Origin of the sequence: Actinoplanes sp. NPDC051861 (assembly GCF_040681145.1) — a bacterium.
Lineage (GTDB): Bacteria > Actinomycetota > Actinomycetes > Mycobacteriales > Micromonosporaceae > Actinoplanes.
Window position 1 is genome coordinate 214,431 of sequence record NZ_JBFAYE010000010.1, and the last position, 57,671, is coordinate 272,101.

Annotated in this window: 49 protein-coding genes and 1 pseudogene (2 of these 50 cut by a window edge); 33 read left to right on the top strand and 17 right to left on the bottom strand. The window is 70.4% G+C overall.

The genetic code is table 11. The features are described 5' to 3' along the window. On the bottom strand, positions 1–517 hold the start of the coding sequence (locus AB0M02_RS25915; RefSeq protein ID WP_364230941.1) for an FAD-dependent oxidoreductase. Its footprint begins 620 nt before the window's first position; the window shows 517 of its 1,137 coding nt (coding positions 1–517); it begins with the start codon at positions 515–517; the stop codon falls past the left edge of the window. A 145-nt stretch (positions 518–662) separates the two neighbouring features. On the opposite strand from AB0M02_RS25915, the gene AB0M02_RS25920 reads away from it, so the two are divergent. The 5 genes from AB0M02_RS25920 (at position 663) to AB0M02_RS25940 (ending at position 7,009) form a co-directional block, all read left to right on the top strand. Next, a complete protein-coding gene (locus AB0M02_RS25920; protein WP_364230943.1) occupies positions 663–1,430 on the top strand; it encodes an IclR family transcriptional regulator in 768 nt (255 codons plus the stop codon). 88 nt (positions 1,431–1,518) lie between these two features. Continuing rightward, a complete protein-coding gene (locus AB0M02_RS25925) occupies positions 1,519–3,927 on the top strand; it encodes an FAD-dependent oxidoreductase (protein ID WP_364230945.1) in 2,409 nt (802 codons plus the stop codon). 22 nt (positions 3,928–3,949) lie between these two features. Beyond that, on the top strand, positions 3,950–5,053 hold the full coding sequence (locus tag AB0M02_RS25930) for an aromatic ring-hydroxylating dioxygenase subunit alpha (RefSeq protein ID WP_364230947.1): 1,104 nt from the start codon (positions 3,950–3,952) through the stop codon (positions 5,051–5,053). A 36-nt stretch (positions 5,054–5,089) separates the two neighbouring features. After that, positions 5,090–5,680, top strand: a complete 591-nt coding sequence (locus tag AB0M02_RS25935) for a MarR family transcriptional regulator (protein ID WP_364230949.1) — start codon at positions 5,090–5,092, stop codon at positions 5,678–5,680. Positions 5,681–5,842: 162 nt separating this feature from the next. Next, positions 5,843–7,009: a TetR/AcrR family transcriptional regulator gene (locus tag AB0M02_RS25940; RefSeq protein WP_364230951.1), complete on the top strand. Its 1,167-nt coding sequence runs from the start codon at positions 5,843–5,845 to the stop codon at positions 7,007–7,009. Positions 7,010–7,012: 3 nt separating this feature from the next. On the opposite strand, the gene AB0M02_RS25945 is transcribed toward AB0M02_RS25940, so the two are convergent. Then, entirely contained in the window at positions 7,013–8,227 is a 1,215-nt protein-coding gene (locus AB0M02_RS25945; protein ID WP_364230953.1) for an oxygenase MpaB family protein, read from the bottom strand. Between the two features lie 161 nt (positions 8,228–8,388). Between AB0M02_RS25945 and AB0M02_RS25950 the strand changes: the two genes are divergently transcribed. From AB0M02_RS25950 to AB0M02_RS25965, 4 genes are all read left to right on the top strand, one after another. After that, positions 8,389–9,387 carry a tripartite tricarboxylate transporter substrate-binding protein gene (locus AB0M02_RS25950; protein ID WP_364230955.1) on the top strand — a complete coding sequence of 333 codons (999 nt, stop codon included), beginning with the start codon at positions 8,389–8,391 and terminating at the stop codon, positions 9,385–9,387. Next, positions 9,388–9,837: a tripartite tricarboxylate transporter TctB family protein gene (locus tag AB0M02_RS25955; protein WP_364230957.1), complete on the top strand. Its 450-nt coding sequence runs from the start codon at positions 9,388–9,390 to the stop codon at positions 9,835–9,837. It begins immediately after the preceding gene. Next, a complete protein-coding gene (locus tag AB0M02_RS25960; protein ID WP_364230959.1) occupies positions 9,837–11,342 on the top strand; it encodes a tripartite tricarboxylate transporter permease in 1,506 nt (501 codons plus the stop codon). The genes AB0M02_RS25955 and AB0M02_RS25960 overlap by 1 nt, the downstream gene beginning before the upstream one ends. 114 nt (positions 11,343–11,456) lie before the next feature. Beyond that, positions 11,457–16,430: a GH92 family glycosyl hydrolase gene (locus AB0M02_RS25965; RefSeq protein WP_364230962.1), complete on the top strand. Its 4,974-nt coding sequence runs from the start codon at positions 11,457–11,459 to the stop codon at positions 16,428–16,430. A gap of 51 nt (positions 16,431–16,481) precedes the next feature. Here the strand turns inward: AB0M02_RS25965 and AB0M02_RS25970 are convergent, their stop codons facing one another. The 3 genes from AB0M02_RS25970 to AB0M02_RS25980 all read right to left on the bottom strand — a co-directional run bounded on the left by AB0M02_RS25970 (position 16,482) and on the right by AB0M02_RS25980 (position 20,369). Next, positions 16,482–17,390 carry a sensor histidine kinase gene (locus AB0M02_RS25970; RefSeq protein WP_364230964.1) on the bottom strand — a complete coding sequence of 303 codons (909 nt, stop codon included), beginning with the start codon at positions 17,388–17,390 and terminating at the stop codon, positions 16,482–16,484. A gap of 37 nt (positions 17,391–17,427) precedes the next feature. Continuing rightward, on the bottom strand, positions 17,428–18,270 hold the full coding sequence (locus AB0M02_RS25975; protein WP_364230966.1) for an MEDS domain-containing protein: 843 nt from the start codon (positions 18,268–18,270) through the stop codon (positions 17,428–17,430). 89 nt (positions 18,271–18,359) lie between these two features. Continuing rightward, positions 18,360–20,369, bottom strand: a complete 2,010-nt coding sequence (locus AB0M02_RS25980; RefSeq protein ID WP_364230968.1) for a M6 family metalloprotease domain-containing protein — start codon at positions 20,367–20,369, stop codon at positions 18,360–18,362. Between the two features lie 299 nt (positions 20,370–20,668). On the opposite strand from AB0M02_RS25980, the gene AB0M02_RS25985 reads away from it, so the two are divergent. The 6 genes from AB0M02_RS25985 (at position 20,669) to AB0M02_RS26010 (ending at position 28,682) form a co-directional block, all read left to right on the top strand. Further along, the gene (locus tag AB0M02_RS25985; RefSeq protein ID WP_364230971.1) at positions 20,669–21,409 is read left to right on the top strand and encodes a GntR family transcriptional regulator; all 741 of its coding nucleotides are present in this window, start codon (positions 20,669–20,671) and stop codon (positions 21,407–21,409) included. Positions 21,410–21,480: 71 nt separating this feature from the next. Continuing rightward, entirely contained in the window at positions 21,481–22,266 is a 786-nt protein-coding gene (locus tag AB0M02_RS25990) for an electron transfer flavoprotein subunit beta/FixA family protein (protein WP_364230973.1), read from the top strand. Then, positions 22,263–23,249 (top strand): electron transfer flavoprotein subunit alpha/FixB family protein, encoded by a 987-nt coding sequence (locus AB0M02_RS25995; RefSeq protein WP_364230975.1) that lies wholly within the window; start codon positions 22,263–22,265, stop codon positions 23,247–23,249. The genes AB0M02_RS25990 and AB0M02_RS25995 overlap by 4 nt, the downstream gene beginning before the upstream one ends. A 1-nt stretch (position 23,250) precedes the next feature. Further along, the gene (locus AB0M02_RS26000) at positions 23,251–25,362 is read left to right on the top strand and encodes a (Fe-S)-binding protein (RefSeq protein WP_364230977.1); all 2,112 of its coding nucleotides are present in this window, start codon (positions 23,251–23,253) and stop codon (positions 25,360–25,362) included. A 62-nt stretch (positions 25,363–25,424) separates the two neighbouring features. After that, complete coding sequence (locus AB0M02_RS26005; protein ID WP_364230979.1) at positions 25,425–27,215, top strand: CocE/NonD family hydrolase; 1,791 nt, start codon at positions 25,425–25,427, stop codon at positions 27,213–27,215. 69 nt (positions 27,216–27,284) lie between these two features. Further along, positions 27,285–28,682 (top strand): TIGR04013 family B12-binding domain/radical SAM domain-containing protein, encoded by a 1,398-nt coding sequence (locus tag AB0M02_RS26010; protein WP_364230981.1) that lies wholly within the window; start codon positions 27,285–27,287, stop codon positions 28,680–28,682. On the opposite strand, the gene AB0M02_RS26015 is transcribed toward AB0M02_RS26010, so the two are convergent. After that, positions 28,578–29,558, bottom strand: a complete 981-nt coding sequence (locus AB0M02_RS26015; protein ID WP_364230983.1) for a LuxR C-terminal-related transcriptional regulator — start codon at positions 29,556–29,558, stop codon at positions 28,578–28,580. The two genes, AB0M02_RS26010 and AB0M02_RS26015, sit on opposite strands and share 105 nt — an antisense overlap. 330 nt (positions 29,559–29,888) lie before the next feature. Here AB0M02_RS26015 and AB0M02_RS26020 point away from each other — a divergent pair, with 330 nt between their 5' ends. From AB0M02_RS26020 to AB0M02_RS26040, 5 genes are all read left to right on the top strand, one after another. Continuing rightward, positions 29,889–30,134 carry a hypothetical protein gene (locus AB0M02_RS26020; protein ID WP_364230984.1) on the top strand — a complete coding sequence of 82 codons (246 nt, stop codon included), beginning with the start codon at positions 29,889–29,891 and terminating at the stop codon, positions 30,132–30,134. Between the two features lie 11 nt (positions 30,135–30,145). Beyond that, a complete protein-coding gene (locus tag AB0M02_RS26025) occupies positions 30,146–30,844 on the top strand; it encodes a DUF4232 domain-containing protein (protein WP_364230986.1) in 699 nt (232 codons plus the stop codon). Positions 30,845–30,911: 67 nt separating this feature from the next. Next, on the top strand, positions 30,912–32,297 hold the full coding sequence (locus AB0M02_RS26030) for a VCBS repeat-containing protein (RefSeq protein ID WP_364230988.1): 1,386 nt from the start codon (positions 30,912–30,914) through the stop codon (positions 32,295–32,297). A 14-nt stretch (positions 32,298–32,311) separates the two neighbouring features. After that, complete coding sequence (locus AB0M02_RS26035; RefSeq protein WP_364230990.1) at positions 32,312–34,006, top strand: GH25 family lysozyme; 1,695 nt, start codon at positions 32,312–32,314, stop codon at positions 34,004–34,006. 74 nt (positions 34,007–34,080) lie between these two features. After that, positions 34,081–35,145 (top strand): NYN domain-containing protein, encoded by a 1,065-nt coding sequence (locus AB0M02_RS26040; RefSeq protein ID WP_364230993.1) that lies wholly within the window; start codon positions 34,081–34,083, stop codon positions 35,143–35,145. A 4-nt stretch (positions 35,146–35,149) separates the two neighbouring features. On the opposite strand, the gene AB0M02_RS26045 is transcribed toward AB0M02_RS26040, so the two are convergent. Further along, positions 35,150–36,580 carry a tetratricopeptide repeat protein gene (locus tag AB0M02_RS26045; protein WP_364230994.1) on the bottom strand — a complete coding sequence of 477 codons (1,431 nt, stop codon included), beginning with the start codon at positions 36,578–36,580 and terminating at the stop codon, positions 35,150–35,152. After that, positions 36,486–37,919 (bottom strand): DedA family protein, encoded by a 1,434-nt coding sequence (locus tag AB0M02_RS26050; protein ID WP_364230996.1) that lies wholly within the window; start codon positions 37,917–37,919, stop codon positions 36,486–36,488. The genes AB0M02_RS26045 and AB0M02_RS26050 overlap by 95 nt, the downstream gene beginning before the upstream one ends. A 53-nt stretch (positions 37,920–37,972) precedes the next feature. Between AB0M02_RS26050 and AB0M02_RS26055 the strand changes: the two genes are divergently transcribed. Together AB0M02_RS26055 and AB0M02_RS26060 are read left to right on the top strand one after the other, a co-directional pair. Beyond that, complete coding sequence (locus AB0M02_RS26055; RefSeq protein WP_364230998.1) at positions 37,973–38,731, top strand: hypothetical protein; 759 nt, start codon at positions 37,973–37,975, stop codon at positions 38,729–38,731. Between the two features lie 27 nt (positions 38,732–38,758). Further along, positions 38,759–39,316, top strand: coding sequence for a holin (locus AB0M02_RS26060; RefSeq protein WP_364231001.1), 558 nt, complete (start codon positions 38,759–38,761; stop codon positions 39,314–39,316). On the opposite strand, the gene AB0M02_RS26065 is transcribed toward AB0M02_RS26060, so the two are convergent. Together AB0M02_RS26065 and AB0M02_RS26070 are read right to left on the bottom strand one after the other, a co-directional pair. Next, positions 39,310–40,467, bottom strand: a complete 1,158-nt coding sequence (locus tag AB0M02_RS26065) for a 4-hydroxybenzoate 3-monooxygenase (protein ID WP_364231003.1) — start codon at positions 40,465–40,467, stop codon at positions 39,310–39,312. The two genes, AB0M02_RS26060 and AB0M02_RS26065, sit on opposite strands and share 7 nt — an antisense overlap. Before the next feature lie 4 nt (positions 40,468–40,471). Beyond that, complete coding sequence (locus AB0M02_RS26070) at positions 40,472–41,251, bottom strand: IclR family transcriptional regulator (protein WP_364231005.1); 780 nt, start codon at positions 41,249–41,251, stop codon at positions 40,472–40,474. Between the two features lie 87 nt (positions 41,252–41,338). On the opposite strand from AB0M02_RS26070, the gene pcaH reads away from it, so the two are divergent. The 8 genes and pseudogenes from pcaH (at position 41,339) to AB0M02_RS26110 (ending at position 47,472) form a co-directional block, all read left to right on the top strand. Then, the gene (pcaH, locus tag AB0M02_RS26075) at positions 41,339–42,085 is read left to right on the top strand and encodes a protocatechuate 3,4-dioxygenase subunit beta (RefSeq protein ID WP_364231084.1); all 747 of its coding nucleotides are present in this window, start codon (positions 41,339–41,341) and stop codon (positions 42,083–42,085) included. Beyond that, a complete protein-coding gene (gene pcaG, locus AB0M02_RS26080) occupies positions 42,082–42,645 on the top strand; it encodes a protocatechuate 3,4-dioxygenase subunit alpha (protein ID WP_364231007.1) in 564 nt (187 codons plus the stop codon). The genes pcaH and pcaG overlap by 4 nt, the downstream gene beginning before the upstream one ends. 43 nt (positions 42,646–42,688) lie before the next feature. Then, complete coding sequence (locus tag AB0M02_RS26085; RefSeq protein WP_364231010.1) at positions 42,689–43,900, top strand: lyase family protein; 1,212 nt, start codon at positions 42,689–42,691, stop codon at positions 43,898–43,900. Positions 43,901–43,935: 35 nt separating this feature from the next. Then, positions 43,936–44,607: pseudogene (locus AB0M02_RS26090) on the top strand (alpha/beta hydrolase); the annotation flags it as partial. A gap of 15 nt (positions 44,608–44,622) precedes the next feature. Then, positions 44,623–45,009: a 4-carboxymuconolactone decarboxylase gene (gene pcaC / locus AB0M02_RS26095; RefSeq protein ID WP_364231087.1), complete on the top strand. Its 387-nt coding sequence runs from the start codon at positions 44,623–44,625 to the stop codon at positions 45,007–45,009. Beyond that, entirely contained in the window at positions 45,006–46,184 is a 1,179-nt protein-coding gene (locus AB0M02_RS26100; RefSeq protein ID WP_364231011.1) for a thiolase family protein, read from the top strand. The genes pcaC and AB0M02_RS26100 overlap by 4 nt, the downstream gene beginning before the upstream one ends. Beyond that, entirely contained in the window at positions 46,181–46,843 is a 663-nt protein-coding gene (locus AB0M02_RS26105; RefSeq protein WP_364231013.1) for a 3-oxoacid CoA-transferase subunit A, read from the top strand. The genes AB0M02_RS26100 and AB0M02_RS26105 overlap by 4 nt, the downstream gene beginning before the upstream one ends. After that, entirely contained in the window at positions 46,840–47,472 is a 633-nt protein-coding gene (locus tag AB0M02_RS26110) for a 3-oxoacid CoA-transferase subunit B (RefSeq protein ID WP_364231015.1), read from the top strand. The genes AB0M02_RS26105 and AB0M02_RS26110 overlap by 4 nt, the downstream gene beginning before the upstream one ends. 49 nt (positions 47,473–47,521) lie before the next feature. Here AB0M02_RS26110 and fxsT read toward each other — a convergent pair whose 3' ends face one another. Both fxsT and AB0M02_RS26120 read right to left on the bottom strand, forming a co-directional pair. Further along, the gene (gene fxsT / locus AB0M02_RS26115; protein ID WP_364231018.1) at positions 47,522–49,672 is read right to left on the bottom strand and encodes an FxSxx-COOH system tetratricopeptide repeat protein; all 2,151 of its coding nucleotides are present in this window, start codon (positions 49,670–49,672) and stop codon (positions 47,522–47,524) included. 175 nt (positions 49,673–49,847) lie between these two features. Continuing rightward, positions 49,848–50,192 (bottom strand): DoxX family protein, encoded by a 345-nt coding sequence (locus AB0M02_RS26120; protein WP_364231019.1) that lies wholly within the window; start codon positions 50,190–50,192, stop codon positions 49,848–49,850. Between the two features lie 95 nt (positions 50,193–50,287). Between AB0M02_RS26120 and AB0M02_RS26125 the strand changes: the two genes are divergently transcribed. Continuing rightward, the gene (locus tag AB0M02_RS26125; RefSeq protein WP_364231021.1) at positions 50,288–50,995 is read left to right on the top strand and encodes a helix-turn-helix domain-containing protein; all 708 of its coding nucleotides are present in this window, start codon (positions 50,288–50,290) and stop codon (positions 50,993–50,995) included. 18 nt (positions 50,996–51,013) lie between these two features. On the opposite strand, the gene AB0M02_RS26130 is transcribed toward AB0M02_RS26125, so the two are convergent. Continuing rightward, positions 51,014–51,643: an ABATE domain-containing protein gene (locus AB0M02_RS26130; RefSeq protein WP_364231022.1), complete on the bottom strand. Its 630-nt coding sequence runs from the start codon at positions 51,641–51,643 to the stop codon at positions 51,014–51,016. Positions 51,644–51,743: 100 nt separating this feature from the next. On the opposite strand from AB0M02_RS26130, the gene AB0M02_RS26135 reads away from it, so the two are divergent. After that, the gene (locus tag AB0M02_RS26135; RefSeq protein ID WP_364231025.1) at positions 51,744–53,114 is read left to right on the top strand and encodes a mercuric reductase; all 1,371 of its coding nucleotides are present in this window, start codon (positions 51,744–51,746) and stop codon (positions 53,112–53,114) included. 189 nt (positions 53,115–53,303) lie between these two features. Here AB0M02_RS26135 and AB0M02_RS26140 read toward each other — a convergent pair whose 3' ends face one another. Next, positions 53,304–54,404: a lytic polysaccharide monooxygenase gene (locus AB0M02_RS26140; protein ID WP_364231028.1), complete on the bottom strand. Its 1,101-nt coding sequence runs from the start codon at positions 54,402–54,404 to the stop codon at positions 53,304–53,306. A 168-nt stretch (positions 54,405–54,572) separates the two neighbouring features. Further along, the gene (locus tag AB0M02_RS26145; protein ID WP_364231030.1) at positions 54,573–54,965 is read right to left on the bottom strand and encodes a hypothetical protein; all 393 of its coding nucleotides are present in this window, start codon (positions 54,963–54,965) and stop codon (positions 54,573–54,575) included. A gap of 106 nt (positions 54,966–55,071) precedes the next feature. Here AB0M02_RS26145 and AB0M02_RS26150 point away from each other — a divergent pair, with 106 nt between their 5' ends. Next, positions 55,072–55,635, top strand: coding sequence for a DUF2087 domain-containing protein (locus AB0M02_RS26150; protein WP_364231031.1), 564 nt, complete (start codon positions 55,072–55,074; stop codon positions 55,633–55,635). A 326-nt stretch (positions 55,636–55,961) separates the two neighbouring features. Here AB0M02_RS26150 and AB0M02_RS26155 read toward each other — a convergent pair whose 3' ends face one another. Beyond that, positions 55,962–57,158, bottom strand: coding sequence for an MFS transporter (locus AB0M02_RS26155; protein WP_364231033.1), 1,197 nt, complete (start codon positions 57,156–57,158; stop codon positions 55,962–55,964). Positions 57,159–57,227: 69 nt separating this feature from the next. Continuing rightward, positions 57,228–57,671 carry the 3' portion of a LysR family transcriptional regulator gene (locus AB0M02_RS26160; protein ID WP_364231035.1) on the bottom strand. The gene runs 480 nt beyond the window's last position, so only the last 444 of its 924 coding nucleotides appear in the window; the start codon falls outside the window, past its right edge — the gene reads right to left on this strand; its stop codon occupies positions 57,228–57,230.

Here is a 57,671-nt window from a genome sequence, read left to right on the forward strand (position 1 = left end):
CGAGTGGTGCGGGCAGGGCCTCCACGACGGTGACGTCGAGGCCCAGCGACCGTGCGCTGGACGCGACCTCGGCGCCGATGAAGCCGGCACCGATGACGACCACCCGGCCCGCGCGGCGCAGATCGTCGCGCAGTGCGACGGCGTCGTCGAGGGTGCGCAGGGTGTGCACGCCGGCGCCGCCGAGCTTGCGGGCCCGGGCGCCGGTGGCGATGACGACCCCGTCGACCCGGATCTCGTCACCGGTGTCGAGGTGGACGCCGCGGCCGGCGGGGTCGAGCCGGGTGGCGGTCGTTCCCAGCCGCCACCGCACCCCGAGATCCTCGTCGTCGTCGACGAGCGCCAGGTCCGCGACCGAGCACCCGCCGGTCAGGAAATCCTTGGACAGCGGCGGGCGGTCGTAGGGGGCGTGGTGTTCGGCGCCGATCACGATGATCTCGCCGGCGAAGGATTGACGGCGCAGGGCGCGGGCGGCAGCGAGGCCCGCCAGGGAGGCACCGACAATCGCGACTTTCTCCACGCCAGCTACCGCCTCCGTTGTGGAACACGAAACAGCGAGTGGAATCCGCAACAGAGTGCCCGGCGTATTGATCGATAGTCAAGAGAACCTCAACGACGCGTCACGTCTCGCAACTTCCCCGTAATCACTGGCTTATCGTTGCGCGATGAGCAACAGCAACCCGGCTCTCGTGCAGTCCGTCGACCGAGCGCTGAGCATCCTGGAGATCCTGGCCAGGCGGCGGGGTGCCGGTGTCACCGAGATCGGCAAGGAGCTCGGCGTCCACAAGTCGACCGCCTTCCGCCTGCTCGCCGCGCTGGAGAGCCGCGGCTTCGTGGAGCAGGCGCAGGACCGCGGCACCTACCGTCTCGGTCTCGGCGTCGTGCGCCTGGCCGGTGCCGTCGCCGCACAGCTCGACCTCAGCCGGCAGGGCCACGACGCGTGCGACCGCCTCGCCGCGGACATGGGCGAGACCGTCAACATCGCGATCCTCGACAGCAACCGGGCCGTGAACATCACCCAGAGCCGCGGCGCCGCCTCGATCAGCAGCCACAACTGGGTCGGACGGCAGACACCGTTGCACGCCACCTCCAGCGGCAAGGTCCTGCTGGCCTTCGCGCCGGCGGCCGTCCGGGCCGCGGTCCTCGCCGAGCCCCTCGACCGGTTCACCGGCGCGACGCTCACCGGCGAGGCCGAGCTGAACGCGGAGCTCGACGTGATCCGGGAGTCGGGGTGGGCCTTCACGGCGGAGGAGTACGAGGTGGGCCTCAACGCCGTCGCCGCACCGATCCGGGGTGCCGACGGTGCGGTGGTGGCAGCCCTCAGCGTCTCCGGCCCGGCGTACCGGCTGGACCGCGAGGCGTTCCCGGAGATCGCGAAACGGGTGATCGCGGCGGCCGGCGAGGTGAGCGCCCGGATGGGATTTCTGCCATGAGTGATTGACGACCGGCGGCCGAGTCCGTGAAGCTGTTGCGTATTCCAGCGTGAGTTGCGCTTCATGAAACGCACACAGGTGGACTTCTATGACTCCTCGCGTAGTCATCATCGGTGCCGGCGTCGTCGGCAGCGCCCTGGCGGACGAGCTCACCGAACGCGGCTGGACCGACGTCACCGTCGTCGACCAGGGCCGTCTGCCCGTCCCCGGCGGTTCCAGCTCGCACGCCCCCGGACTCGTCTTCCAGACCAACCCGTCGAAGACCATGACCGAGATGGCCGCGTACACGGTGCGCAAGCTGAGCGGCCTCACCCTCGACGGCCGGAGGTGCTTCCGGCAGGTCGGCGGCCTCGAGGTGGCCACCACCGAGGCCCGGTGGACCGACCTCAAGCGCAAGCACGGCCTGGCCACCTCGTGGGGTGTCGAGGCCGAGTTGCTGGACGCGGCCGGGTGCGCCGCCCTCCATCCGCTGCTCGACCCGGGCCGGATCCTCGGCGGCTTCCACGTCCCGGCCGACGGCCTGGCCGAGGCGGTCCGCGCGGTCCAGGCGCAGGCGGGCCGTGCCATCGAGCGCGGAGCCCGCTTCCTGGGCGAGCACAAGGTGATCGGAATCGGTCAGAAGGGCGGCCGGGTCACCGGCGTCGAGACCGACCGGGGCTTTCTCATGGCCGACGTCGTGGTCTGCGCCGCCGGGTTCTGGGGCCCCGAGATCGGCCGGATGGCGGGACTCACCGTGCCGCTGCTACCGCTCGGCCACCAGTACGCCAAGACCGGCCCGGTGCCGACCCTGGCCGGCGTCGACGCCGCTCCCATCCTGCGCCATCAGGACCAGGACCTCTACTACCGCGCGCACGGCGACCGCCTCGGCATCGGCTACTACGGCCACCGGCCGATGCTGATCGACGAGCTCGGCCCGGACCCAGCCATGCCCAGCGTCCTGCCGTTCACCTCCGACGACTTCGCGCCGGCCTGGCAGGAGAGCCTCGCCCTGTTGCCGGACCTCGGCGGCGCCAAGGTGGAGGAGGGGATGAACGGCATCTTCTCGTTCACCCCCGACGGGTTCCCGGTGCTCGGCGAGCACCGTGACCTGGCCGGCTTCTGGGTGGCCGAGGCGGTGTGGGTGACGCACTCGGCCGGCGTGGCCCGGGCCGTGGCGCAGTGGCTCGTGGACGGGCAGCCGGGCGTCGACCTGCACGAGTGCGAGCTGTACCGGTTCGAGGACGTGCACCTCGCGCCGAGCTTCATCACCGAGCGCGGGAAGCAGAACTTCGTCGAGGTCTACGACATCGTCCACCCGCTGCAGCCGATGGAGCGGCCCCGCCCGATGCGGACCAGCCCCTTCTATCCTCGCCAGCGGGAACTGGGCGCGGTCTTCCTGGAAGGCGCCGGCTGGGAGCGCCCGTTCTGGTACGAGTCCAACGCCGCCCTGCCCCCCGTCCAGGTCCCCGAGCGGGACGAGTGGTCGGCGCGCTACTGGTCGCCGATCGCCGCGGCCGAGGCCACCGTCACCCGGCAGCGGGTCGCGATGTTCGACATGACACCGCTGAAGCGACTCGAGGTCAGCGGCCCCGGCGCCCTCGCGTTCCTGCAGCGGCTGACGACCAACGAGCTGGACAAGCCGCCCGGCTCGGTCACGTACACGCTGATGCTCGGCCACGACGGCGGCGTCCGCAGTGACCTCACCGTGGCCCGTCTCGGCGACCAGGCGTTCCAGGTCGGCGCGAACGGCCCGCTCGACGAGGACTGGATGATCCGGCACCTGCCCGAGGACGGCTCGGTACGGGTCCGCGACATCACCGCCGGCACCTGCTGCGTCGGCCTGTGGGGCCCGCTCGCCCGGGACGTGCTGCAGCCGCTGACCCGCGAGGACTTCTCCAACACCGCGCTGCGGTACTTCAAGGCGCAGCGGGCCTACATCGGCGAGGTGCCGGTGACCGCGATGCGCCTGTCCTACGTCGGCGAGCTCGGCTGGGAGCTGTACACCACGGCCGACCTGGGCCTCAAGCTGTGGGACACGCTCTGGGAGGCGGGCCGGGAGCACGGGATCATCGCGGCCGGGCGCAGCGCCTTCAACAGCCTGCGCCTGGAGAAGGGCTACCGGGCCTGGGGTGTCGACATGACGGCCGAACACGATCCGTTCGAAGCGGGGCTCGCGTTCGCCGTACGCATGGAAAAGGGTGATTTCATCGGCCGTGCCGCGCTCGAAGGCCGCTCGCCGCAGACGGCCTCGCGTCTTCTCACCTGCCTGACCCTCGACGATCCGGCCGCCGTGGTGATGGGCAAGGAGCCGGTGTTCGCCGGCGGCGTCCCGGCCGGTTACGTCACCAGCGCCGCATACGGATACACCGTCGGCCGCACCGTCGCCTACGCCTGGCTGCCCGCCGCGCTGTCCGTGCCGGGCACCGCGGTGACCGTCGAGTACTTCGGCGAGCGGCTGCCGGCGACCGTCGCGGCCGAGCCGCTGTTCGACCCGAAGATGGAACGAATCCGCCGGTAACTGCTCTGTCGAGGTGCGCATCGTGACCGCAAGCCTGATCCCGACCCTCCCCGGCCACTACTACACCGATCCCGCGATCTTCGCGCTCGAGCAAGCCCGGATCTTCGAGAACATGTGGTTCTGCGCGGTGCGAGCGAGCGACCTGCCCACACCCGGCACCTTCCGGTCGGTCACCGTCGGGCGGGAGAGCATCCTGATCGTTCGCGGTCGCGACGGCGGGCTGCGCGCTTTCCTGAACATCTGCCGCCACCGCGGCGCCCGGCTCTGCACGACGGCGGCCGGCGAGGTCAAACGCGCATTCCAGTGCCCGTATCACGCCTGGACCTACGGCCTCGACGGCAAGCTGATCGCCGCGCCCAACCTGACGAAGATGCCCGACATCGACCGTGTCGAATACGGACTCGTCCGCGTCCACCTGCGCGAATGGCTCGGCTATGCCTGGGTCTGCCTGTCCGACCGGCCGCCGTCCTTCGAGGACGAGGTGATGGGCGCGGTCACCGAGCGGCTCGGCGCGCTGTCCGCGATCGACTCCTACGAGATCGACACTCTTCAGGTCGGAAAGCGCATATCGTACGATGTGCGCGCGAACTGGAAACTGATCGTCGAGAACTTCATGGAGTGCTACCACTGCGCGACGATCCACCCCGAGCTCACCGAGGTGCTGCCGGAGTTCGCCGGCGGTTATGCCGCGCAGTACTACGTCGGCCACGGTGCCGAGTTCGGCGCGGACATCAAGGGCTTCACCGTCGACGGCAGCGAGGGCCTGCCGAAGCTGCCCGGCGTGACCGACGACCAGGACCGCCGCTACTACGCCATCACCATCAAGCCGCAGGTCTTCATCAACCTGGTGCCCGACCACATCATCTGGCACCGCATGTACCCGGTCGCCGAGGACCGCACGATCGTCGAGTGCGACTGGCTCTACTCCACGGAGGTCGTCGCCTCCGGTCGCGACGTCTCCCGCTCCGTCGAACTCTTCGACCGCGTCAACCTCCAGGACTTCGACGCCTGCGAACGCTGCCAGCCCGCGATGAGCTCCCGCGCCTACGCCAACGGCGGCGTCCTGGTCCCCTCGGAGCACCACATTGGCGCCTTCCACGAGTGGGTCACCACCCGTTTGGCGTAACACTCCTTGCGGATCGTGCAAGGTACTATGCAGGATGTGCAAGCACGTTCTCGTCTCCTGCCTCTTCTGCGCTCGCAGTTGCTCGGTGAGCTGCTCGCGTGGATCTGCCTGCACCCGGAAAGCAGCTATTCCGTGACCGAGTTGGCTCAGCGCCTCGGCGCTTCCCAGTCGACGGTGAGCCGGGAGGCCGACAGGCTGGTCGAGGCGGGTCTCGTCCGGGAGGTGCGACGGGGAAACCTCAGGCTGCTCCGGTTCGAGTCCGACAATCCGCTCGCCCGGCCGCTCACTGAGCTCATGGCGCTGACCTATGGACCGGCTCCGGTCCTGGCCGAGCTCCTCCCCGCCGTGGACGGCGTGGCCGAGGCGTACATCCACGGCTCATGGGCGGCGCGCTACGCGGGGGAGGCCGGACCGCCGCCACGAGACGTCGACGTCCTCGTCGTCGGGGACGCCGACGACGACGAGTTGGCGGACGCGGCCACCGCGGCGGAACGGCTCCTGGGCCGCGAGGTGAACATGCACCGCCTGTCCACGGAGGCCTGGCACTCGACCGCCGGCGATCCCTTCCTGACGTCGGTGCGCAGCCGCCCGATCTACCCGCTCGTCAAGCCGGAGGCCAGTTCATGAAGTCGAATATCCGTCTGCGGCGGCACCCGTCGTCGGCTCTGACGAGATCGTCCGGGACGCGCCGAAGGTCGAGGAAATCATCGATGTCGCTGCTCGTGTTCTCGACCAGATGAGTCCGCTCTAACGGCGGGTATGGGATCTCGCTGTGATTGACTGGCACTCATGGTGACCGCCGGGCCGACCGCGGCCACCCGACCGCACAACCGCAGGCAGCTCATCATCGAGGCGGCCGGTCAGGTGTTCAGTGGGCGCGGATATCACGCGGCGTCCATGGAGGAGATCGCCGCCGGGGTGGGTATCAGCGCGGCCGCGCTCTATCGGCATTTCCCGAACAAGTACGCGCTGTTCGCCGAGTGCGCCGACATCATGGCGGACCGGCTTGTCGCCGCGCTCGACGAGGCGCCGCCGGACGCCGGTCTGCGGGACGTGCTCGCGGCTCTCGTACGGGTCACGGTCGCGCACCGCGACGCCGGCGGGCTGTACCGGTGGGAGGCCCGCTACCTGGAGCGCGACGACCGGCGGCGGCTGCGGGAGAAGTTCGGGCACGTCGTGGGGCGGGTGGCCGAGGCGGTGCGGCGCGAGTTCCCGCTGCCGGGCGAGGACCTGCGGGCAGCGGCGGCGCTCGGTGCGATCGGGTCGATCACCATGCATCACACGTCGACCGCTCAGCGCCGGGTCGAGGATCTGCTGCTGGCGTCCGCGACGGGTGTGGTCGCGGCCGACCCTGCGGCGGCCGAGGGGAGCGCGGCCTCGGTCGAACTGCCCGCGCAGCCGGTGCCGCGTACCCGGCGTGCCGAGATCCTGGCGGCGGCCGTGCCGCTGTTCGCGCGCGACGGGTTCGCGACCGTCACGAACGGGCAGATCGCGCAGGCGGTGGGGCTGGCCCCGTCCGCGATCTACCGGCACTACCCGGGCAAGGTCGACATCCTGGTGGCCGCGTGCCTGCAGGCGGCGGGCCTGCTGGCACAGGCCGTGGACCGCAGCCTCGACCGGCGGGCCGGCCCGCGCGAGTCGGTGATCGCGCTGGCCGCGGCGTACGTCGCCTACAGCTTCGAGCACAACGCGCTGAACAGCGTCGCCGAGGCCGAGATCCGCGGTCTGCCGGACGACCTGCGAAGGCCGCTGATCCTCGCCCAGCGTGAGCACATCGCGGTCTGGGAGCAGCAGTTGCGCACGGCCCGGCCGGAGCTCGACCCGCGTCAGGCCCGGCTGCTGGTGCACGCCGGGTTCGGCGTGGTCGTCGAGGCCGGGCGTGCGCTGCGCTGGCAGGACACACCCGGCCACCGGGACGCGGTCACGGCACTGGTGACCGGCGCCCTGACACTGTGAGACTCAGGTGCCGGGGCGGTTTCCGGTCGGGATCGTGATCGGGGTGTACGTCGCCGACGTGCCGTTGTTGAGGAACAGCATGGCCAGGGCGCGCACGAACTTGTCGAACATCGAGAAGCCGGTCGGGATGATCGGCGACAGGCCCTCGCGGAACGCCACGTACGCCGGCCAGCCGACCTCGATCAGCGTGCGCGCGGCGTAGTCCCGCCGCAGGTTCAGCCAGTCGCCGATCCGGTCGCTGAGCACGTAGCGGACGAACTCGTTGAGGAATCCGCGTGTCACGCCGAGGTCGATCTGCGCGGTCAGCCCGAGCAGGATCTCGGCGAGGTCGATGCCCTCGGGTGTCGGTGCGAGCAGTGGCGTCAACGCGTACGCTGACTGCTGTTTCGCCGCCGCCCAGCTCGCCGGGATGAAATCGTCCCGCACGCCCAGCAGGTGCAGAGCCACCTGCCACTGGTGCAGGTACGCGTCCTCCTCCGCGGCCGTCATCCGGATGCCCCAGCCCTTGAGCTTGCCGTGCACGTACGTCCCGAGGCTGTGGAAGGTGATCAGGATGTCGCCGTTGCTGATCGGGATGAAGTCCTGGTCGTCGGTGACCGCCCGCCACCTCGCCGACTGCGGGAGCAGGTGCCGCACCGCCGCGTGGGTCAGCCGGGTCTTGTTCGAGGTGACGACGAAGTGCCCGCTCGGCTGGAACGCGTCGGCGGCGCTCAGGTCGTAGCCGTACGTGAACGTCTTGGCCGCGCGCGCCTTCATGTCGGCGCCGCCCTCGGACCAGTAGACGTTGCGGGCCTCGCGCGGGATGACCGTGCTCATGATGCCGCTGCCCAGCCCGTACAGCAGGAACAGGTACATGCTCATCCGCTTGTTGAACGCCGCGGCCCGGTTGAGCTTGGTCTGATCGGCCCACGACGGCAGGACGTTGACCTGCCGCAGATAGGTGGTGAGGGGAGCGGGGACGCCGGTGGGCAGTGGATCGCCGTTGCGCACCCAGGAGTCGAAGGCGGTGTTGACGGCGGGGATCTGACCGTTGGTCAGGAGCGAGGCGACGAGGGGGTCGGTGGCGTCGTCCCACACGCCCCACGGGTCGGTGACCGTGTCGGTGGCGGCGATCGAGCCGGATGACGACCACGCCCACGCCTCGGACGGGGCCGCCACACCCGCCAGACCCAGCGCGGCTCCGAGGGTCAGTACGCGTCTTCTGCTGAGATTCTGCATTCGCTCACCTCAGTAAATCCAGGGGAAACACATTCATCAATGTGTGATTTGTTATTAACATAGCGGCGCGCCACCCGGTCGGCAAGACAGGTCCCGGTTCGGTGACAGCTCTAGTGATCTACGTCGATGTCAAATACGGTCATCGGCAAGGAGGTCAGGACATGAGGAGACTGATCGCCGCATTTGCCGCCGTCTCTCTCGTCGCCGCCTGTTCCAATGAGGGCGGCGGCGGCGCGGAGGGCGACACCGCCGCGGCTTACCCGGAAGAGAACATCACCTTCGTCGTGCCGTTCAGCGCGGGCGGCCCGACCGACACCGTCACCCGGATGATCGCCGATCCGATGGCGAAGGCCCTCGGTGGCAAGATCGTCGTCCAGAACGTCGAGGGTGCCGGCGGCACGGTCGCGGCAGGACAGGTCGCGCAGGCCGAGCCGGACGGCTACACCGTGCTCATGCACCACATCGGCATGTCGACCGCACCCGCTCTCTACAAGGACCTGGGCTATCAGCCGCTCGAGGACTTCGCGACCGTCGGGCTGGTCACCGAGGTGCCGATGACACTGGTCGCCCGCAACGACTTCCCGCCCTCGACGCTGGCCGACCTGACGGCGTACGTGAAGGCGAACTCGGACAAGGTCAGCCTCGCCAACGCCGGCATCGGTGCCGCGTCGCACCTGTGCGGACTGCTGTTCCAGTCCACCGCCGGCGTCAAGCTCCAGGAGGTGCCGTACCAGGGCACCGGGCCCGCGCTCACCGACCTGGTGGGCGGTCAGGTCGACTTCATGTGCGACCAGACCACCAACACGACCGGTCAGATCACGGCGAAGAAGGTCAAGGCGTACGCGGTGACCACACCGGAGCGGGTCAAGAGCCTGCCCGACGTGCCCACCACGGCCGAGGGCGGGATGCCCGAGCTGCAGGTCAGCGTGTGGCACGGCCTGTACGTGCCGGCCGGGACGCCCCCGGAGATCGTGACGAAGCTGTCCGAGGCGCTCAAGACCGCGCTCGCCGACCAGGCGGTCATCGACCAGATGGCCAAGCTCGGCACCGCGCCGGTCGAGGCCGCGGACGCGACACCGGACGCGCACCGGGCGTACCTCGACGAGCAGATCAAGACCTGGGCGAAGGTCATCGCCGACGCCGGTGTGAAGGCCTCGTAGATGCAGCGGAGGCGATCACTCCCGGACGTACTGGCCGGGGGAGTCTTCGTCGTCATCGGTGGGGTGTTCGTGGTGGGGTCGCTCGGTTACGACCGGGGGACCCTGCTGCGGATGGGCCCCGGCTACTTCCCGCTGCTCGTCGGCGCGATCGTGGTGCTGCTCGGCCTGGCGATCGCCGTCAAGGGGCTCGTCGCCGGTGAGGACATCACGTTCGGGACAGTGCCGTGGCGTGCCGTCGTCCTGCTCGTGGCGGCGATCGTGTTCTTCGGGCTGTTCGTCCGCAGCCTCGGATTCGTGCTCACCTCGCTGGTGACGTCCCTGCTCACGGCGTTCGCCAGCAAGCGGGTACGCCCGCTGACGGCGGTGGCCGTCGCCGTCGGCCTGACCCTCGCCGCCACGCTGATCTTCATCGTCGGGCTCCAGGTGCGCATCCCGCTGTGGGGCTGGTGATGGACCTTCTCGACAACCTGGTCCTGGGCTTCTCGACGGCCTTCCTGCTGCAGAACGTCCTCTACTGCTTCGTGGGCGTGCTGCTCGGCACGGCGGTCGGCGTGCTGCCCGGCATCGGGCCGACCGCCACCGTGGCGATGCTGCTGCCGATCACGTTCAGCTTCGAACCGGTCACCGCACTGATCATGCTGGCCGGGATCTACTACGGCGCGCAGTACGGCGGATCGACCACGGCCATCCTGATCAACCTGCCCGGCGAGTCGTCGGCGGCGGTCACCGCGCTCGACGGCCACCCGATGGCCCGGCAGGGGCGGGCCGGGCCGGCCCTGGCCGCCGCCGCGATCGGCTCGTTCGTCGCCGGCACGGTCGCCACCGTCATCCTGGCCGTCGCGGCCCCGCCGCTGGCCGCCGTCGCGCTGAAGTTCGGCCCGGCGGACTACTTCGCGCTCGTGCTGTTCGGCCTGATCATCTCGATCGCGCTGGCCCGGGGCTCGGCCCTCAAGGCCCTCGCGATGATCGCGCTCGGCATCCTGCTCGGCACGGTCGGGCAGGACATCTACACCGGTACCCCACGGTTCACGCTCGACCAGCGCGAACTCTTCGGCGGCATCGACTTCGTGTCGGTCGCGGTCGGCATGTTCGGCATCGCCGAGATCCTGCGCAACCTGGAGAACGAGCGGGACCGGCCGAGCCTGCTCGGCGCGGTGTCGCACCTCTGGCCGGACCGGGAGGACCGGCGCCGGATCGTCGGCCCGATCCTGCGCGGCACCGGGCTCGGCGCCGCGCTCGGCGTCCTGCCCGGCGGCGGCCACGTGCTGGCGTCGTTCACCTCGTACGCCGTCGAGAAGCGGATCTCACCGCGCCGGGACGAGTTCGGTACCGGCGCGATCGAGGGGGTCGCCGGTCCCGAGTCGGCCAACAACGCGGCCGCGCAGACGTCGTTCATCCCGCTGCTCACCCTGGGCCTGCCCGCCCACCCGGTGATGGCGCTGATGGTCGGCGCGTTCATCGTGCACGGCATCACGCCCGGCCCGAACGTCATCAACGACGAGCCCGCGCTGTTCTGGGGCCTGATCGCGTCGATGTGGATCGGCAACGTGCTGCTCGTGCTGCTCAACCTCCCGCTGATCGGCATGTGGGTACGCCTGCTGCGCATCCCGTACCAGGTGCTCTTCCCGATGATCGTGCTGTTCGCCGTGATCGGGACGTTCTCGCTGAGCCGCAACCCGTACGACGTCTACGCGATCGCCTCCTTCGGCATCCTCGGATACGTCCTGATCAAGTGCGGGTGCGAGCCGGCGCCGCTGCTGCTCGGGTTCGTGCTCGGCCCGCTGCTGGAGGAGAACCTGCGCCGCGCGCTGATCATCTCCCGCGGCGACCCGCTGGTCTTCGTCGAGCGCCCGATCTCCGCGGCGCTGCTGTTCCTGACCCTCGCCGCGCTCGCCGTGGCCGTCTTCCCGGCCATCCGCAGGCGCCGCCAGGAGGTCTTCACCGAGGACGAGTGACGAGACTATTTCCATTTGATTTCCAAAGTTTCTTGACAGTGTTGCCCGGCGCGCGTGAAGCTGATGATCTCTACTCAGGGTGTCCACTGTGTCCTGATTTTCATTGGAGCGCACATGAGGTCGGCTGCTGTCGTTGCCGCGCTACTTCTACCAATAGGCCTGCTCACCGTCCCTTCCGCAGCGATCGCCGCCCCCGCGGCCGGCGACTTCGCGTCCTCGTTCGAGTCCGGTGACCCGCAGGCCACCGCGAGCACCGCCGAGGTCGGTGCGGACGGTAAGCCGATCCAGGGCAACCTGACCGGTTCGGTCCGCACCGGGCTGCCGGGCAGTGTCCTGGAGAAGGTCACCGCGGTGACCGCGAGTGCCGAGAACCCGCCCAACGAGGTCGCCACCAAGCTCAAGGACGGCGACACGTCGAGCAAATGGCTGGCGTTCAGCCCCACCGGCTGGGCCGCGTACCGTCTCGCCGAGCCGGTGACCGTCGTCAAGTACTCGCTGACCTCGGCGAACGACGCGGCCGGCCGGGACCCGAAGGACTTCACGCTCCAGGGTTCCGCCGACGGCACGCAATGGGCCGATCTGGACCGGCGGACCGGCCAGAGCTTCAGCGGGCGGTTCACGACCAACACGTACACGTTCACCAACACCACCGCCTACGCCCACTACCGGCTCAACATCACCGCGAACTCCGGTGAGTCGCTGATCCAGCTCGCCGAGTGGGACATCAGCGACGGCTCGGACGTCCGGCCCCCGGCCACCCCGATGGTCACCGAGACCGGGACCGGGCCCACGCGCGGCGCCAACATGAAGGCGGGCGCCGGGTTCACCGGTGTCGCGTCGCTGCGCTACGCCGGAGCCGCACAGGGCGACGGCCGCTCGTACGCGACCAACAAGCTCTACGACGTGAACATCCCGGTCGGGCCGAAGTCGCGGCTGACCTACAAGATCTTCCCCGAGCTCACGGCGGAGAACCTGACGTATCCGTCCACGTACGCGGCCGTCGACCTGCACTTCACCGACGGCAGCTACCTGAGCCGGCGCAATCCGGTCGACCAGCACGGCAACGCGCTCACCGCGGCCGGGCAGGGCGCGTCGAAGGCGCTGTTCGCCGACGAGTGGAACGCGGTGCAGTCGGACCTCGGCGCGGTCGCGAACGGCAAGACGATCGACCGGATCCTGCTCTCGTACGACAACCCGGCCGCCGTCGCCGACACCCGCTTCCAGGGCTGGATCGACGACCTGGCGATCGTGGGCACGCCGGCGCCGATCGACGCGTCGAGGCTCACCAACTACGTCGACACGCGCCGCGGCAGCAACTCGACCGGCTCGTTCTCGCGCGGCAACAACCTGCCGATCACGGCGCTGCCGAACGGCTTCAACTTCCTGACGCCGGTCACCAACGCCACCTCGAACTCGTGGGAGTACGAGTACCAGCGCGCCAACAACCCGGCCAACCTGCCGACGCTGCAGGGCCTCGCGATCTCGCACCAGCCCAGCCCGTGGATGGGTGACCGCAACCAGATGTCGGTCATGCCGGTGCCGGCCGGTGGCAACCTCACCGGTCAGCCGAGCACCCGGGCGCTCGCGTTCGACCACCGGAACGAGATCGCCCGTCCCGACCTCTACCGCGTCGTGTTCCAGAACGGCCTGGCCGCGCAGATGTCGCCCACCGACCACGGCGCGATCATGCAGTTCGACTTCGCGGCGGGCTCGGCCTCCGGCAGCCTCGCCCTGCACAACGGCACGTTCACGATCGGCGCCGACGGCACGCTGACGGGCTGGGTCGACAACGGCAGCGGCCTGTCCGCCGGCCGCAGCCGGATGTTCGTCTCCGGTGCGTTCGACCGGGCGCCGTCCGCCTCGACCGCCACCGCCGCCACGTTCGACCTCACCACGAGCACGCGGGTGACCCTGCGGTTCGCGACGTCGTTCATCTCGGTCGACCAGGCCCGTAAGAACCTTGACCTGGAGGTCACCGGCCGCACGTTCGACCAGATCCACGCGGCCGCGACGGCGGCGTGGAAGGACCGGCTCGGCCGGGTCGAGGTGCGCGACGCGACCGAGACCCAGCTGGTCACGCTGTACTCCAACCTGTACCGCCTGAACCTGTACCCGAACTCGCAGTCGGAGAACACCGGCACCGCCGCGCAGCCGCGCTGGCAGTACGCGAGCCCGGTCTCCGCACCCACCGGCACGTCGACCCCGACCACGACCGGCGCGAAGATCGTCGACGGCCGGATCTACGTCAACAACGGTTTCTGGGACACCTACCGCACCGTCTGGCCGGCGTACTCGCTGCTCTACCCGGACGTCGCGGCCCGGATCGCCGACGGTTTCGTCCAGCAGTACCGCGATGGCGGCTGGGTGGCACGGTGGTCCTCGCCGGGATACGCCGACCTGATGACCGGCACGAGTTCCGACGTCGCGCTCGCGGAGGCGTACCTCCTCGGTGTTGATCTTCCGGATCCTCTGGGCGCCTATGACTCGGCGCTGAAGAACGCCACGGTGGCCTCCGGGCGCAGCGCCGTCGGCCGCAAGGGCATCGAGACGTCGTTGTTCCTCGGCTACACCCCGACCTCGACCGGCGAGTCGGTGTCCTGGGCGCTCGAGGGCTTCATCAACGACTTCGGCATCGGCAACATGGCCGCCGAGCTGGCCACCGACCCGGCGACCCCGCGGGCCCGGCGCGAGCAGCTCAAGGAGGAGTCCGCGTACTTCCTCCAGCGGGCCCGCAACTACGTCAACCTGTTCGACCCGAAGACGAAGTTCTTCCAGGGACGCGAGGCCAACGGCACCTTCCTCGAGGGCGACCCGCTCGACTGGGGCGGCGTCTACACCGAGACGAACGGCTGGAACTTCGCGTTCACCGCGCAGCAGGACGGGCAGGGCCTGGCCAACCTCTACGGCGGGCGGCGAGCGCTGAAGGACAAGCTCGACGAGTTCTTCGCGACACCGGAGAAGGCCGACCGCCCCGGCGGTTACGGCGGTGTCATCCACGAGATGCTGGAGGCGCGTGCCGTACGCATGGGCCAGCTCGGCATGAGCAACCAGCCCTCGCACCACATCCCCTACATGTACGACTACGTCGGCGCGCCGTCGAAGACGCAGTCGCTCGTGCGGGAGATCCTGCGCCGTCTCTACGTCGGCAGCGAGATCGGCCAGGGCTACCTCGGCGACGAGGACAACGGTGAGATGTCCGCCTGGTACATCCTCAGCTCGCTCGGCATCTACCCGCTGCAGGTCGGCTCCGGCGACTGGGTCATCGGCTCGCCGCAGTTCACCCGGATGACCGTGCACCGCCCCACCGGCGACATCGTGGTCAAGGCCGAGAACAACAACACCCGGAATGTGTACGTGCAAAGCGTCAAGATCAACGGCCGGTCGCAGCACAGCCTCGCCGTCGACACGGACGTCTTCCGGCGTGGCGGCACGATCGAGTTCCGGATGGGCCCGAAGCCCTCGTCCTGGGGTGCCGGCGCGCACGACGCACCGGACTCGCTGACCAGGGGCAACGAGGCGCCGCAGCCGCTGCAGGACACGACCGGTCCCGGTCTGGGCGACACGAACGCGCCCGCGCTGTTCGACGACTCGTCGGGCACTCAGGCGAGTGCCGCCGAGGTCACCTGGGCGTACCGGGGCAGTAAGCAGGAGCCGAGCTACTACACGCTCACCTCGGGCTCGGCCCCCGGTGACCCGGCGGACTGGAAGCTGCTGGGCTCCCGCGACGGCAAGAAGTGGACCACTGTGGACTCCCGCAGCGGCGAGGTGTTCGCGTGGCGCAAGCAGACCCGGCCGTTCAAGATCGACAAGCCGGGGCACTACTCGCAGTTCCGCCTGGTCGTCACGAAGACCACCGGTGCCGCGCAGCCGACGCTCGCCGAGATCGAACTGCTCGCGGGCGGGGACGTCCAGCTCGGTGGCGGGGACGTGACGGTCACCGGCGCGGCTGCCGTGCCGGCGCTCTCCGGAACCCCTGTCGCGGCTCCGCTGGCCACCGTCACCGGCGGCACCGCGAGCGGCTACAAGGCCACGATCGACTGGGGTGACGGCACACCGGCCACCCCCGGGACCACGGTGTTGACGTCGCGAGCGGTGTACAGCGTGAGCGGTTCGCACACGTACACGCAGCCGGGCCGGTATCAGGCCACGGTCACCGTCACCGACGGCAGCGGTTCGGACTCCGCGCCGGTCGGGGTCGAGGTGGCCTACACACCGGAGTCCGGGCTGACCGCGGCGTTCGACACGGTCTGCATCGGCGACGACGGGGTGCTCGGCGCCAACTGCGACGCCAAGAACTGGGCGTACTCACGGTCCGCGCTCGCGGCGGCCGGCGTCACCCAGGGACAGCCGGTAGCGGTGCCCGGAACCGGGTTGCGGTTCACCCTGCCGGTGATCCCGGCCGGACAGCCGGACAACGCCAGCGGTAACGGCCGCACTATCGCGCTGAACCTGCCCGCCGACGCCAAGACGATCTCGCTGATCGGCGCCGGCACCCAGGGCAACCAGAGCACCAGCGGTACGGCGAAGTTCAGCGACGGCAGCACCGCGAGCATCCCGATCCAGATGAGCGACTGGACGCTGGGCGGCAACGCGAACGGCACTCCGGCGTACGGCAACATCGTCGTCGCCAAGTCCGCGTACCGCCTGCACGGCACGGACCAGGACAGCGCGGTGCCGTTCCTGTTCGCCACCGCGCCGTACCAGATCCCGGACGGCAAGACCCTGGTCTCGGTAACCCTGCCCGAACAGACCGGTGACCCCGGCTCGGCAGGCCGCATCCACGTCTTCGCCATCGCCGACGACGGCACACCCCGTCCGGCCCTGGCCCTGTCGACGGCGCCGAACCAGACCGCCACGGCGGGCCAGCCCTTCGCGGCGGCGCTGGGCACGGTGACTGGGGGAGTACCCGGCTACCACGCCCGAGTCCAGTGGGGCGACGGAGCGGCCCCGGCGGACGCGACGGTTGCTTCGGACGGCGTCGTCGCGGGGACGCACACGTACGCCAAGGCGGGCACCTACACCGTGCACGTCACCGCCTGGGACACTCTCGCCAGCACCACAGCCACCTTCACCGTCACGGTGAGATAGCAGTTCTGCCTCGTCCCCGGCGCGGTCGCCCAGCGGCCGCGCCGGGTTCGTTCAGCACAGTTTGTGCAGCCGGATCGTGGTGCCGGACGGGTGCGAGTGAATTCGCACCAGGTCGCACAGCTCGTTGGTCAGGACCAGTCCGAATCCGCGGTGCCGGGTGTTCGGGGGGACGATGCGCCCGGCGAGCGGATCGGTCAGGTGGCCGGCGTCCCGGAACTGGCAGACGACCATCCCCGGTTCGGCCCAGACGGCGAGCGTGCCGCGGCCCGCGGTGTGCTCGATCGTGTTGGCCGCGACCTCGCTCGCGGCCAGCACCAGCTCCTCCGCTCGATTCTCGGGCAGGTGTGCCGCCGCGTGCCGCCGCACGAAGCAGCGGACGGCGGCGAGCGCCGGGCCGTACACCAGCGAATCCGCGTACGGCGGGGGTGGCGGCAGCGGCCGGTTGAAGGCGGCGGCCGTCGCCACCGGATCGGCGTAACGGTCGCTGTCGCGCAGGAGACCGTCCTCGATCATCGTCGGGTGGGTGGACCACGCGTCAGCGACCACGGACGGGTCGAGCTGCCCCACGTCGTACGGGCACAGGATGGCGGCGTCCCGGCCGGCGAACGCCGCATTGATCAGCGCCTCGTGTGCGGCGCAGGCCGGATACTCCATCGCCGACCTGTCCCGCCAGATCGGCTCGCCGACGATCGAGACCCGATGGCCGGGATGCTCGGTGGCGAACCGGAGCAGGACGCTGGGGATGATCCGGCCCGGGTTGCGGCCGGCGACCGCCATGTCCGCGAAGGCGACCCGGTCGCCGAGGTCCGACAGCGCGTCCCGCACCAGTTCCAGGTTCGGCCCGGGGACGGCGACCAGGACCGGATCACCGTTGCGCACCGCGGTCCGGACGAACGTGGCGACCGAACCCAGGTACTCCGCGCTACGGGAGTACAGCAGAGCCGGATGGTGGAACATCATCAGGTATTCCTTCTTGACGCACTCGGCGGTGCTTCGTTCAAACGGTGCCGGCGGGCTCGCCGGCACCGTGCAGATCGAACAAGCGAGCCAGCGCCGTCGGCCGGCCGACGAACTTCAACCGGCCCGCGCCCCGCTGATACGCCAGCAGCAGGACCCGGGCCGCCGCGGTGTCGATGAAGCGCAACTGGGTCAGGTCGACGGTCGCTGTCGCCCGTTCGCCCGGCAGGCTGCCGAGCAGATGATCGATCACGGCTCGCAGCGCCGCGTGGTTCAGCAGATCCGCCTCGCCCAGAAGGCGGATCCCGAAGGGCTCCCGAACTGGTCGCACGCGCAGCGCCGAGGACGGGTCGAACGGTTCACCGGTGGCCACCGTGCCGAGATGAGCCTGCGCGAGACCGCGCCGGCTGAGGGGGTCGAAGAGCCGGGGATCGTACGCGCAGACGGCCATCGCGTAGCCCTCCGCGAAGATCGTGTTGGCCTCGGCCTCGTACTCGGGCAGCCTGTCGACACCCGGTGCGGAGCGGCTCGCCCAGGACATGTCGGTGAGCAGGCGCAGGCCCCGGTAACCCGCGTCGCGCGCGTCATCGACCTCCTGGCGCAGGAAGCGCAGCGCCGCGGCCGGGTGGAAGACACCGGCGCTGAGATAGGACGACTCGATCGGCCGGACCCGCAGGTCGCCGCCGGCGATGGCCTCGACCGCGGGTCTCAGACGGCCGAGAGCCTCGACCGTGTCAGCGCTGCAGTAGAGGACCCTGTCTCCTCCGCGGAGACCGGCCCGCACCGCGTCGGTGAGCGCCTCGCGGCCCGCGATGTCATCGTCGACGATCAAGCAGAGGTGATCGCCCGAGTCGAGTCGTTCGAGGAGCGGCAACCTGGCCACACCCCGGAACCTATCGGGAAAACGGACGACCTCGGGCGAGCAGATCCTGCCGATACCGTAAATCACACATACGTGGCGGTTGTGGGCCGTTATCGTCGCACCGTGCAGGAGGTGGTGGCCGTGGCGGCCGGGTTGCTCTCCGAGGTGACCTTGACCGCCACCCTCGGCGCGCCCTTGACGTAGACCTCCACCGACGAGGACTTGCCGCCCGCTACCGCCACGACCTCCCGGGTCAGCACCGCCCCGGCCGCGCTGATCCGGAAGACGTCGGCTGCCCGGCCGGTGTTGCGGATCGGGACCGCGCACCGCGCCCAGCCCGACGAGTCGGGACGGGCCGTGGCCGGCGACGCCTTCACGCCGCGAACGGACGGCCCGGCTCCGTCGAGCGAGCGCACCGCGACCTCGTACGAGAGCACACCCTGCCGGTCCCGCCGCCGGTCGAGGACGTAGAAGTGCAGCCGGTTGGCCGTGTCCGCGTACTCGAAGAGGCTGCCCGAGCCGGTCCCGGCGTGGAACAGCGCGTCGGAGAGCTGCCGGTAGTCGCCGATCGTCATCTTCTGGGGTGTGCCGTCCGGCAGCACGAAGTCGACCTTGTCGATGTCCTGCGGGTTGGCGTCGACGGTCCAGATGAACGGCGCGTTGTCCGCGTCCTTCGTCTTCGCGAGCAGCACACCGGAGTCCGGGGTGAAGGAGTCGAAACCCATCCGGTCGACGACCTCGAGTGTGTAGTTGTTGTATCCGCCGCCGTCGCAGTAGGGGTCGGCCGCGGTGTCACAGGCCGGGCTGCGGTCGCCGCCGTCCAGGGTCACGTTGATGCCGGCCAGCCGGCGGCCGCCGGGGTCGACCGCACGTGCCGTCACCCGCGTCACCACGACGCCGGAGGAGGCGAGCTGGTCGCGGGAGAGTTTCAGCACCGCGGCGTCGTCGACGATGCCGAGCTTCATCTTGTTGCGCAGCATGTGCTGTGCGCCCATCGAGGAACCCGCGACGCCCGGGATCAGCCATCGGCTGTGCGGTCCGCCGGGACCGTTGAACGTGCCCCGGCTCAGCATCTCCCACGGTCCGCTGTAATCGCGGCGCGCCGGGACCGAGTACGGGTTGTTGTAGTTGTCGCCGATGCCGAGGATGTGGCTGAACTCGTGCGCGTACGTCGACATGCCCGAGCTCTCCGCCTGCAGCGAGCTGCCCTGCGTGGCGTTCGGCCAGACGTTCGCCGAGGCCTGCCACGAGGTCCACTCGACGTAGCGCGTGTCGTTCCAGTTCGGCAGCGCGTCGTCCGGCGGCCCGAACTCCTCGCTGACGTCCTCCTTGGTGGTGAACTTCATCGGGCCGAACTCCTGCCAGGTCGACGATTCGTCCTGACCGGCGGAGAGGAAGAACACGAAATCGTACGAGGAGGCGACCTGCTCGCCGACCGCCGCGACCCAGGCGGCGCGCGCGTCCCCACGCAGGTTCCGCCCGCACACGTCGTCGGCCGGGCAGCCCTCGCCGTGCTGCATCTGAACCTCGATGCCGTACTCGTGGCTCGCGTGCGGCATCTGGTACACGCCGAACGCGCTCAACTCGATACCGAAGCGCCCGTTCGAGTCCTCCATCCAGTACTCGTGGATGGTGTGACCCCGGTTGAGCGCGCCCGGCGTGTTGAGGAAGTCCCGATAGAACGCCGGAACCTCGGACCGGTCCAGATTCCCGACACCGGACGGGTTCCCGTAGATCGTCGAGTTCGCCGGCTGGGTGACCACGAACGGCTGGTTGGGGTAATCGACGAGCACCAGCGCCCCGTTGAAGGTGCGCTCCGAGCCGCGCACCGCCGGGTTCGCCCAGTCGGTGCCCGGCACCGCCCGGTAGTCGTCCCAGGTCATCGTGTCCGGCAGCTCGTAGCGCTGGGGGTCGATCGGCTGAGGCGCACCGGCCGGGCCGCCCAGCGCGACCGCCTCGTCGACCTGCCACGGCTGCGTCTGCGGCCAGTGCCGCATCCGCCACGGCGTGTCCGGATCGTGATTCGGCGGCGCGGCCACCGCCGGCGCCACGTTCAGAGCGCCGGCCACCACCAGCGCCGCCACGGACAGTGCCGAGAACACCCGTCGCCCCGTCGTCATGCCGCCATCCTGGCAAAGCTATCGACAGTCCTCAATAGAACGAACGGCCTGTGCCGCGCGGAGCGCGTAGATCGCCGACGTGCCTTCCCCGTCGTCCAGATCGGCCACGACAAGGTCCCGAGCCGGCACGGCGATCACCTGCCCGCTCCCGTTTCCGGTGTCCAGCCAGACCCGGACTGTCCCCTGGCCCGGCAGTTGGCGCGGACCCACCACAAGAATCGCTCGCACTCGTCCATTTGAGCTGCGTGGGACGTGAACACTGAAGGAGTGTTCACGCTGAACACGGGTAGTGTGAACTCATGGGTGAACCGGTCTACCGAGACATCGCCAACGCGATCCGCGCCGACATCGAGGAACGGCGGCTGGTGGAGGGCGACCGGCTGCCGACCGTCCGGGACCTGGCACAGCGCTTCGGGGTACCGACCGGCACGGTTGCCAAGGCCGTCGACATCCTCCGCGCCGACGGGGTGATCGTCGCCAGGCACGGCCGTGGACTCTACGTCCGCTCCTTCGGGCGGGTCCTTCGTTCGTCTCCCGACCGGCTCTCGCGGTCCTGGTGGGCTGCCGGAAGGTCGATCCAGGACCACGACACCAACGGGCGACTCCGCGTCGTCGACATCGTCGTCGAGGAGGCCGCCGCGCCTCCCGGCATCGCCGAGGCGCTCGGCGTGCCGGCGGGCGCGGCCGTGCTGACCCGCGCTCGCCGCTTCGCCATCGAGGACCGCATCGTCCAGACCGCGACCAGCTACATCCCGCTGGACGTGGTGGCCGCGGCGCCCGCGGTGGCATACACCGGCCCCGGTCCCGGGGGCATGTACGCCCGCATGGCCGAGGCCGGTCTGGGGCCCGACATGTTCCGCGAGACCCTGGTGTGCCGGATGCCGACCTCCACCGAGGCCGAGTCCCTGAGCCTGCCCCGGGGCACCCCGGTCATCGCGATCACCCGGCACGCCCACACCGCCACCCAGCGATGCGTCGAGGTCAACGAGATGGTGCTGGACTCCAGCGCCTACACCCTGGAGTACCTCTTCAACGCCTGAGCCCGCCTCTGGTAGATCGATGGCGATCGTCCTAAACTCACGTTCAGTGCCGAGGCGGGGAGGTCCGCGCGGTGAGGGTCGTGGTGCTCGTCAAGCAGGTGCCGTCCGAGGATGTGGGCCTGTCGTTCGCGCCTGATCTGACCGTGGACCGGGGTGGTCTGCCCGGGGTGCTCAGCGCGGGCGACCGGATCGCTGTCGATCAGGGGCTGCGGCTGGCCGTACGGGTGCGCGACGTCCAGATCACCGCCGTGACGATGGGTCCGTTGTCCGCTCGCGAGGCTCTTCGCACGGCGCTGCTGCTCGGCGCCGACAACGCCGTGCACATTCTGGACGAGGCGCTGCACGGCTCCGACGCGCTGGCCACCTCGCTGGTTCTGGCGGCCGCCGCCGCGCGTCTCGAGTTCGACCTCGTGCTGTGCGGATCCGCGTCGGCGGACTCCGGCATGTCGGCCGTGCCCGCCATGGTCGCCGAGCGACTGGCCGTGCCGGGTCTCCACTTCGCCGACGAGCTGCTGGTCCGGGAGCGCAAGGTGGAGATCCACCGGGACGACGGGCACGGCGATCTTCGGGTGCTCGTCGCCGACCTGCCGGCCGTCGTCTCGATCACCGAGCGGTGCGGCGAGCCGCGCTACCCGAGGTACGTGTCCCGGGTCGACGCCCGCGAGAAGCTGATCTCCACCTGGTCCCTGGGCACTCTCAGCATCGACCCGGCGCAGGTCGGCCGCCGTGGCGCCGCGTGCGTGGTGGACGCGGTGACGCCGCACCGGCCCGCCCGGCCGAGGGCGCTGGTCGAGGGTGACCCGACCAGCACAGCCGTCCGCCTGGCCGACTTCCTGGCCGAACGCGAGTTCCTATGAGGCAGGTTCTGGTTCTCGCCGAGGGCACCACGGGCACGCGCCGCGCCACCTGCGCGTTGCTGACCGTCGCCCGGCGGCTCGGCGCGCCGGCGGTCGTGCTCGGTGGCCCGGCCGACCCGGCCGGCACCGCCCTGCTGGGCCGGTTCGGCGCGAAGACGATCTATCCGATGCCCGCGCCCGGCCCGGGCGGCCAATCGGCAGCCGCCAGGGTGGAGATGCTCGTCGAGCTGGCCCGCCGGACGTCGCCCGCCGCCATCCTGATCGCTTCCGGCCGGGACGGCCTGGAGATCGCGGGCCGTGTCGGGGTCCGCCTGGACTCCGGGGTTCTCAGCGACGTGGTCGACGTGCTGGACGGCCCCGTCGCGGTGCAGTCCGTGCGGGGCGGGTCCTACCTGGTGAGGTCGCGCGTGGTGCGCGGCGTCCCGGTTCTCGCGGTGCGGACCGAGCACATCACGGTCGTCCCCGATCCGGCGACACCGGCCGTGCGCCAGGTGCGCGTGGCTTTTCCGGCCGGGGTCTACGCGGTACGCACCGTGCGGCCCCGGACCGGGCGAACCTCGGCGTCGCCGGAGCTGTCGACCGCCGCCGTCGTCGTCACCGGTGGCCGGGGTGTGGGCTCGCGTGCGGCGTTCGACCTGGTCAACCGGCTCGCTGAGGCGCTCGGCGGTGCCGCCGGCGGCTCGCACACCGCCACCGAGCTGGGCTGGTGCCCGCGGAAGGCGCTGGTCGACCAGGTCGGCACCATCGTGCATCCCAGCCTCTACCTCGCCCTGGGTGTGTCCGGCTCGCAGCGGCACTGCGCCGGCATGCGGGGCGCCGCGACGATCGTGGCGATCGACAGCGACCCGGCGGCGCCGATCTTCCGGCTGTCGGACCTCGGCGTGGTCGGTGACGTGCACCAGGTCGTACCCGAGTTGCTCGCGGAGATCGAACGCCGCAGGGCCCAACCCGTCATCAGCACCAGGACCGTAACGGAGGCATGACGTGACGGTGCGACTCGTGCTCGGCGTGGCGATCGCGCTCGCCGCGTTCGCGGTGGCCGGACGCCGGATCCTTCTGCTCGGCCGGCTCGGCATGTCCGGCCAGCCTGCTGAACCGGGCCGCACGCGCGGTGTGGGCGGGCGCGCGCTGGCGTTGGTGAGCGAGGTCCTCGGCCAGCGCAAGCTCCTCAAGTGGACCGTCCCCGGCGCGGCGCACTTCGCGGTGTTCTGGGGATTCACGATCCTGTTCGCGACGATCGTGGAGGGGTTCGGCGCGCTGTTCGACCGCGACTTCCACATCCCGCTCATCGGCACCCACGCCTGGCTGGGGTTCCTCGAGGACACCTTCATCGTCGCGGTGCTCTGCGCCCTGGCCGTCTTCGCCGTGATCCGGCTGACCCAGAGCCCGCAGCGCCGGGGCCGCCGATCGCGGTTCTTCGGGTCGCACCTCGGTCCCGCCTGGCTCGTCCTCTTCATGATCTTCAACGTCATGTGGACTCTGCTGCTCTATCGAGGGGCGCAGATCAACACCGGAAACTTCCCTTTTTCGTACGGTGCCTTCGCGTCGGAGGCCGTCGCGCGGCTCCTCGCACCGGCCGGCCGCACGGCCAACGACGTGCTGGAGACCGTGGGCCTGCTCGCCTCGCTCGGCGTGGTGCTGGCCTTCCTCGTGCTCGTTCTGTACTCCAAGCACCTGCACATCTTCCTGGCGCCGCTCAACGTCGCGTTCTCCCGGCGCCCGCGGGCCCTGGGCGCGTTGCTGCCGGTGTACTCCGGTGGCCGGGAGGTCGACTTCGAGGACCCGGACGAGGACGACAAGATCGGGCGCGGGGTCATCGAGGACTTCACCTGGAAGGGCATGCTGGACTTCGGCACCTGCACGGAGTGCGGCCGCTGCCAGTCGCAGTGCCCGGCCTGGAACACCGGGAAGCCGCTCAACCCCAAGCTACTGATCATGGGTCTCCGGGACCACGCCATGGCCAAGGCGCCCTACCTGCTCGATGCCGGCCAAACGAACGCCGACGTCCTCGCGGAGGCCGGTCGCCCGCTCGTCGGTACACCGGACGAGGGCGGCGTCATCGATCCGGACGTCCTGTGGTCCTGCGTGACGTGCGGCGCCTGCGTGGAACAGTGCCCGGTCGACATCGAGCACGTCGACCACATCGTCGACATGCGGCGGTACCAGGTCCTGATCGAGTCGCAGTTCCCCAAGGAGGCGCACACGATGCTGCGCAACCTGGAGCGGGCCGGCGACCCGTGGGGCCGCGGAGCGCGGGCGAGGCTGGAGTGGACGGCCGGCCTGCCCTTCGAGGTACGCGTCCTGGACGGCGGGAAACTCCCCGCCGACATCGAATACCTGCTGTGGGTGGGATGCGCCGGCGCGCTGGACGAGAACGCCAAGAAGACGACCCGCGCCGTGGCCGAGCTGCTCCACGAGGCCGGCGTCGAGTTCATGGTGCTCGGCGGCGAGGAGACCTGCACCGGCGACGCCGCCCGCCGGCTGGGCCAGGAGGTGCTCTTCCAGGAGCTGGCCAAACAGAACGTCGAGAAGCTCGACGCCGCCGGTGTGAAGCGGATCGTGGTCACCTGCGCCCACTGCTTCAACGCGCTCGGCAACGAGTATCCGCAGCTCGGCGGCGTCTACGAGGTGCTGCACCACACCCAGTTGCTGTCCAGGCTCGTCGCCGAGGGCCGCCTGGTGCCCGAACACCCCGTCGAGGCCGCCGTCACCTATCACGACCCGTGCTATCTCGGCCGGCACAACCGCGTCTTCGACCCGCCCCGGGACATCCTCGGCAACGTGCCGGGCCTCCAGCTCACCGAGATGCCCCGCCATCGCGAGACGTCGTTCTGCTGCGGTGCGGGCGGCGCCCGGATGTGGATGGAGGAGACCATCGGCACCCGCATCAACGAGACCCGCACCGACGAGGCGCTCGCCACCGGCGCCGACGTCATCGCTGCGGCCTGCCCGTACTGCATCGTCATGCTCACCGACGGCACCGCCACCCGCAAGCAGGAGGGCAGGGCGCCGGAGGACGTGCAGGTGGTCGACGTCTCGAGGCTGCTCCTGCGCGCGGTGCGCCCCGCCGGATCGCCACCCTCCGAAAAGGAATAGCGGCGTCGCCTGCGATAGCGTCAAGGCTCGCAGAGACGTCTGTCTATTTCTTGGGGGATCATGTGAGCATACGCGCACTGACCACGGCCGCCGTCGGCGCGCTGATCGCGGTCGCGACTGTGGCGACGGGTGGCGCGGCGGCCGTCGCCGCTCCGGCGCCCGTCCCAGCGGGCGTCACCCACGAGGAGAACCCCCGCGTGCCGGAGGGCGCGGTGTGGACGGAGGCATACTTCCCGTCCGCCGACAACAGCGGCGTCGAGCTCCACGCCGACGTCCTCCGGCCTGCGGACCTGCCGTCGCGGGCCAGGACACCGGTGATCCTCGCCGTCGGCCCGTACTTCAGCCACGCGGGCCAGACCGGGCCGGAGGGGTGGCCCGGGACCGGCCCGTCCAACCGGTTCGCGGACTTCACCAGCGGCACCGGCCTGTTCGCCCGCGGCTACACCTACGTCATGGTCGACCTGCGTGGCTTCGGCGGGAGCACCGGCTGCCTCGACTGGGCGGGCCCGGGCGAGCAGGCGGACGTGAAGGCCGCGATCCGATGGGCGGCCACCCAGCCGTGGTCGACGGGCAAGGTGGGCATGTACGGCAAGTCGTACGACGCCGTCACCGGGCTCGTCGGCAACAACCTTCGCCTGCCCGCGCTGAAGGCCGTGGTGGCACAGGAGCCGGTCTGGAACATGTACCACTACCTGTTCAGCAACAAGGTTCCCCGGCCCAACGTGACCGCCACCCCGAACGCCTACAACGGCATCGTCACGATGGCGCCACTGCCCGACGACACCGAGCGCTACCGGGCCAACGCGGCATACGAGCAGAGCCACCCCGAGTGCCTCGCCGACAACCTGACCAACAACAACAATCCCGACATCGACTCGCCCTACTGGCGCGCCCGTGACCTCGCGGCGCAGGCCAGAGGCACGAACACCCCGCTCTTCGTCACGCAGGGCTTCATCGAGAACAACACCAAGCCCGAGGACATGGAGACGTACCTCGACAATCACAGCGGCGTCGAGCGCGGCTGGCTGGGGCAGTGGGAGCACGTCCGCGGCAACGAGACGAACAATCAGGGCCAGCTGCTCATGGGCCGCGCCGGATTCTTCGACGAGGTGATGCGCTTCTACGACCGCTACCTGAAGGGCAGCAAGCCGGCGGTCCACGATCCCGCCTACGCCATCGAGGACAACACCGGCGCGTGGCGGGCACAGCCGACCTGGCCGATATCGTCCTCGTCCACCAGGGCCGCCCTGGCCGACGGCCGGTACGTCGACGACGGCCTCGCCTCGACGCTCGCCGCGCCCGCCGGCCAGGAGTGGGACATGGAGCACTACACGGATCCCGCCCCACCCGCCGCCAAACGCGGGCCGACGTCGGCGGCCGCCGACACGCACAGCTATTTCACCTGGTCCACGCCGGTCGAATCCCGCCTTCGGATCACCGCCACCCCGCGGATCACGTTGAACGCCGGCGCGCCGGGCAACGTCATGGTGCGCCTGTGGGACGTCGCTCCGGACGGAACCGCGGTCATGTTCGACGAGAACGTAGCGCTCATCGAACAACCGGGCCGCGTCACCTTCGACCTGAAATCTACCGACTGGACCCTGGAAGCGGGCCACCAGCTGGGCGTTCAGATCGGCACGATCAACAGCGGCAACTGGCGCGACACCCCGAGCGGCAACACGATCGACATCACCCGCGCGCGCCTGAACCTGGCCCTGCAGAACCCCCGCTTCGACGCACCCACCCAGGGCGACCGCTCACCCTTCCTCGACACCTACCTGAGGCAATACACCCGAACCCTGACCGACGTCGGCGAGGGAACCTTCCCCCTCACCCTCCGCCACGGCCACTGACAACCGGCAACAGGGTGGACTGCCCGGCCCTGCAACCGGCCGGGCAGTCCCGGGAGGCAGAATCGCGGGATGGATGGTCCTGAGCTGGTTCTGGTGTTGCGTTACCGCAAGGCGGTGACCTACGGCTTCCACGTGCTGCTGGGTGCGCTCGGCGAACACGAGACCACCACCCGATACCAGGTCCGCTTCGGCAACACGGTTGAGGAGACCGCGCGGCACATCCGGGACGCCGGCGAGGCTCGTACCCTCGTGCTCTGGTCTTTCTATTCGCCTGACGCGGCAGCGCTTGCCGGGGAGCTCAAGGAGATCAGGGAAAGAGCGGACGGGCCGAACGTGACCCATCTGGCGGGTGGGGTGCACGCCACCGCGGAGCCGGTGCAGACCCTCGACGCGGGCTGGGACATGGCCGCGATCGGCGAGGGCGAGTCGACCCTGCTCAGCCTGGTGGACGCCAAAGGCGACCCGGCCGGCATCACCGGCCTGGCCTATCGGGATGCCACCGGCAAGCTGATCAGGACCGGCAAGGCGAAGCAGCGCGACCTCAACGACTTTCCCGGCTTCGCGCTCAAATGGGACAGGTTCAACGCGCTGGAGATCACTCGCGGCTGCATCTACGCATGTCGCTTTTGTCAGACACCGTTCATGTTCTCGGCGAAATTTCGGCATCGGAGTCTGGAGAACATTCGGTGGCATGTGGACCAGATGCGGGTGCGGGGACTGCGCGACGTCCGGTTCATCACGCCGACGGCGCTCTCCTGGGGCACTCAGACCGACGAGCCGGACCTGGACGCGGTCGAGGAGATGCTGGCGTCGTGCCGGGAGGGGATCGGGCCGGGCGGGCGGGTCTTCTTCGGATCGTTCCCGAGTGAGATCCGGCCGGAGCACGTGAGCCGGGCCGCCCTCAGGATCGTCAAGAAGTACTGCGACAACAACAACATCATCGTGGGGGCGCAGTCCGGTTCTGATCGGGTTCTTGAGGCGGCCAAGCGGGGGCACGGTGTCGAGGAGGTCAAGCGTGCCGCGCGGCTCGGGATCGAGGAGGGGTTCCGGATCAACGTGGACATGATCTTCGGGATGCCGGGGGAGGGCGAGGAGGAGGTGCGCGACTCGCTGACGCTGGCGCGTGAGCTGGCGGACCTGGGCGCCCGGATCCACGCGCACACGTTCATGCCGCTGCCGGGCACTCCCTGGCGTGACGCGCCGCCGGGCGACGTCGATCCGGACACCATCCGCGAGGTGGACCGGCTTTCCCGGCGCGGTGCGCTCTACGGTCATTGGCAGAAGCAGCGCGATCATGCCGCGCGCCTGGCGGCGGCTGCGGAAGCCTACCCACGCCCCGGTCGCAGCCGCACCATCCTGAAGCTAGAGCCAACCGCGCTGGGCGGCCTTCAACCCGGCCTCGAACCTGCTACGGGCCTCGAGCCGCTCCATCAGGTCGGCCATCATCCGCCGGGCGGTCCGGTGTGACACGCCGAGCCGGGTCGCCGCCGCCTCGTCGGTGAGGCCCTGCGCGAGCAGCTTCAGCAGCGCCCGCTCCTGAGCGCTCAGCCCCTCGCGGTCCGGGTCGCGTGCCGCGCCCAGCGGTGTGGCGATGTCCCACACCTGCTCGAAGAGCGCGAGCATTGCCGCGACCAGCCCCGATCCGTTCACCAGGAGGGCGCCCCGGCGGGTGTCGGCAGCGTCGATCGGCACGAGGGCGGCCCGGCGGTCGACGAGGATCATCCGCGGTGGCAGGACCGCTGACGTACGGAACTCCGCCCCACCCTCGGTGAGGAAGCGCGCGTGCGCCATGGTCCCCGGGTCGTTGCGGATGCTGTCCAGCCCGATGGTCCTGATCCGGACGTGCCGTTCGAGGAGCTTGGTGTCGTTCTGCCGGGCCCGTTCGAGGGCGCCCGGCGACTGCGCGCCGCCCGGCATGAGCGTCAGCACCTCGAAGCTGGTCTCCTGCGCGAGCCGCGCCAGCCGGTCCTGCACGGCGTCCATCCCGAGCAGTTCGGTCGTCGCCGCTTCCGCCTGCCGGCGTGCCTGGCTGAAGTCGTCGATCAGCCGGGCGACCGCTGCCTGGCTCTCGGCCACCTCCTGCTGGCGGCGGGCCACCTCGGCCTGCTGCCGCGCGAGTGCCTGCCGCAGGGCGACGTCCGGGTCCACCACGTGGATCCCGCCCGGCAGGTCGGCCGACTCGCGGACCAGCGCCAGGTCGAAGAGGCAGTCGAGTGCCTCGCGCACGTCCTCGCCGGCGATGTTCAGGTGCTGCGCGATGTCGGCCACACCCCACTCGGGCCGGCGCAACAGGCAGCGATAGACGGATTCCGCAGTCGCGGTCAGGCCCAGGGTAGCCAGCATCAGATCTCGCCCCCGCAAAGATCCCCGTTGATGTAGCGCGTGGATGCTCCCACAGCCGAGAACGATCACGCAACGGCGGCCACAACGGTCCATGGACGGTTCCGGCCAGCCCGGAACTCTTCCGCTTGCACCGGGCGGCTCGCAGAATGATTTCAGAACGCCCCGCCGGAAAACGGAAACGGTGAGGGAATCCGAAATTCGAAACGGGGTACCGCCATGCCTTTTCGCCTCCTCGCCAGCCTTTTCGTCATCACCGCCGGTGTCCTCTCAGGCACCGACTTCGTGCAGGTCAGCACGGCTGTGGCGGAGAGTCTCATCTGGGACTGACCTATGCGCCTGATGGTGGCGACAATAGCGACAAGCGACGCGGAAAAGGTCGCCGAATCCATTCGTAATGCCTTTCTTGCGCAGCCGGGAATCGAGCACGTCTCGGTGCGGGTCCGGCCGGAGGGCGTGGCCGTCGGGATATTCACCACGGCCACTGCGGAAACCGGGATCGTCCGGGCCGTCCTGGAGGGCCTGGGATTTCCCCACCCTGTCATTCGAAATATCGCGCTGTCCGAAGTAGACCGCTAGGAGAACTCTCGGTGAAGAATCTGCGCACCACCATGATGATCATCGCGCTGACGGCCGGTCTGGCCGGATGCGGCGCACCGGACGACCTCACCGAGGCCTCCCCGGCGGCCGCCGCACCCGTCGCGACCCAGCCGCCGAGCGCCGTGCCGCCGATGATCACGGAAACCCCGTTGGGCGCACTGCCGCCGTCCACCAAGGCGGCCAAGACTGCCGGAGCGGCCAAGACCGCCGGAGCGGCCAAGCCTGCCGGAACGGCCAAGCCGGCCGCGAAGGGGACCGCCGCGGCGGCGAACTGCACCGGCATCGCGCTCACCGCCCAGCTGCGGACGGCGGCGGAGTCCAACGGCTCCCGCCGGGCGTACCTCAGCGTCGTCAACAAGGCCACCGAGCCGTGCGCCCTGAACGGCTTCCCCGACCTGCAGCTGCTCGACGGCCGCAAGGACCCGGTCTCCACCCGTACGGTCCGCGCCGGCACGAAGGCCGCCGTGACGCTCGCACCCGGCGCCGCCGCCTGGTCGACGCTCGCCTGGAGCACCGTGGCCGGCCCCGACGAACCCACCACCGGCGACTGCCAGCGCACCGCCACGATCCTCACCGTCTACGCCCCGCCGGACACCGTCGGTATCGAGATCCCGTACTCGGCGGGCCCGGTCTGCAAGTTCGGGCAGATCGACGCGACCCCGTTCACCACCAAGGCGCCCAGCGCCTGACAACCACCCCTACCGAAGGAGTTCCATGCGCAACAAACTCGGCCTCGTAACATCGATGATCTTCGCTATGGTGGCAGGCACGACATTCGTCGGTGCCCAGCCGGCCGCCGCCAGCGAACTCGGTGGCACGATCAGCCGCTCCGAGGTGGTCGCCCGCGCCAAGTACTGGTACGACCGCGGCGACACCTGGTACAGCCAGGACCAGGCGGCCGCGATCTCCGACGGCGACGGCCACACCTACCGCCCCGACTGCTCCGGCCTCGTGTCGATGGCCTGGCACCTGAAGAAGAAGTCCAACGGCTGGGACCTCAACACCGACGATTTCCACGCCACCAGCCTCAAGACGAACATCGGCCTGACCTCGCTCAAGCCGGGCGACGCGATCCTCAAGGACGGCCACATCGAGCTGTTCGCCAAGTGGGTCGACGCCGGCGACCCGACGGCCGGCGTCTGGACGTACGCCGAGCGCGACTGGGGCCGCAAGACCGAGTACAGCACTCTGGCCTGGTCCTACGTGACCGCCAACTTCGGCGGCATCCGGTACGTGAACATCGTCGACTCGGTCACCGAGCCCGAGCACCCGAAGGGCGACTTCGACGGTGACGGGCGTACCGAACTGGCGCTGTACCGGACCGCTAACGGCTACTGGAACATCAAGAACGTCGGCAGCGGGCAGCAGATCGTGGCGAGCCACCCGTACGGCGGCGACCCGAGTGACATCCCGGTCTCGGCGGACCTCAACGGCGACGGTTACGCGGAGATCGGCGTCTACCGCAAGGGTGTCGGCCAGTGGCACGTGAAGAACGTCCGCAACAACCAGCAGTTGCTCGCTCAGCACCCGTACGGCGGCGACCCCAGCGACATCCCGGTGACCGGTGACTTCGACGGTGACGGGTTCGACGACTTCGGTGTCTACCGCAAGGGCAACGGCCAGTGGCACATCAAGAGCTACAAGACCGGCAACCAGATCCTGGCGAGCCACTCCTACGGCGGTGACCCCAGCGACGTCCCGGTGGTCGGTGACTTCAACGGGGACGGGTTCGACGAGATCGGGGTCTACCGGGCCGGTGTGGGCCAGTGGCACGTGAAGAACATCCGCAACGGCCAGCAGCTTCTGGCGCAGCACCCGTACGGCGGTGACCCGAGTGACATCCCGGTGATCGGCGACTTCGACGGTGACGGGTTCGACGACTTCGGTGTCTACCGCAAGGGCAACGGCCAGTGGCACGTCAAGAGCTACGCCAAGGGCACCCAGATCCTGGCGAGCCACGCGTACGGCGGTGACCCGAGCGACATCCCGGCGGCCGGCGACTACGACGGTGACGGCTTCACCGACATCGCGGTCTTCCGGAAGGGCAACGGTCAGTGGCACGTGAAGAGCGTGAAGACCGGCAACCAGATCCTGGCCAGCCACCAGTACGGCGGCGGCGACGACATCCCCGTCCTGAAGTGACCCGGGTGACTCTCATGAGAATCGCTGCCATCACCCTCGTCGCTCTCACCGTCCTGGCCGGCACCGCCACCCCGGCGGCCGCGGCCGGCACTCCCGGCGACGGCCAGGCCCACGCCGGCTACGGCGTCCCCTACGACGAAGCCACCCCGACCCTGAAAGCGGCCGCCGCCGCACCCTCCGACTACTCGGTCCGCGGCGTCGACGTCTCGCACCACCAGGGCACGATCAACTGGTCCCAGGTCGCCGCGTCGGGGGAGAGGTTCTCCTACGCCAAGGCCACCGAGGGCACCCACTTCACCGACCCCTCCTACGCCGCCAACAACTCCGGTGCCAAGGCCGCCGGCCTGTACGCCGGTGCCTACCACTTCGCCCGCCCGGACCGGAACACCGGCACGGCCGAGGCGAACTGGTTCCTCGACCGGGCCGGATACGTCAAGGACGGCAAGACCCTGCCGCCGATGCTCGACATCGAGTGGCCGTGGGAGGGCTCCGGCAGCCCGTCGCCCTGCTACGGGCTGAGCACCAGTCAGATGGTCAGCTGGATCCGCGCCTTCGTGAACCAGGTGAAGGCACGCACCGGCGTCGACGCGGTCATCTACACCAACCCGAACTGGTGGAACCCGTGCACCGGCAGCAGCACCGCCTTCGGGTCGCTGCCGCTGTTCCACGCCACCTACGCCTCCTCGCCGGGTTCGCTCTCGGCCGGCTGGAGCCGCTGGACGATCTGGCAGTACACCAGCACGGGCTCGGTGCCCGGCGTCAGCGGCAACGTCGACCGGGACGTCTTCAACGGCTCGCTCGCCGACCTGGCCGCGCTGGCCGGCAAGACGGCGAAACGCACCGAGGGCGACTTCGACGGCGACGGGCGCGCCGAACTGGCGCTGTACCGGACGAACGGCTTCTGGAACGTCAAGAACATCGCGACCGGCACGCAGGTCCTGGCCAGCCACCCGTACGGCGGTGACCCGAGCGACGTCCCGGTGTCACCCGACCTCAACGGCGACGGCTACCCGGAGATCGGCGTCTACCGGTCCGGTGTGGGCCAGTGGCACGTGAAGAACATCCGCAACGGCCAGCAGCTTCTGGCGCAGCACCCGTACGGTGGCGATCCGAGCGACATCCCGGTGACCGGCGACTTCGACGGTGACGGGTTCGACGACTTCGGTGTCTACCGCAAGGGCAACGGCCAGTGGCACGTCAAGAGCTACGCCAAGGGCACCCAGCTCCTGGCGAGCCACTCCTACGGCGGTGACCCGAGCGACGTCCCGGTGGTCGGTGACTTCGACGGTGACGGGTTCGACGACTTCGGTGTCTACCGCGAGGGCAACGGCCAGTGGCACGTCAAGAGCTACCGGACCGGCAACCAGATCCTGGCCAGCCACTCCTACGGCGGTGACCCGAGCGACGTTCCGGTGGTCGGTGACTTCAACGGGGACGGGTTCGACGAGATCGGGGTATACCGGTCCGGTGTGGGCCAGTGGCACGTGAAGAACATCCGCAACGGCCAGCAGCTCCTCGCGCAGCACCCGTACGGCGGCGACCCCAGTGACATCCCGGTCGTCGGCGACTACGACGGCGACGGGTACGACGACTTCGGAGTCTTCCGCAAGGGCAACGGCCAGTGGCACATCAAGAGCTACGTGACCGGCACCCAGATCGTCGCCAGCCACCAGTACGGCGGAGGTGAGGACCGCCCCGTCCTGCCCTGACCGAAACCTGACCGATACCCCCCCACCGCAGCCGGGCCCGTCGCCAGACGGGCCCGGTTGCGTAGGCTTGCTGCGTGGATCAAGAAGAGCGCATCGCCCTGTTCCTCGACTACGAGAATCTGGCGATCGGCGCGCGCGAACACCTCGGCGGTATGGCCTTCGACCTGCGCCCGGTTGCCGACGCGCTCGCCGAGCGCGGCCGCGTGGTGGTCCGCCGCGCGTACGCCGACTGGTCGTTCTTCGGCGAGGACCGCCGGATGCTCACCCGCTCGCACGTCGAGCTGATCGAGATTCCGCAGCGGATGGGCGCCTCCCGCAAGAACGCCGCCGACATCAAGATGGTGGTGGACGCGCTCGAGCTCGCCTTCGAACGCGAGTACATCTCGACGTTCGTGCTGGGTACCGGCGACAGCGACTTCACCCCGTTGGTCCACAAGCTGCGGGAACTCAACAAGCGGGTGATCGGGGTCGGCGTCGAGCGGACCACGTCGGCGCTGCTGCCGCCGGCCTGCGACGAGTTCCTCTTCTACGACCGGCTCGACGGAGTCGAGGTGCCGGCGCCCCGACCGGCTCGCAGCAGCCGGCCGCCCGCCCCGGTGAAGCCGGAGCCCGCCGCGGTGAAGCCGGAGCCCGCCCCCGAGCCGCCTGCTCGCGACGCGGAGACCCTGGCCACGCTGGTCGCCCAGACCGTCTCCGGCCTGCAGCGCAGCGCGAGCGGCGGGGTGACCGCCTCGACCCTCAAGCGCACGCTGCTGCGCAAGGATCCCACCTTCAACGAGGCGGACTACGGCTTCCGGGCGTTCGGTGAGCTGCTGCGGCACCTCGCGAGCGGCAACGTCATCGAGCTGAGCGACGGTCAGGCCAAGGGCGATCCCGAGGTCTCGCTGCCCGAGCACGGCGACCGCGAGGCGGCGTTCGGCCTGCTGCGCACCGTGGTCGCCGACCTGACCGGCGGCACCGGCTCGGTCGCCCTGTCCGGCCTGAAGAACAAGGTCCGCAGGGCGGCACCCGACTTCAGCGAGCGCAAGCTCGGTTACCGCAGCTTCCTGCAGTTCGCCAAGGCCGCAGCCACGGCCGGCGCGATCGGCCTGGCCTGGAGCGCCGAGGCCGACGACTACCTGCTGACACCCCCCGCATAAAGCGTCAGCGCAGGCGGGCCCGCCAGTCCTCCAGCCGGGCCCGCGCCGCGATCGTGTCGGGATGGTCGGCGCCGAGCAGCCGCTCGTCGCGGCGGAACACCTGCTCCAGGGCGTCGGTCATCCCGTCGAGGTCGCCGGCGGCGCTGCGGGCGCCGATCAGGGCGAGGTGGGTCTCGTCCGCGTCCGGGCCGAGCACGCGCAGCAGGTCGGCGTGGACGGACTGGTACTCACGGACGCCGGCGGTACGGTCGCCGGAGGCGGTGTGCCAGCGCGCCACGTCGGTGCGCAGCGACAGCGTGCGGGGATGGTCCGCACCGAGAACCCGCCGGTAGTCCGGGACCAGGCCGGCGAGGGCCGCCGCGGTCCGCGCCGCGCCGTCCTCGCTGCCGGAGGCCTCGCCCTGGAACCGGGCGATGTCCGCGCGCAGGTCGAGCGTCTGCACCGCGTCCGGCCCGAGGACCCGGGTGACGTCGGGCAGCAGCTCGGTGGCGATCCGCTCGGCTCGCCGGGCGTTGCCGCCCTCCGCGTGCCACAGCGCGATGTTCCCGCGAGCCGTCAGCAGCTCCGGGTCGTCGTCGCCGCGTTTGCGCCGCAGGTCGGTGACGAGCCGCTCGAACTCGGCGACCGCGCCGGCCGGGTCACCATCCTCGCCGCGCCGGGTGGCCAGCACGCCGCGCGTCCCGAACGTCTCCGGATGGTCCGGCCCGTGTACCCGTACGTGGTCGGCGACCAGGGTCTCCAGGACCTCGGGCGGGTCGCCGCGCAGCTCGGCGAGGGTGCGCCGGGTGCTCAGCGGCCCGGGATGGTCCGGGCCGAGTGCGCGTTCCTCGGCCTCCAGCAGGCCGGTCAGCAGGCCGACGGCAGCCGCCTCCCGGCCCGACTTGCCGAGCCAGTACGCGATGTTGTGCCGGATCGCCAGGACGTCCGGGTGGTCCGGCCCGAGGGAGGTCAGCGCCTGGTCGAGCATCCGCTCGAGCAGCGCGATCGCGGCGGCCGGCTGACCGGACTCGCCCAGGCTGTTGGTGACCCGGAACAGCACCCGGTGCACGCCGGACTCGCAGAGGCGGTCGGTGTGCAGGGCCGCGACGTTCGCCCGCAGCATCCGGGCGTGACCCGGCCCGTTCTCGGTCCGCGGCCACAGCTCGGCGAGCGCGTCGGCGGCGACCGTCTCCGGGAACGAGCCGGCGTTGCCCCGGACGTCCAGCGGAACCCGGACGACCGGCGCGTTCTTGATCAGCCGGAGCCGGTGCAGTTCCCGCAGGGCGGCCCGCACGTCATCGGCGCCGACGGCCAGGTGGCCGGTCACCGCCGCCGTGGTGAACAGCGCCTCCGGGATGCCGTCAGGATCGAGCGACGAGGCCAGTGCCAGCACCTGACGCGGCACACCGTCCGGCAGCCGGTTGATCCTCGCCCGCCGGCGTATTCGGGAGAACATCCCCCCATGATGGACGCTCGGCGCGACCAGACCATACCGCTGCGTTCAATGCGGCCCAGGCGATACCGAGCATCAGCGCCGCCACGGTCTCGCTCAACCTGCTCCAGCCCAGGTAGACCCATGATCCGGCGCTCACCACCGTGCAGGTGACGGTGGCCGTCCAGACCGCGACCTGCCAGCGCCACGGCAGGTTCCGGGCGACCAGCCAGGCGAGCAGTCCGGCCGCCGCCGCCATCTGCGCGGTCTGCCCGGCCGACATGGAGGCCAGCGCGATCGCGGCGGCGTCCAGCGGGAGCACGCCGTCGAACTCGGCGGGCGCCGGGAAGACCAGCGTCTCGGCGGCCCGCCAGCCGGGCTCGACGGCCACGGCCAGCACGAGGGCCAGGATCACCGCGGGCAGTACCGGGCCGAGCGCCTCCAGCAGGCCGGGCCAGCCGCCGCGGCCCCGGCCCGACCACCACCGGCCGAACCACCAGCGGCCCAGCGAGACCAGCACGGCCAGCACGATCAGCACCTCGGGGGCGGACGTGGTCGCGGCGTCCAGCGCGAACAGGTAGCCGTCCGACGTCCACTGCGAGCGGGCCCACTCGGCGACCACGTCGTCGGTCGCGACCAGGCCACTGAACCGGACGACCGGCGGGATGACGGCCACGAGCAGCACCGCGAGCGAGGTGAGCAGGCCCAGGCTGAGCCCGGCGGCGATGACCGGGTGCACGGGCCGGAACCGCCACCGCAGACGTTCCGCCAGCGGCCGTGCGATCGCGCGTACGAAATCGGGGTTTTGCCCGAACCAACGGCCCGCCAGAATCAGTCCGAGAATGAGCACCGCGATGGCCGCGAGTGCGCCGGCGGCACGCCCGGCACGCGCGGCAACCACCTCGTAGGAAGCCCCGGCCGCGTAGCTCGCACCCACCATCCACCAGGCCCAGAGGATCGCCGCCGGCGTGTGCCGGGCAAGAAAACCACGATGGGGTACGCCGTGACGCGCGGCCAGACGCGGCATGAGGGTACGCGCACCGACCACCCACTGACCGAGAAAGATCGCCCGCCCGCCGTATTTCGTGAACAACCGCTCCGCCCGGCTGCCGGTCGCCTCGACGGCCCGGCGCCGCCCCGAGAGATAGCCGAGATTCCCGCCCAGCACCGCCGCGCCCGCGCCCACCGCCAAAGCGGGCACCAGCGGCACGACCCCCGCGTTGGCGAGCAGCCCCATCGCCACCAGCGCAGTCGCGGCCGGCAGCACGAGCCCCGCCAGCAGCGCGGACTCGGCCGTGACCAGCACGCCCACGACGACGAGCACGAGCACCGGGTGCAGACCGCCGAGGAGATCGTTCAGCATGCCCCGAAACTAGGGCTTGGGGGATCGACGGGGATCGGTGATGCTCCCTAGGTATGCACCCGACTCTTCAGCGCCTCGATGACATCGCCACCTGCCTCAGTGCTCGCGACGACACCATCGCCGTTCTCGGCCTGGGCTCGGCGGGTGCCCAGCGGGCCCGCCTCGACGACCACTCCGACCTCGACTTCCTGCTGGTCGTCATGGACGGCGCCAAGTGGCGTTACCTGGACCGGTACGACTGGCTGGAGGAGCAGGCCCGGGTCGTCTACAGCTTCGCCAACGAGCGCGACGGCCGCTGCGTCCTGTACGCCGACGGCATCTTCGCCGAGTACCGCGTGCTCACCGTCGCCGAACTGGCCCACGTCCCGTTCTCCGGTGCCCGCCTGGTCTGGCGCCGCGCCGACGCCCCGCAGGGCCTCGCCGAGAATCACGCGCCCGTGCCCCACACGCCGTACGACTCCGCCGGCTACCACCTGAACTACGCGCTGACCTGCCTTTACACCGGCATGCACCTGGAGTTGCGGGGTGAGCGCCTGGCCGCCATGCGGGAGATCCAGACCGGGGCCCTGGACAGCGTCATCGCCCTGGCCCGCCTCGAAACCGGTGAGGCGCCGTACCGCGACCCGTTCAACCCGTCGCGCCGGGTGGAGCGGACGTACCCGTTGCCGCTGGCCGCGATGGCCCCCGGATACACCGGCAACGCCGACGCGGCCCGGGCGATCCTGGAATGGCTCTCCAAGCGATACCCGGTGGACCCGGCGATCGGGAGCCCGATTCGCGAACTCATCCGCCGTTCGGACGATTATCGGTGATCTCCCGAGCGAGGAAGGTCTATATCTGTGACGCAGACAGTTCCTAAATGGAGAGCTATAGTACTGGACTTCCTGGAGCGGGCCGGGTGGTCCGCGGGACAGGTGTTCGTGGCGACCCTGCTCGCGGGCGGGGTCGGTGTGATCGGTCAGCTTCCGTGGAAGCAGGCGATCACGTTGGCGGTCAGCGCGTTCGTCGCCTCGCTGCTGCTGACCGGCGTGCAGTACCTCGGTAAGTTCACCAACCTCGCGTTCTGGCCCGACCTGCTGGTCCGGCTCGCCAAGACGTTCCTGGGCGCGCTGTCCGGGTCGATGGTGGCCGGCGTCTTCGACATCACCGCGTTCGACTGGGGTGCCGCGCTGAACGTGGCGTTCCTGGCCACCCTGGCGTCGCTCGGCAAGGGCCTGCTGGCCCGCGAGCCCGCCGCGCCCAACGGGCAGGTGCCGCCGGACGCGAGCCCGTCGACGCTGCCCACGGGGACGTATCGGGAGGCCGTCGACCACGCGCCGGCGCCGCCCACGATCGAGGCCACCAACCCGCCGGAGGGCACCACGGAGTCACCCCCGGCGCAGGCATCCGCTCAGTAACCGATCGGCAGGCCGGCGTAATTCTCGGCGAGACCCGTTGCGCCGGCCTCGCTGTTCGCCACCCAGCGCAACTGGGACAGCTGCAGTTCGGCGTCGAACGGGTCACCGGACGTGTGCAGCATGGTCGTCATCCACCAGGAGAAGTGTGTGCACCGCCAGACCCGGCGCTGCGCGTCGTCGGAGTACCGGTCGGCGAGCGCCGGGTTCTTCTCGTTGATCAGCGCGATCAGGGCCTTGCTGAGCAGCGCGACGTCGGCGATGGCCAGGTTGAGGCCCTTGGCGCCGGTGGGCGGGACGATGTGCGCGGCGTCGCCGGCCAGGTAGAGGTTGCCGTGCCGCATCGGTGTCTGCACGTAACTGCGCATCGGCAGCACGCTCTTGTCGGTGATCGGGCCGGGCGTCAGCTTCCAGCCGTTCTGGCCGTGCCCGAGGCGGGTGGCCAGTTCCTCCCAGATCCGGTCGTCGGACCAGGACTCGGGGTCGGTGCCGTTCGGAACCTGCAGATAGAGGCGGCTCACCGTGGCCGAGCGCATCGAGTGCAGGGCGAAGCCGTTCGGGTGCCAGGCGTAGATCAGCTCGTCGGTGGAGGGCGCGACGTCGGCGAGGATCCCGAACCAGGAGTAGGGGTAGGTCTTCTCGAACACCTTGGCGGCCGGGACGGCGTGGCGGCTCGGCCCGAACGAGCCGTCACAGCCCGCGATGACGTCGCAGTCCAGGCGCTGGCTTTTTCCAGACTTATCCGTAAAAGTCACAAAAGGCTTATCGGAAACGTCATGCAGGGAAGTGTCCGAAATGTCGTAATAAGTTTCGGCGGTTCGGGCGGCTACCAGATCCTTCTGCACCTCGGTCTGGCCGTAGACCCACACTGACCGGCCCACGAGGTTCACGAAGTCCAGGTGGTGCCGCTCGCCGGGCCACTGCAGATAGATGCCGCGATGGTGGTCACCCTCCTTGCGGATCCGGTCACCCAGCCCCGCCGACTCCAGCAGCTCGACGCTGGAGTGCTCCAGGATGCCCGCGCGGATCCGCGCCGCGACGTACTCCTCGGACCGGGTCTCGAGGACCACCGAGGAGACCCCGCCCTGAGCGAGCAGGTGGGACAGGAGCAGGCCGGCCGGGCCGGCGCCGATGATGGCGACCTGGGTACGCATGCGCTCAGCCTTCGGTAGCGGCACGGCCCCCGGCAAGACCCTGATTCCATCCAACGGAAGCCGTCAGGGTCCGCCCGATCCCGTTCGCCGCCACCTGCAGCGCCGACACCAGTCGCGGCAGCTGGCGCCGCAGGTCGGGAACCACGATGCCGAGAGCGGCCACCACGACGTCGCCGGTGCGTACCGGAACGGCCACCGAGCAGGCGCCCAGGCTCATCTCCTCGCCGGTGGTCGCGTAGCCCTCGGCCCGCACCCGGCGCAGCTGTTCCAGCAGGCGGGCGGGCTGCGTGACGGTGTACGCGGTGATCCGTGTGAGGTTTCCCAGGGCCTCGGCGCGAACCTCCTCGGGCGCGTACGCCAGCAGCACCTTGCCGACCCCGGTGGCGTGCATCGGCAGCCGCGAGCCGACCCGGCTGACCACCGGGACCGAGACGTGGCCGGCCAGGCGCTCGACATAGAGGACCTCGATGCCGTCCCGTACGGCGAGGTGCACGGTGGCGAGGGTGGTGCCGTACAAATCGTGCAAAAATGGTGAGGCCGCCTGGCGTAGACCGCTCTGTACCGGTGCCAGCAGCCCGAGCTGCCAGATCCGGCGGCCGATCACGTACTCCCCGTTGGGTTCCCGGGCCAGCGCGCCCCACCGGTGCAGCTCGCCGACCAGGCGATGTGCGGTGGCGAGGGGCATGCTCGCGCGGCGGGCCAGATCGGTGAGGGAGAGGCTTCGGTGCTCGCCGTCGAACGCGCCGAGCAGGTCGAGCGCCCGGGACGTGACGCTGGCGCCCACGACTCTCCTTCCGGGGATTGCCTTCCGTTGAATGGAAGAAGAGTATCGCCGGATGACCGCCGACCGCCTAGCGTCCGGAACGTGAACATGGAGTCGTCACAAGCTGACATCAACGCCGAGATCGAGGCGGCGGCCCTGCAGCCGGGTGGTCCGCAGCCGCGGCTCGACTATCCGTCGTACCGCAGCAGCACACTGCGGCACCCGAAGCAGCCGGCCCACCTGATCGATCCGGAGTCGGTCGAGCTGTGGGCGCCCGCCTTCGGTCACCGCGACGTCGCCGACGACGAGGCCGACCTGACCATCCAGCACGCCGGCACGCCGATCGGCGAGCGGATGGTGGTGGCCGGCCGGGTCCTGGACGGCGACGGGCGCCCGGTCGCGAACCAGCTGGTCGAGGTCTGGCAGGCGAACGCGGCGGGCCGCTACCGGCACCAGCGCGACCAGCACCCGGCGCCGCACGACCCCAACTTCACCGGCGTCGGCCGCTGCATCACCGGGCCCGACGGGTCGTACCGGTTCCAGACGATCAAGCCGGGACCGTACCCGTGGCGCAACCACGTCAACGCCTGGCGCCCGGCGCACATCCACTTCTCGATCTTCGGCACCGACTTCACCCAGCGCCTGGTCACCCAGATGTACTTCCCGGGCGACCCGCTCTTCGCGCTGGACCCGATCTACCAGTCGATCACCGACCCGAAGGCGCGGGACCTGCTGATCGCCCAGTACGACCACGACCTGACCGCACCCGAGTGGAGCACCGGCTACCGATGGGACATCGTGCTCACCGGGACCCACCGCACCCCGCTCGAATCCGACACCGAGGACGTCGCATGACAGCGGTTCCGGGCCAGACCGTCGGCCCCTTCTTCCACCTCGGGCTCGAGTACCCGCGGATGAACGAGCTGGTGCCGCCGGCCCATCCCCGCGCGGTCCGGCTGCACGGGCGGGTCACCGACGGCGCCGGCGCCGCGGTGCCGGACGCCGTGCTGGAGATCTGGCAGGCCGACCCGCAGGGCGTCATCACGCGCCGGCCGGGCTCGCTGCGCCGCGACGGCTGGACCTTCACCGGGTGGGGCCGCGCCGCCACCGACCCGGACGGGCACTACCAGTTCGCCACCCTGGAACCGGGTGCCACCGAACCCGGCAGGGCGCCGTTCTTCGCCGTCACGGTCTTCGCCCGCGGCCTGCTCGACCGGCTGTTCACCCGCGCCTACCTGCCCGACGACCCCGACGTGCTGGCGCGCGACACCCTCCTCGAATCGGTCGCGCCGGAGCGCCGGTCCACGCTGATCGCCACCCGCGAGCCCGGCGGTCTGATCTTCGACGTGCGCCTGCAGGGTGACGACGAGACCGTTTTCCTGACCTATCCGCGGCTCCGGGACGCATGGGCGTGAGTGGCGCGGCTTCCGGCCGCGTCGTTTTTTCCAGGGGTACGGCGTGAGCGATCTGTTGTGGCCCGGTGACGACCGCGCCGGTGACCTGTTCACCGGCGCGGCGGTGCTGGCGGCGATGGTCCGCGTCGAGGCGGCCTGGCTGGACGCCCTGGTCCTTTCGGGAGTGGCCGGTCCGGACGCCCGCGACGACCTCACCGGCCTGGTCGGGCCGGACGACGTCGACACCGTGGCGCGCGACTCGGAGGCGGGCGGCAACCCGGTCATCCCACTGCTCAAGCTGCTGCGCGCCCGTCTCAAAGAGCGCAACGAGGCCGCCGCGGCCGCCCTGCACAAGGGCCTGACCAGCCAGGACGTCCTGGACACCGGTCTCGTGCTGTGCCTGCGGGACGCCCTCGACCGGGTACGTGACGACCTGGCCGCGCAGACCGCCACGCTCATCGGTCTCGCCGAGCACCACCGGGGCACCCCGATGGCCGGGCGGACACTGACGCAGCACGCCGTACCCATCTCGTTCGGTCTCAAGGCCGCCGGCTGGCTGACCGGCGTGCTCGACGCCCGCGACGCCCTCTCCGCCACCGCGGACCGGCTGCCGGTGCAGATCGGCGGCGCCGCCGGGAGCCTCGCCGCGCCGGTCGCCCTCGCCGGATCGCCGGAAGCGGTCCGCGACCTGGTCGACACCGCCGCGGACGCGCTCGGCCTGCTGTACCGGACCCCCTGGCACACCGCCCGCGCCCCGCTGACCGGCGCCGCCGACGCGCTGGTGACGTGCACCGACGCGTGGGGCCGGATCGCCAACGACGTGCTGGTCGCGGCCCGCCCGGAGATCCACGAGCTGACCGAGGGCACGGTGTTCGGCCGCGGCGGCTCGTCCACCATGCCGAACAAGCAGAACCCGGTCCTGGCCATCCTGGTCCGCAGGGCCGCGCTGGCCGGGCCGCCGCTCGCCGCCACCCTGCACACGGCCGCCGCGGCCGCTGTCGACGAGCGGCCGGACGGCGGCTGGCACGTCGAGTGGGCCACCCTGCGCACGCTCGCCCGGCACACCGTCACCGCCGGGTCCCAGACCGCCGAACTGCTGGCCGGTCTCCAGGTGGAGACTGCGTGGATGACCGCCAACCTGGCCGCCGCCCGCCCGGGCATCGACGCCGAGCAGCGCTCGATCGCCCCGGACGCCGCGCCGGACGAGCCCTACCTCGGCGCCACCGACCAGATCATCGACGCGGCGATCACCCGCGCGAAGGAGCCTCATTGCTGACCGCCACCACCTTCACCGACGCGCCCGGACGGCCGTTGCTGCTGCTCGGATCGTCGGTCGGCACCAGCGCCGAATCGCTCTGGGCACGCTGCGCGGAACGGCTCTACGGCGACTATCACGTCGTCGGTTTCGACCTTCCGGGCCACGGCCGCAGCGCACCCGCGCCCGGACCGTGGCGCATCCCCGACGTGGCCCGCGAGGTGGTGGCGCTGGCTGATCGGATCCGGCCCGGCGAGTCGTTCCGCTACGCCGGCGACTCGATCGGCGGCGCGGTCGGACTGCAACTGCTGCTGGACTTCCCGGAGCGTGTCGCCGCCGCGGCGCTGCTCTGCACCGGCGCGAAGATCGGCGAGGCATCGGCCTGGCACGACCGGGCGAAGCTGGTCCGTGCCGAGGGCACGGAGGCGGTGGTGGCCGGCTCGATCGAGCGCTGGTTCGCGCCGGGCCTCGCCGCCTCCGTCGCGGACCCACTGCTGGCCGCGCTGCGCGCGACGGACGCCGAGAGCTACGCGCAGGCTTGTCTCGCATTGGCCGATTTTGATGTACGGGAACAGCTCGCCGAAATCACCGCCCCGGTGCTCGCGGTCGCCGGAGCCCTGGACAGGCCCACGCCTCCGGACGGCCTCGCCGAGATCGCCGAGACCGTGCTCGACGGCCGTCTCGTGGTCCTCGACGGCGTCGCCCACCTGGCGCCGGCCGAGTCGCCGGAGATCGTGGCGTTCCTGCTCGACCAGCACTTCGACTCCCAGCGCGCGGCCGGCACCAGGGTCCGCCGCGAGGTGCTCGGCCCCGCGCACGTCGACCGGGCCACGGCCGGCACCACCGCGTTCACCCGCGACTTCCAGGACCTGATCACCCGGTACGCCTGGGGTGAGATCTGGACGCGCGACGGTCTGCCCCGGCGCGACCGATCGCTGATCACCCTGACCGCGCTGATCGCCCTCGGCCATCATGAGGAACTGGCCATGCATGTGCGGGCGGCGCGTACCAACGGGCTGTCCGTGGACGAGATCAAAGAGGTGATCCTGCAGACCGCGATCTACTGCGGCGTTCCGGCCGCCAACACCGCCTTCCGCATCGCGCAGCGTGTACTTGAGGAGTCTCAGTGACCGATTCGTTCGTCTACGCCGCCGTACGCACGCCGTTCGGCCGATACAGCGGCGCGCTCGCCGACGTGCGGCCGGACGATCTGGCCGCCACCGCGCTGACCGGCCTGCTCGCCAAGGCACCCGAACTGGACCCGGCCCGGATCGACGACGTGCACTGGGGCAACGCCAACGGCGCCGGTGAGGACAACCGCAACGTCGGCCGGATGGCGGTGCTCCTCGCGGGGCTGCCCACCTCGGTGCCGGCCAACACGGTCAACCGGCTCTGCGGCTCCAGCCTGGACGCGGCGATCATCGGGTCACGGGCGATCGCGGCCGGCGACGCGGAGATCGTGGTGATCGGCGGGGTCGAGTCGATGACCCGGGCGCCGTGGGTGCTGCCGAAGCCGTCCCGCGCGTTCCCGGCCGGCAACCTCGAGGCGGTCTCCACCACACTGGGCTGGCGCCTGGTCAACCCCCGGATGCCCGCGGAGTGGACGGCGTCGCTGGGGGAGTGCAACGAGCAGCTGGCCGACAAGTACGGGATCGCACGGGAGCGGCAGGACGCTTTCGCCGTACGCTCGCATGTTCTTGCCTCTAAAGCGTGGGATGAAGGCTTTTATGCTGATCTGACGGTTCCGGTGGGAGAACTCGCTCGGGACGAGGGCATCCGGGCGGGCAGCACCGTCGAGAAGCTGGCGTCGCTGAAACCGTCCTTCCGCAAGGAGGGCACGATCACCGCCGGCAACGCGTCGCCGCTCAACGACGGCGCGGCGGCGGTGCTGCTCGGATCGGCCGCGGCCGCCTTCCACATCGGCTTCGACCCGATCGCCCGCATCGCCGGCCGGGCCGCGCACGCCGTCGACCCGCAGGAGTTCGGATTCGCCCCGGTCGAGGCCGCCGAGAAGGCGCTGAGCCGGGCCGGCATCGGCTGGTCCGACGTGGGCGCGGTCGAGCTCAACGAGGCCTTCGCCGTGCAGTCCCTGGCCTGCGTGGACGCGTGGGGCGTCGACCCGGAGATCGTCAACACCCGGGGCGGCGCGATCGCCATCGGTCATCCGCTCGGCGCCTCGGGTGCCCGCATCCTCGGCACCCTCGCCCACGTGCTGCGCGAACGCAACCAGCGATGGGGCGTCGCGGCGATCTGCATCGGCGTGGGACAGGCCCTCGCCGTCGTCCTGGAGAACTGCACTCAGTGAAGACCATCATCACCGGCGCGGGGGAAGCGGTCTCCGCGGTCAAGGACGGCGACACCGTGCTCATCGGCGGGTTCGGCATGGCCGGCATGCCGGTCGAGCTGATCGACGCGCTGATCGAGCACGGGGCGGGCGATCTCACGATCGTCAGCAACAACGCGGGCAACGGCGACACCGGGCTCGCGGCGCTGCTGGCGGCGGGCCGCGTACGCAAAATGATCTGTTCCTTCCCCCGGCAGGTCGACTCCTGGGTCTTCGACGGGCTCTACCGTGCCGGGAAGATCGAGCTGGAGGTGGTCCCGCAGGGCAACCTGGCGGAGCGCCTGCGTGCCGCGGGGGCCGGGATCGGCGCCTTCTACAGCCCGACCGGCGTGGGAACGTTGCTGGCCGAGGGCAAGGAGACCCGAACGATCGACGGGCGTTCCTACACTCTCGAATATCCCATCAAGGGCGATGTGTCGTTTATTTCGGCTTATCGCGCTGACCGGCTCGGCAACCTGGTCTACCGCAAGACCGCCCGCAACTTCGGCCCGGTCATGGCGACCGCCGCCACCGTCACGATCGCCCAGGTCTCCCGGATCGTCGAGGTCGGCGAACTCGACCCGGAAGCCGTGGTCACCCCGTCGATCTACGTGAACCGCCTAGTGGAGGTGCCCCGATGAGTCTCGGCAAGGACGACCTCGCCCGCCTCGTCGCCGCCGACATCCCCGACGGCGCGTACGTGAACCTCGGCATCGGCCAGCCCACCACGATCGCCCACCACCTCTCGCCGGACAGCGGTGTCGTCCTGCACACCGAGAACGGCATGCTCGGCATGGGCGAGGTGGTCCCGGACTCCGAGGCCGACTGGGACCTCACCAACGCCGGGAAACAGCCGGTCACCGAGCTTCCCGGCGCCGCCTACTTCCACCACGCCGACTCGTTCGCGATGATGCGCGGAGGCCACCTCGACGTCTGCGTGATGGGCGCCTTCCAGGTGTCCGCCGCCGGCGACCTGGCCAACTGGCACACCGGCGCACCGGACGCCATCCCGGCCGTCGGCGGCGCGATGGATCTCGCGGTGGGCGCCAAGGAGGTGTGGGTGATGATGACGCTGTTCACCAAATCCGGCGAGCCGAAGCTGGTGCCGTCCTGCACCTACCCGCTGACCGGAAAGTCCTGTGTGACCCGCGTCTACACCGAACTCGCGACGTTCGTCATCACCCCGGACGGCGTCCGGGTCACGGACACCTTCGGCATCACGTTCGAGGAGCTGGGGTCACGGCTGGAGGTGCCGCTGACCCGCTCCTGACACCGACCACGAAGGCCGGGGCTCAACGGCGCGCCCCGGCCTTCGTCCTTCACGACGTCCCCTCCCGGCGCGTGTCGGCCAGCCACCGGCGCATCCGCGCGGTGTCCGGATGGTCGGCGCCCAGGACCCGCTCGCAGGCGGTCAGGGTGCTCCCGAAGAGCGCGACCGCCTCGTCGCGCCGGCCCACCGCCCGGTACGCACGGGCGAGCCCGCCGTGGCGCGAGAGCGTCTCCGGGTGGTCGGAGCCCATGGCCCGCTCGGATCTGGCGGCGTTCTCCTCGTAGAGCTCGACCGCCTCGTCGAGCCGCCCCGCTTCCAGGAACGTGCGGGCCAGGAGACTGCGGGAGAGCAGGACGCTGGGATCGTCCGGCCCGAGCGCCGCCTCGATCTCGGCGTGATTCGGCTCGAGGATGGCGACCGCCTCGTCGAGGCGACTCGCTGCCCGATAGGCGCCGGCAAGGTTGTGGCGGGCGGCCAGTGTCTGTGGGTGGTGGTGACCGAGCATCCTCTCCCGCGCCGTCAGGTTCGCCTGATAAAGCGTGATGGCCTCGTCGATCCGCCCCGCCTGCCGGTAGGCGTACGCGAGGTTGTTCCGGCAGGTCGAGGTGTCCTGGCGGTCCGGCGCGGTGCGCTCCAGCTCGCTGAGATTCGTCCGCAACAGCGGGATGGCCTCGCCGGCCCGCCCCACGGCCGTCCAGGCGGACGCGAGGCTGTCCCGGATGGCGATCATTCGCGGGCTCCCCGATTCCAGAACCTGCTCGCCCCTGGCGTGGATCGACTCGAGCAGCCCGAGCCCGCGGCCCAGGTCACCGGCGGCCAGCAAAGCGTTCCCCGCCCAGCGTTTCAGGGCCAGGACCCCGTGAGCGGGTCCGTCGCCGATGTGCCCGCCCAGCGTCTCGATGTGCGCGACCATCTCGTCCAGCTCGGCTCGCCGCAGCGCCACCTGCGTGACCGGGAACCAGGCCGTCAGATGAGTGAGCAGGGCGGTCGCGACGGCGGCAGCGGCCGGCGACGGCCACTGATGGCGGACAATCCGGGCGGTCAGCCGGTGCACGACCACCACGACGGGGTCCCGGTCCGCCTCGGGGACCGGCCCGGCGAGCGTGACCAGCGATGCGGTGGCCAAGTGCTCCAGGGCGGCGTCGAGCGACTCCGTGAGGCCCAGCGCCTCCCTGCCGTCCGACAGGAACCTGCGGTGGATGCCCTCGGGTGCGAGCAACGCGAGAACAGTCAGCAGGCCGGTGGCGTCGCCACTGGTGTCGTCCCGCCCCAACTGCTCCACGCTGATCTGCATCGCCTTGAGCACGCCGGGATGGTCGGTCCCGGCCCGCTGCTGGAGCACGTCGTCGAGGCACCGGCCGTCGAGTTCGGCCAGGTATCTGCGGCAGGACCAGCGTCGCTGCCGGATGGTGGCCGCGGCCTGCGACAGGCCGAGCGGCAGCCATCCCAGCGCTGTGCCGACCGCGATCGCGTCGTCGTCGTCCGGCAGACCGGTCGCGGAGTGAAGCAGCGCGCGGCCCTGCGCCGGGGTGAAGACGCCGACCTCGACGGCCATGACGCCGTCCATCGTGGCGACGTCCTGACGGTTGCTGGTGATGAGGATCTTGGTAGTGCCGGTTGCCGGGAGAACGTGCCGCAGACTGTCCGGGTCGTCGACGTTGTCCAGCACCAGTAGGCGCCGCCCGTCTCGCTGGTCGGCCAGCCATCGGCACAGCGAGGCCGCCGCGTCCTCCGCGTTCTCGTCGGCTGACGCCGCGCCTGTCCGGACCGCGAGCCGCCCCAGCTCCGGCACGGGTGAGCCCTCGGCGTTGATCCACGCGACCAGGTCGAACTCGTCGCGTACGCACTGGCGGGCGTAGGCCGCCGCCAACTGGGACTTCCCGGCGCCGCGCTGACCGGGCAGCGCCACGAGAGCTGCCCGTCCGCGCCGGCCGAGCGCCTGATCCAGAGCGCGCCGTTCGGCCGGCCGCTCCTGGTAGTGCCACGCCGGGCGCGGGATAGCGCCGAAGACGGCGCCGCCGCCGGCCCGCTCCGGCCGGCGGAACCGCAGAAACTCGAGGAGCATCGAGCCGATCAGTACGAGAGCCGCGACCGCCCACACCAGCGGCGCCCACCACGACCACGAGTCGGGTGGCTCCACTGTGTTCGTCGCGAGGTTGCCGACCAGTGCGAAGACTCCGGTGACCAGCACCAGTGTCACAGGGGACGGAACCCATCGACCCGAACCGCTGCGCATTGTCGAAATCTAGCGTTTGATCGCCCTGATCGCGGGCATCGACAAACGTGTAAGACCTCCCGGTGGGGACCAGGGGATGACGGGGAACGAGGAATGGTGAGCCTCGTTCCCCGTCCGGTCTCCCAACCCGGAGTCCGGGTCAGGCGGTCAGGGCGCGCATCGTGACGGCGGCCAGCGAGACCACCAGCAGCACAGCGGCCGGAGTGACGGCGGTGTCCTTCACCCGCAGATGAGCTCCGATCGCGCCGAGGAAGTACAGCGCGATCCCAGTGCCGGCCGCGATCCCGATCGGCCACCAGGCCAATCCGGCGACCAGGCCGGCGGCACCGGCGAGTTCGAGGAGGGCGAGGACCGGAGCGAGTTTCCGGGCACCGACCCGCTCCAGTGTCGCGACCTGGGACGCCTCGCCCCGAAGCTTCCCGGCGGCGGACACCACCAACAGGGCGGCGAAGAGCACGCTGAGGATGAGGGTGGCGATGAACATGGTGCTCCTCCAAAGGCTGTAACGGAGACTCATCTCCGGATAACGTGCCCTGTATAACGGAGGGAGGTCTCCGTTATTCCGGTAGGGTGAGGCTTATGGAGAACGCGGTGAGTGACGGCCCGGTCCCGAGGCGGCCGGGGCGGGCAGAACGCAGTGACAGCATTCGTAACCGCGACAAGATCCTCGTGGCCGCCCGGGCGCTTTTCGCCGCCGACGGCCTGAACGCCCCGATGGACAGGATCGCCGCCGCGGCCGAGGTCGGGCCGGGCACGCTGTACCGGCACTTTCCGTCCCGGGTGCGCCTCTGGGAGGCGGTCCTCGAGGAGCCGTTGCTCGCCCAGCTGGAACTGGTCGACCAGGCCCTCGCCCGTGCCGACGCGTGGGCCGGCGTCGAGGAGTACGTCCTGGCCACCTGCGCCCTGGAGGCGGAGAGCGGCGGCTACCTCAACCTGATGACCACGCGCTTCGACGACGCTCCCGCGCTCCGGGAGATTCGCGGCCGGATCCAGCGTCGAATCGAGGAGCTGATCGACCGGGCCCGCGCCGAGGGCGCCATCCGGCCCGACTTCACCGTCGACGACCTGATTTTCATCGCCCTGTCGAACAGCCGGGTCGCCGAGGCGACCCGCGCGATCGCCCCGCGCGCCTGGCGCCGCAACGCCGAGCTGTTCCTGGACGGCATCCGCCCGGAGTGCGCCCGCCCGTTGACCGAACCACCGATGACTCCGGCCCAGGTCGCGCGGACCATGATGCGACCGGCCGCTCAGCCGTCGGCGGTCCGCCGGGGCGGGCGGACGGAGTGACCGGCCGCCGGCTCGATCTCACTGGGCCTGTTCACCGTGGTGAGGGCTGGGGTGGTGGCGCCGGTAGTGGCGTGCCACGCGGGCACGGTTGCCACACGCCGGCGAACACCACTCCCGTCGCCCGTGATCCTTGGCGAAGAACAGCAGGCAGTTCGGCGCGAGGCAGGGGCGCAGCCGTTCCCGCGCGCGGCCGGTGAACAGCTCCACCGCCTGCACGGCGATCAGTGCTACCGCGAGGTTGCCGGCCCGGTAGGAGCGGGCCGGCTGTCCGCCGGCGGGCCAGACGACTTCCGGTCGTGCCCGTGCCAGCGCGTTGAGTGTGGCGATGGCCTCCGGCCGGGTCGGAGCCGGTCCGGCGGCCGGGGGCCGGGGGTCCGCGGTCATCTCGGCCGCCAGCCGGCGTAGTGCGTCACGCAGCTCGCGCAACGACTCCAGGGACCGTCGAAGGCCGTCGCCGGTCAGGTCCGGGTCGGCGCCCGCCTCGGTGGCGATGCGGCCGCCCACCGCCCGGAGCCAGCCGGCGGCCTCGTCGTCGTCGGCCAGGGCGTCGTGGATGCCGGAGTCGATGACAGCGATCGTGTTCATCAGTTCCACCGGGAGTGGCTCTCCCAGCAGAGGCGCCCTGGTGGCGACTCCTTCACCGGTCATGTCGCCACGATAGCCAGGCTAATGGCCGATGCCCAGGCAACCGTTTGGTGAGCATCCCGCCGGTTGCGACTAATGGAACGGTCTGTGATATCCATTAGCCATGGACAGCTACGACGTGATCGTGATCGGAACCAGTCAGGGCGGCCGGCTTTTTCCGCTCGAACTGGCGCAGGCCGGTAAGCGGGTGGCGCTGGTCGAGCGCGACCAGCTCGGCGGCGCGTGTGTCAATACGGGTTGCACACCGACCAAGACGATGGTCGCCAGCGCACGGCTGGCTCACCTGGCGCGCCGCGGGGCGGAGTTCGGTGTCCGGGCCGGTGCGGTGTCGGTGGATCTGGCCGCGGTGCGCGAGCGGAAACGGGCAATGGTCGCGGGGGCTCGGGAGAACTACGCGAGCCGCCTGGTGCGGGACGGCCTCGACCTGATCGCCGGCGAGGCGCATTTCACCGGGCCGCACACCGTCGGCGTCACCCTCAACGCGGGCGGGACACGGCAGCTCACCGCTCCGGTGATCGTCGTCGACACCGGGGCGCGCCCGCGGCCGCTGACGATCACCGGAGCGGACGGCGTTCCCGTCCTCGACTCCACGACGGTCATGGAACTGGACCGGGCGCCGGAGCACTTGATTGTTCTCGGGGGCGGTTACATCGGACTCGAGTTCGGGCAGATGTTCCGCCGTTTCGGCAGCGAGGTCACCATCGTGCAGAGGGGCCCACGCCTGCTCGGTCAGGAGGACGACGACGTCTCGGACGAGGTCGCCGCGATCCTGCGAGACGAGGGCATCACGGTCCTGACCTCGGCGACACCGGTTGGCGTGGAGCGGGCCGGCGACGGCGTACGGCTGAGCGTGCGCACCGCCGACGGCACGCGGCAGATCGAGGGCTCACACCTGCTGTCGGCGATCGGCCGGGTGCCGAATACCGAGGCGCTCACCGTCGAGGCGGCCGGCATCCGGCTCGACGAGCGGGGTTGCGTCGCTGTCGACGAGCATCTGCAGACCAGCGTCCCGGGCGTCTACGCGATGGGCGATGTCCGGGGTGGGCCGGCTTTCACCCACACGTCGTACGACGACTATCGGACGCTGCGCGCCGACCTGATCGATGGCCGCAAGAGGAGTGTCCGGGATCGTGTCGTGCCGTACGCCGTCTTCATCGACCCCCAGCTGGGCCGCGTCGGGCTCAGTGAGCGCGAGGCGCGGGCGCGGGGGCGGGCGATCCGGGTGGTGAAGCTGCCGATGGGCGCGGTCGTGCGTGCCATCGAGACCGGGGAGACCCGGGGTTTCATGAAGGCCGTCCTGGACGCCGGCACCGGGGAGATCCTCGGTGCGGCCGTCCTCGGAGTCGAGGGCGGCGAACTGGTGAGCATCATCCAGGTCGCCATGCTGGGCGGGCTCACCGGCGCGGACATGGCTGATGCGATCTTCACGCATCCGCTGCTCGCCGAGGGACTGAACAGCCTCTTCGCCGCCTGACGGCGACGAGGGGTGACGGGGAACGAGGTGGGGCTGCCTCGTTCCCCGTCTTCAAGGTCACAGCACGTGCGTGGACGGAGCCGAACCACGCGGTCTAGCTTGGCCTCCGTTCTGATGGGGATGTAGTCGGGGGACTGGGAGCGCTCCCATTAACATCAATGTAACTCAATTGAATGGGCGGCGCGAGGGTCACACCGTCGCGGTGCAGCTGAGGGTGGGTGTTGCCGCAGCTCCCGAGGCCAGGAAACCGAAACTGGTGCTTCCCGCCGCGGACACCGAGCCGTTGTAACTGGCGTTCGTCGCCGTGACGGTGTTGCCGCTCGTGGTGATCGTCGCGTTCCACGCCTGCTGGATCGGCGGCGTGCCCGGGTAGGCCAGCTGCACCCGCCAGGTCTTGATGGCGGAGCTGCCCGCGGTCACCCGCACCTCACCCTGGTATCCGCCCTGCCAGCTCGACGTCACCGCGAAGGTGGCCGAGCAGGTGCCCGAGCCGCCCGGGTTCGACGGCGACGCCGACGGGGAGGACGGGTTCGACGGCGAGGGGGACGAGGGGTTGGACGGCGACGGCGACGACGGGTTCGACGGCGACGGGTTCGTGGTGCCGCCGAAGTTCACGTCGCTGCAGAAGTAGTACGACTGGTCCAGGTGGCTGGCCTGCCAGATGGTGTAGACGATGGCCCGGCCGGACCGTCCCGGCACGCTCACCGGGATGTCCTGCTGCACGCCGTTGGCGAGCTGCTGGGTCCACTGCGCCGCGGGCGTGTTCGGCACCGTGGTGACCAGCTGCAGGTCGGACCACTTCAGTGCCGTCGTGACCGGGTTGTACCCGGCCCGCGTCACGTAGACGCGGATGTAGTCGGCGCCGTGCCGCGCGCCGTCGAAGAGGGAGAGGGTGAACGAGTTGCCGATGTTCGCGGCCTTCCAGTCGCCGACCGTGTCCATGGCGTTGTAGCGGCCGCTCTCGGTGTGGCCGGCGCTGCACAGCTGGCCGTCCGGGATGGCGCCCTCGTGGTTGCCGGCCACGTTCTCACGGAACAGGCCGTTCCAGTTCCACATCGCGTTCGGGTTGGCCTGCCAGGCCTGCCAGCACATGGGGTCCTCGGTTGCCATCGTGGGGTCCTGGAACTTGGATCCCCAGCGCTCATAGCAGCCGTAGTTGCGGGAGGCGGGACTGACGACGTTGCCGTGCGCGGCTGCCGGGCCGGTCTGCACGGCGAGGACAGCGAGGGAGGCGGCCAGGGCGGCCACCACAGCAGAGATCAAAAACTTCATGCGTACGGGTGAGGACATGAGGGCTCAGCACTCCGTGAGCTCGGGACTGTCACACGCTTTCGCGGACAGTGGTCATCGAGGGACGCGCGAAAGCTGCCCATGCTCTCGCGTGCCGCGTGGCTCCGGCGGCACTGCTGTGGGCACAGCCTGTATCAACAATCGACTCAAGTCAATTGTTGATCTCGGTCAGGCGTGGCCCTTCGTCCAGTTCTCGCCCTCGTCGGTGCCGCTGCACAGACCGGCCGCCTCCACGCAGACGCGGAACTCCACGGCCCGTCCCTCCCCGAAGTCGTGGTCGAAGCGGGCCGTCCCGCCGACCGCGTCCGGGCCCCAGTGCGTTCCCGTCTGCAGGCTGCCGTCCTTGCGGACGTACCGGTACTCCACGAAGACCCGCCTACCCGCGCCGGCCAGTTTGACCAGCGTGAAGGAGTCACCTGCGGCCACGAATCGCGCCTGTGCCAGAGCCCTGCTGTCCTGGTCGTAAACGGTCGCGAGCGCGTCCGCCGCCGCGGCCGTCGGGGTCAGGCCGATCGCCATCAGCGCGGTGAGTGGTACCGCCACCCGTCGCAGAACGGTCATCATCGCCTCCTGGGCTGTATGCATGACCGGAGGGACTCTGTTTCGTACCCGCTGGTAACCGAAATAATCGGATGCCGCGCCGATGGGCGGTGCCTACGGTGTGGGGATGTCCGCTGAAGCCGCCCGTGCCGCCGAGATCCTCACGCAGCTGTCCAACCCGGCCCGGCTGATCGCCTTCGCCGAGCTGGTGAAACACGGCGTGAACGGCGCCACCATCGCCGAGATGTCGATCCACCTCGACATGCCGAAACCCGAGGCCGGCGAGGTCTGCGCCCGCCTGGTCGGCGCCGGCCTGGCCACCGGCACCGGCAACGGCGTCTTCCGGGCCCGGGCCGACGTGCTGCGCGAGGCCGCACAGACCCTCGACCGGGCACAGCCGATCGCCCCGCTGCTGGCCGGCTACCCCCAGTTGAGGTCGTTCTTCTCGCACGGCCGGCTGACCTCGCTGCCGCCCACGATGAGCGAGCGCTACCAGCAGATCGGCGAGCTGTTCGCCCGCTTCCTGGCCGTCGACGGCGTCCTCACCGAGGACGAGGTCAACCGGCGCCTCGCCGTGCTCACCGACGACGTGGCCGCGGTCCGCCGCATGCTCGTCGAAACCGGCTGGCTGGAGCGCGACCGCGCCGGCACGTCCTACGGCTCCGCCCGCACCCTCCCCACCCCCGCCTGACTCCGCCCGCCCCTCCCACCACCTCCTCTTTTCCCGCCGCCGCTGCCTCCGCCCGCGCCGCCGCTGCCTCCGCCCCACGCCGCCTCCGCCCTGCGCCGCTGTCGCCTCCGCCCCGTCGGCGGGCACGGTCTGCCGCGGGGTCACTCCCAGTGGGCGCTGTTGCGGGGGTTTGTCTCGGCAGGACGTGGTCAATGTCCGGCGTGCCAGGCGGCGGGGTGCGTGGGCGCGGCCGTAACGCCCCTTTCGCGCCGTTGTTCCCCGGCTCCCACGCCGACGGTCGCCCACGGAGGGCGCGGAGAGGAAGGGCGAGGGTGAGGGGGAGGGGGTCAGGAGTTTGTGATGTTCAAGGGGGTGGCGTCCCGGGGGACGATGGCGAGCGTGGCGACGGCCAGGAGGGCGGTGGCGATGCCGAGCAGGCCGATGGCGGGGCGCAGGCCGCCGATCGCCGCGGCCAGTCCGGTGAGCAGGACCGGGGACAGGAACTCGCCGATGAACAGGGTTCCGGTCCACAGGCCCGTGCCGCGACCGCGCTCCGCGAACGACAGCCCGTTGGTCGCCCACGTCAGCAGGGTCGGCAGGAGCAGGCCGGTTCCGGCGCCCGTCAGCACCGCGCCCACCGTGATCACCGGGACCGAGCCGCCGCTGCCCCAGATCACCAGGAAGCCCGCCGCCGACAGTCCGAAAGCGATCGGCAACAGCGTCCGCGGCGTCTGTCCCGAGAGCTTGGCGAAGGAGCCCGCCGCGAGTGCCGTCGCCAGTGACATCAGCGCGCTGAGTGCCCCGATCGTCGCCGTCGCCGTGACGCCGGCCTCGTCCAGCACGAAGGACAGTTCCACGATCAGGGCGTAGAAGACCACGCCGCCGGCGAGCGTGACCAGGCAGGGAACGCGGAGTTGGCGCCAGGGGAGCGGTGCCAGCTTGGCGGTCCGGGGCGCGGTCACCGGCTGCCAGATCAACAGAGCCATGGGTACGGCGAGGAGCGCCGCCACCGAGTAGAGCCAGAACGGGGTACGCCAGCCGCCGGCGCCCAGCGCTCCACCAAGTCCGAGAAATACCGTCGCGGAGACCGACGCCAGCAGTGTCTGCAGGCCCAGGTAGCGGCTGCGGCGTGGCCCCGACCAGTAGTCCGCGATCAGCGTCGTGCAGCACGTCATGATGGCCGCTTCGCAGACGCCGACCAGGACCCGGCTGCCGATGATGGCGCCGAGCGAGTCCAGATAGAGCGGGGCGGTCCCGAAGATCGAGTAGCCGATCATCGCGATGATGAGCACCCGTTTGCGGTCGATGGCGTCCGCGATGACGCCGGCGAACGGCGCGGTCAGGCCGATGATCAGGGCCGGCACCGTGAGGACGATCGGCACCAGGACGTCGGCGCCGGCGACCCCGGCGAAGTGGTCGGTCATCTGCGGCAGCACGGGTGCGATGAGCACGGCACCGAGGACCGACAGGCAGGATCCGGCGAGCAGGAGCACCAGCTGGGCCAGTCCGGCCTGACGTTGTGGTGCGGGCGTGGTGACAGACATGCGTGGACTATGTGGCCCGGGTCACCATCAGCGGAAGATGGTTTGGCTGATGCCCAGCATCAGCCGCGGTTATGGGCGCAGCGCGCCGGCGGCCTCGACGAGCACCTCGCGCAGCCATGCGTGAGCGGGGTCGTTGCGGTACATCGGGTTCCACCAGAACGCCTCGGCGAGCGGCACCACCTCGAACGGGCAGTCCAGCACGCGGACGCCGGCGACCGGGGCGAGCAGGCGGGCGAGGCGCTCCTGGATGAGCGCCACCCGGCGGGTGCCGGCCACCAGGAAGGGCATCTGGGTGAAGCCGTCGACCACGATGTCGACCCGCGCCTCGATGCCGATCATGCGGAGCTGGCGCACCGCGGGGGCGAACGCGGTGGGCCGGTCGAAGAGCACCACCCAGGGCAGCTCGGCGAGCAGGTCCAGGGTGAGCGCGTCACCGACATCGGGGTGGTCGTGCGACACGATGCAGACCCAGCGGTCGGTGTAGAGGTCGAGGTGCGGCAGCCCGGTCACGAA

Excerpts from the sequence above, each read along its gene's own strand:
- AB0M02_RS25920 (WP_364230943.1), top strand. The coding sequence starts at position 663 with ATGAGCAACAGCAACCCGGCTCTCGTGCAGTCCGTCGACCGAGCGCTG.
- AB0M02_RS25925 (WP_364230945.1), top strand. The coding sequence starts at position 1,519 with ATGACTCCTCGCGTAGTCATCATCGGTGCCGGCGTCGTCGGCAGCGCC.
- AB0M02_RS25940 (WP_364230951.1), top strand. The coding sequence starts at position 5,843 with ATGGTGACCGCCGGGCCGACCGCGGCCACCCGACCGCACAACCGCAGG.
- AB0M02_RS25945 (WP_364230953.1), bottom strand. The coding sequence starts at position 8,227 with ATGCAGAATCTCAGCAGAAGACGCGTACTGACCCTCGGAGCCGCGCTG.
- AB0M02_RS25950 (WP_364230955.1), top strand. The coding sequence starts at position 8,389 with ATGAGGAGACTGATCGCCGCATTTGCCGCCGTCTCTCTCGTCGCCGCC.
- AB0M02_RS25955 (WP_364230957.1), top strand. The coding sequence starts at position 9,388 with ATGCAGCGGAGGCGATCACTCCCGGACGTACTGGCCGGGGGAGTCTTC.
- AB0M02_RS25960 (WP_364230959.1), top strand. The coding sequence starts at position 9,837 with ATGGACCTTCTCGACAACCTGGTCCTGGGCTTCTCGACGGCCTTCCTG.
- AB0M02_RS25965 (WP_364230962.1), top strand. The coding sequence starts at position 11,457 with ATGAGGTCGGCTGCTGTCGTTGCCGCGCTACTTCTACCAATAGGCCTG.
- AB0M02_RS25970 (WP_364230964.1), bottom strand. The coding sequence starts at position 17,390 with ATGATGTTCCACCATCCGGCTCTGCTGTACTCCCGTAGCGCGGAGTAC.
- AB0M02_RS25980 (WP_364230968.1), bottom strand. The coding sequence starts at position 20,369 with ATGACGACGGGGCGACGGGTGTTCTCGGCACTGTCCGTGGCGGCGCTG.
- AB0M02_RS25985 (WP_364230971.1), top strand. The coding sequence starts at position 20,669 with ATGGGTGAACCGGTCTACCGAGACATCGCCAACGCGATCCGCGCCGAC.
- AB0M02_RS25995 (WP_364230975.1), top strand. The coding sequence starts at position 22,263 with ATGAGGCAGGTTCTGGTTCTCGCCGAGGGCACCACGGGCACGCGCCGC.
- AB0M02_RS26010 (WP_364230981.1), top strand. The coding sequence starts at position 27,285 with ATGGATGGTCCTGAGCTGGTTCTGGTGTTGCGTTACCGCAAGGCGGTG.
- AB0M02_RS26015 (WP_364230983.1), bottom strand. The coding sequence starts at position 29,558 with ATGCTGGCTACCCTGGGCCTGACCGCGACTGCGGAATCCGTCTATCGC.
- AB0M02_RS26020 (WP_364230984.1), top strand. The coding sequence starts at position 29,889 with ATGCGCCTGATGGTGGCGACAATAGCGACAAGCGACGCGGAAAAGGTC.
- AB0M02_RS26030 (WP_364230988.1), top strand. The coding sequence starts at position 30,912 with ATGGTGGCAGGCACGACATTCGTCGGTGCCCAGCCGGCCGCCGCCAGC.
- AB0M02_RS26035 (WP_364230990.1), top strand. The coding sequence starts at position 32,312 with ATGAGAATCGCTGCCATCACCCTCGTCGCTCTCACCGTCCTGGCCGGC.
- AB0M02_RS26045 (WP_364230994.1), bottom strand. The coding sequence starts at position 36,580 with ATGTTCTCCCGAATACGCCGGCGGGCGAGGATCAACCGGCTGCCGGAC.
- AB0M02_RS26050 (WP_364230996.1), bottom strand. The coding sequence starts at position 37,919 with ATGCTGAACGATCTCCTCGGCGGTCTGCACCCGGTGCTCGTGCTCGTC.
- AB0M02_RS26055 (WP_364230998.1), top strand. The coding sequence starts at position 37,973 with ATGCACCCGACTCTTCAGCGCCTCGATGACATCGCCACCTGCCTCAGT.
- AB0M02_RS26065 (WP_364231003.1), bottom strand. The coding sequence starts at position 40,467 with ATGCGTACCCAGGTCGCCATCATCGGCGCCGGCCCGGCCGGCCTGCTC.
- pcaH (WP_364231084.1), top strand. The coding sequence starts at position 41,339 with ATGGAGTCGTCACAAGCTGACATCAACGCCGAGATCGAGGCGGCGGCC.
- pcaG (WP_364231007.1), top strand. The coding sequence starts at position 42,082 with ATGACAGCGGTTCCGGGCCAGACCGTCGGCCCCTTCTTCCACCTCGGG.
- AB0M02_RS26110 (WP_364231015.1), top strand. The coding sequence starts at position 46,840 with ATGAGTCTCGGCAAGGACGACCTCGCCCGCCTCGTCGCCGCCGACATC.
- AB0M02_RS26120 (WP_364231019.1), bottom strand. The coding sequence starts at position 50,192 with ATGTTCATCGCCACCCTCATCCTCAGCGTGCTCTTCGCCGCCCTGTTG.
- AB0M02_RS26125 (WP_364231021.1), top strand. The coding sequence starts at position 50,288 with ATGGAGAACGCGGTGAGTGACGGCCCGGTCCCGAGGCGGCCGGGGCGG.
- AB0M02_RS26130 (WP_364231022.1), bottom strand. The coding sequence starts at position 51,643 with ATGACCGGTGAAGGAGTCGCCACCAGGGCGCCTCTGCTGGGAGAGCCA.
- AB0M02_RS26135 (WP_364231025.1), top strand. The coding sequence starts at position 51,744 with ATGGACAGCTACGACGTGATCGTGATCGGAACCAGTCAGGGCGGCCGG.
- AB0M02_RS26140 (WP_364231028.1), bottom strand. The coding sequence starts at position 54,404 with ATGTCCTCACCCGTACGCATGAAGTTTTTGATCTCTGCTGTGGTGGCC.
- AB0M02_RS26145 (WP_364231030.1), bottom strand. The coding sequence starts at position 54,965 with ATGACCGTTCTGCGACGGGTGGCGGTACCACTCACCGCGCTGATGGCG.
- AB0M02_RS26150 (WP_364231031.1), top strand. The coding sequence starts at position 55,072 with ATGTCCGCTGAAGCCGCCCGTGCCGCCGAGATCCTCACGCAGCTGTCC.
- AB0M02_RS26155 (WP_364231033.1), bottom strand. The coding sequence starts at position 57,158 with ATGTCTGTCACCACGCCCGCACCACAACGTCAGGCCGGACTGGCCCAG.